46 protein-coding genes, 1 tRNA gene and 1 pseudogene (2 of these 48 only partly in view) are annotated in these 57,671 nt (G+C 66.4%); 36 read left to right on the forward strand and 12 right to left on the reverse strand.

Features of this window, described 5'->3' with window-relative positions:
* The 18 genes and pseudogenes from ACQY4Y_RS09020 to ACQY4Y_RS09105 all read left to right on the forward strand — a co-directional run.
* Window positions 1–546, forward strand: the end of a protein-coding gene (locus ACQY4Y_RS09020) for a hydantoinase/oxoprolinase family protein (protein WP_428490210.1). 1,548 nt of this gene lie to the left of the window's left edge; 546 of the gene's 2,094 nt are visible here — the last part of the coding sequence; its start codon lies beyond the left edge, outside the window; the stop codon is at window positions 544–546.
* Window positions 479–2,086, forward strand: coding sequence for a hydantoinase B/oxoprolinase family protein (locus tag ACQY4Y_RS09025; RefSeq protein ID WP_428490211.1), 1,608 nt, complete (start codon window positions 479–481; stop codon window positions 2,084–2,086). Before ACQY4Y_RS09020 ends, ACQY4Y_RS09025 begins: the two co-directional genes overlap by 68 nt.
* 80 nt (window positions 2,087–2,166) lie before the next feature.
* Window positions 2,167–3,048, forward strand: a complete 882-nt coding sequence (locus ACQY4Y_RS09030) for an alpha/beta fold hydrolase (RefSeq protein WP_428490212.1) — start codon at window positions 2,167–2,169, stop codon at window positions 3,046–3,048.
* A 710-nt stretch (window positions 3,049–3,758) separates the two neighbouring features.
* Entirely contained in the window at window positions 3,759–4,268 is a 510-nt protein-coding gene (locus tag ACQY4Y_RS09035) for a hypothetical protein (RefSeq protein WP_428490213.1), read from the forward strand.
* The gene (locus ACQY4Y_RS09040) at window positions 4,265–4,759 is read left to right on the forward strand and encodes a hypothetical protein (protein ID WP_428490214.1); all 495 of its coding nucleotides are present in this window, start codon (window positions 4,265–4,267) and stop codon (window positions 4,757–4,759) included. The genes ACQY4Y_RS09035 and ACQY4Y_RS09040 overlap by 4 nt, the downstream gene beginning before the upstream one ends.
* 70 nt (window positions 4,760–4,829) lie before the next feature.
* The gene (locus ACQY4Y_RS09045) at window positions 4,830–6,545 is read left to right on the forward strand and encodes a thiamine pyrophosphate-requiring protein (protein WP_428490215.1); all 1,716 of its coding nucleotides are present in this window, start codon (window positions 4,830–4,832) and stop codon (window positions 6,543–6,545) included.
* Between the two features lie 82 nt (window positions 6,546–6,627).
* Complete coding sequence (locus tag ACQY4Y_RS09050) at window positions 6,628–7,236, forward strand: 2-hydroxychromene-2-carboxylate isomerase (RefSeq protein WP_428490216.1); 609 nt, start codon at window positions 6,628–6,630, stop codon at window positions 7,234–7,236.
* A gap of 161 nt (window positions 7,237–7,397) precedes the next feature.
* Complete coding sequence (locus ACQY4Y_RS09055; protein ID WP_428490217.1) at window positions 7,398–8,948, forward strand: benzoate-CoA ligase family protein; 1,551 nt, start codon at window positions 7,398–7,400, stop codon at window positions 8,946–8,948.
* Window positions 8,948–9,799, forward strand: a complete 852-nt coding sequence (locus ACQY4Y_RS09060) for an alpha/beta fold hydrolase (protein ID WP_428490218.1) — start codon at window positions 8,948–8,950, stop codon at window positions 9,797–9,799. Before ACQY4Y_RS09055 ends, ACQY4Y_RS09060 begins: the two co-directional genes overlap by 1 nt.
* Window positions 9,796–11,439: a 2,3-epoxybenzoyl-CoA dihydrolase gene (gene boxC, locus ACQY4Y_RS09065; RefSeq protein ID WP_428490219.1), complete on the forward strand. Its 1,644-nt coding sequence runs from the start codon at window positions 9,796–9,798 to the stop codon at window positions 11,437–11,439. Before ACQY4Y_RS09060 ends, boxC begins: the two co-directional genes overlap by 4 nt.
* Before the next feature lie 12 nt (window positions 11,440–11,451).
* On the forward strand, window positions 11,452–12,900 hold the full coding sequence (gene boxB, locus ACQY4Y_RS09070; protein ID WP_428490220.1) for a benzoyl-CoA 2,3-epoxidase subunit BoxB: 1,449 nt from the start codon (window positions 11,452–11,454) through the stop codon (window positions 12,898–12,900).
* Window positions 12,901–12,985: 85 nt separating this feature from the next.
* Window positions 12,986–13,435 (forward strand): hypothetical protein, encoded by a 450-nt coding sequence (locus ACQY4Y_RS09075; protein WP_428490221.1) that lies wholly within the window; start codon window positions 12,986–12,988, stop codon window positions 13,433–13,435.
* A gap of 75 nt (window positions 13,436–13,510) precedes the next feature.
* Complete coding sequence (locus ACQY4Y_RS09080) at window positions 13,511–14,704, forward strand: LLM class flavin-dependent oxidoreductase (RefSeq protein WP_428490222.1); 1,194 nt, start codon at window positions 13,511–13,513, stop codon at window positions 14,702–14,704.
* A 94-nt stretch (window positions 14,705–14,798) separates the two neighbouring features.
* Window positions 14,799–14,870 (forward strand) — tRNA-Thr (locus ACQY4Y_RS09085).
* A gap of 81 nt (window positions 14,871–14,951) precedes the next feature.
* Window positions 14,952–15,812: pseudogene (locus ACQY4Y_RS09090) on the forward strand (isopenicillin N synthase family dioxygenase); the annotation flags it as partial.
* A 371-nt stretch (window positions 15,813–16,183) separates the two neighbouring features.
* Window positions 16,184–16,987 (forward strand): DUF2272 domain-containing protein, encoded by an 804-nt coding sequence (locus tag ACQY4Y_RS09095; RefSeq protein WP_428490223.1) that lies wholly within the window; start codon window positions 16,184–16,186, stop codon window positions 16,985–16,987.
* A 153-nt stretch (window positions 16,988–17,140) separates the two neighbouring features.
* Window positions 17,141–18,577 carry an MFS transporter gene (locus ACQY4Y_RS09100; RefSeq protein WP_428490224.1) on the forward strand — a complete coding sequence of 479 codons (1,437 nt, stop codon included), beginning with the start codon at window positions 17,141–17,143 and terminating at the stop codon, window positions 18,575–18,577.
* Between the two features lie 149 nt (window positions 18,578–18,726).
* Window positions 18,727–19,833, forward strand: coding sequence for a diguanylate cyclase (locus tag ACQY4Y_RS09105; protein ID WP_428490225.1), 1,107 nt, complete (start codon window positions 18,727–18,729; stop codon window positions 19,831–19,833).
* A gap of 23 nt (window positions 19,834–19,856) precedes the next feature.
* Here the strand turns inward: ACQY4Y_RS09105 and ACQY4Y_RS09110 are convergent, their stop codons facing one another.
* Window positions 19,857–21,320 carry an MFS transporter gene (locus ACQY4Y_RS09110; protein WP_428490226.1) on the reverse strand — a complete coding sequence of 488 codons (1,464 nt, stop codon included), beginning with the start codon at window positions 21,318–21,320 and terminating at the stop codon, window positions 19,857–19,859.
* Between the two features lie 152 nt (window positions 21,321–21,472).
* On the opposite strand from ACQY4Y_RS09110, the gene ACQY4Y_RS09115 reads away from it, so the two are divergent.
* Together ACQY4Y_RS09115 and ACQY4Y_RS09120 are read left to right on the forward strand one after the other, a co-directional pair.
* A complete protein-coding gene (locus ACQY4Y_RS09115; RefSeq protein ID WP_428490227.1) occupies window positions 21,473–22,699 on the forward strand; it encodes a CaiB/BaiF CoA transferase family protein in 1,227 nt (408 codons plus the stop codon).
* 363 nt (window positions 22,700–23,062) lie between these two features.
* On the forward strand, window positions 23,063–26,035 hold the full coding sequence (locus ACQY4Y_RS09120; protein WP_428490228.1) for a beta strand repeat-containing protein: 2,973 nt from the start codon (window positions 23,063–23,065) through the stop codon (window positions 26,033–26,035).
* Between the two features lie 170 nt (window positions 26,036–26,205).
* Here ACQY4Y_RS09120 and ACQY4Y_RS09125 read toward each other — a convergent pair whose 3' ends face one another.
* The 4 genes from ACQY4Y_RS09125 to ACQY4Y_RS09140 form a co-directional block, all read right to left on the reverse strand.
* On the reverse strand, window positions 26,206–27,135 hold the full coding sequence (locus ACQY4Y_RS09125) for a 3-hydroxybutyryl-CoA dehydrogenase (protein WP_428490229.1): 930 nt from the start codon (window positions 27,133–27,135) through the stop codon (window positions 26,206–26,208).
* A gap of 2 nt (window positions 27,136–27,137) precedes the next feature.
* On the reverse strand, window positions 27,138–28,079 hold the full coding sequence (locus ACQY4Y_RS09130) for an FAD-binding protein (protein WP_428490230.1): 942 nt from the start codon (window positions 28,077–28,079) through the stop codon (window positions 27,138–27,140).
* A 2-nt stretch (window positions 28,080–28,081) separates the two neighbouring features.
* On the reverse strand, window positions 28,082–28,831 hold the full coding sequence (locus ACQY4Y_RS09135) for an electron transfer flavoprotein subunit beta/FixA family protein (protein ID WP_428490231.1): 750 nt from the start codon (window positions 28,829–28,831) through the stop codon (window positions 28,082–28,084).
* Between the two features lie 268 nt (window positions 28,832–29,099).
* Entirely contained in the window at window positions 29,100–29,291 is a 192-nt protein-coding gene (locus ACQY4Y_RS09140) for a twin transmembrane helix small protein (protein WP_428490232.1), read from the reverse strand.
* 104 nt (window positions 29,292–29,395) lie between these two features.
* Here ACQY4Y_RS09140 and ACQY4Y_RS09145 point away from each other — a divergent pair, with 104 nt between their 5' ends.
* Both ACQY4Y_RS09145 and ACQY4Y_RS09150 read left to right on the forward strand, forming a co-directional pair.
* Window positions 29,396–32,068, forward strand: a complete 2,673-nt coding sequence (locus ACQY4Y_RS09145; RefSeq protein ID WP_428490233.1) for a mechanosensitive ion channel domain-containing protein — start codon at window positions 29,396–29,398, stop codon at window positions 32,066–32,068.
* Entirely contained in the window at window positions 32,043–32,834 is a 792-nt protein-coding gene (locus ACQY4Y_RS09150) for a 2OG-Fe dioxygenase family protein (protein ID WP_428490234.1), read from the forward strand. The genes ACQY4Y_RS09145 and ACQY4Y_RS09150 overlap by 26 nt, the downstream gene beginning before the upstream one ends.
* Window positions 32,835–32,904: 70 nt before the next feature.
* Here ACQY4Y_RS09150 and ACQY4Y_RS09155 read toward each other — a convergent pair whose 3' ends face one another.
* The 4 genes from ACQY4Y_RS09155 to ACQY4Y_RS09170 form a co-directional block, all read right to left on the reverse strand.
* Entirely contained in the window at window positions 32,905–33,804 is a 900-nt protein-coding gene (locus ACQY4Y_RS09155) for a LysR family transcriptional regulator (protein ID WP_428490235.1), read from the reverse strand.
* 30 nt (window positions 33,805–33,834) lie between these two features.
* The gene (locus tag ACQY4Y_RS09160; RefSeq protein WP_428490236.1) at window positions 33,835–34,773 is read right to left on the reverse strand and encodes a retroviral-like aspartic protease family protein; all 939 of its coding nucleotides are present in this window, start codon (window positions 34,771–34,773) and stop codon (window positions 33,835–33,837) included.
* 538 nt (window positions 34,774–35,311) lie between these two features.
* Window positions 35,312–36,748 carry an allantoinase AllB gene (gene allB, locus ACQY4Y_RS09165; RefSeq protein ID WP_428490237.1) on the reverse strand — a complete coding sequence of 479 codons (1,437 nt, stop codon included), beginning with the start codon at window positions 36,746–36,748 and terminating at the stop codon, window positions 35,312–35,314.
* Window positions 36,745–37,536, reverse strand: a complete 792-nt coding sequence (locus ACQY4Y_RS09170; protein ID WP_428490238.1) for an SDR family NAD(P)-dependent oxidoreductase — start codon at window positions 37,534–37,536, stop codon at window positions 36,745–36,747. Before ACQY4Y_RS09170 ends, allB begins: the two co-directional genes overlap by 4 nt.
* A 301-nt stretch (window positions 37,537–37,837) precedes the next feature.
* Here ACQY4Y_RS09170 and ACQY4Y_RS09175 point away from each other — a divergent pair, with 301 nt between their 5' ends.
* The 4 genes from ACQY4Y_RS09175 (at window position 37,838) to ACQY4Y_RS09190 (ending at window position 42,875) form a co-directional block, all read left to right on the forward strand.
* Entirely contained in the window at window positions 37,838–38,122 is a 285-nt protein-coding gene (locus ACQY4Y_RS09175; RefSeq protein ID WP_428490239.1) for a hypothetical protein, read from the forward strand.
* Window positions 38,123–38,221: 99 nt separating this feature from the next.
* The gene (locus ACQY4Y_RS09180) at window positions 38,222–40,036 is read left to right on the forward strand and encodes a hydantoinase B/oxoprolinase family protein (RefSeq protein ID WP_428490240.1); all 1,815 of its coding nucleotides are present in this window, start codon (window positions 38,222–38,224) and stop codon (window positions 40,034–40,036) included.
* The gene (locus tag ACQY4Y_RS09185) at window positions 40,033–42,120 is read left to right on the forward strand and encodes a hydantoinase/oxoprolinase family protein (RefSeq protein ID WP_428490241.1); all 2,088 of its coding nucleotides are present in this window, start codon (window positions 40,033–40,035) and stop codon (window positions 42,118–42,120) included. The genes ACQY4Y_RS09180 and ACQY4Y_RS09185 overlap by 4 nt, the downstream gene beginning before the upstream one ends.
* Before the next feature lie 14 nt (window positions 42,121–42,134).
* The gene (locus ACQY4Y_RS09190; RefSeq protein ID WP_428490242.1) at window positions 42,135–42,875 is read left to right on the forward strand and encodes a dienelactone hydrolase family protein; all 741 of its coding nucleotides are present in this window, start codon (window positions 42,135–42,137) and stop codon (window positions 42,873–42,875) included.
* A 75-nt stretch (window positions 42,876–42,950) separates the two neighbouring features.
* Here the strand turns inward: ACQY4Y_RS09190 and ACQY4Y_RS09195 are convergent, their stop codons facing one another.
* A complete protein-coding gene (locus tag ACQY4Y_RS09195) occupies window positions 42,951–44,006 on the reverse strand; it encodes an AI-2E family transporter (protein ID WP_428490243.1) in 1,056 nt (351 codons plus the stop codon).
* A 74-nt stretch (window positions 44,007–44,080) separates the two neighbouring features.
* Complete coding sequence (locus ACQY4Y_RS09200) at window positions 44,081–45,112, reverse strand: Gfo/Idh/MocA family protein (RefSeq protein ID WP_428490244.1); 1,032 nt, start codon at window positions 45,110–45,112, stop codon at window positions 44,081–44,083.
* Window positions 45,113–45,288: 176 nt separating this feature from the next.
* Between ACQY4Y_RS09200 and ACQY4Y_RS09205 the strand changes: the two genes are divergently transcribed.
* From ACQY4Y_RS09205 to ACQY4Y_RS09235, 7 genes are all read left to right on the forward strand, one after another.
* The gene (locus ACQY4Y_RS09205) at window positions 45,289–46,602 is read left to right on the forward strand and encodes a UDP-glucose dehydrogenase family protein (RefSeq protein WP_428490245.1); all 1,314 of its coding nucleotides are present in this window, start codon (window positions 45,289–45,291) and stop codon (window positions 46,600–46,602) included.
* Window positions 46,602–47,840 (forward strand): RsmB/NOP family class I SAM-dependent RNA methyltransferase, encoded by a 1,239-nt coding sequence (locus ACQY4Y_RS09210; protein WP_428490246.1) that lies wholly within the window; start codon window positions 46,602–46,604, stop codon window positions 47,838–47,840. The genes ACQY4Y_RS09205 and ACQY4Y_RS09210 overlap by 1 nt, the downstream gene beginning before the upstream one ends.
* A 43-nt stretch (window positions 47,841–47,883) precedes the next feature.
* Window positions 47,884–48,555, forward strand: a complete 672-nt coding sequence (gene rpe, locus ACQY4Y_RS09215; protein WP_428490247.1) for a ribulose-phosphate 3-epimerase — start codon at window positions 47,884–47,886, stop codon at window positions 48,553–48,555.
* Between the two features lie 44 nt (window positions 48,556–48,599).
* Window positions 48,600–50,159 carry a heparinase II/III family protein gene (locus ACQY4Y_RS09220; protein ID WP_428490248.1) on the forward strand — a complete coding sequence of 520 codons (1,560 nt, stop codon included), beginning with the start codon at window positions 48,600–48,602 and terminating at the stop codon, window positions 50,157–50,159.
* Between the two features lie 136 nt (window positions 50,160–50,295).
* Window positions 50,296–51,402 (forward strand): glycosyltransferase family 4 protein, encoded by a 1,107-nt coding sequence (locus tag ACQY4Y_RS09225; RefSeq protein ID WP_428490249.1) that lies wholly within the window; start codon window positions 50,296–50,298, stop codon window positions 51,400–51,402.
* 39 nt (window positions 51,403–51,441) lie between these two features.
* Entirely contained in the window at window positions 51,442–53,028 is a 1,587-nt protein-coding gene (gene purH / locus ACQY4Y_RS09230; RefSeq protein WP_428490250.1) for a bifunctional phosphoribosylaminoimidazolecarboxamide formyltransferase/IMP cyclohydrolase, read from the forward strand.
* Between the two features lie 564 nt (window positions 53,029–53,592).
* A complete protein-coding gene (locus ACQY4Y_RS09235; protein ID WP_428490251.1) occupies window positions 53,593–54,039 on the forward strand; it encodes a hypothetical protein in 447 nt (148 codons plus the stop codon).
* 178 nt (window positions 54,040–54,217) lie between these two features.
* Here the strand turns inward: ACQY4Y_RS09235 and ACQY4Y_RS09240 are convergent, their stop codons facing one another.
* Complete coding sequence (locus ACQY4Y_RS09240; RefSeq protein ID WP_428490252.1) at window positions 54,218–54,994, reverse strand: helix-turn-helix transcriptional regulator; 777 nt, start codon at window positions 54,992–54,994, stop codon at window positions 54,218–54,220.
* A 160-nt stretch (window positions 54,995–55,154) separates the two neighbouring features.
* Here ACQY4Y_RS09240 and ACQY4Y_RS09245 point away from each other — a divergent pair, with 160 nt between their 5' ends.
* From ACQY4Y_RS09245 to ACQY4Y_RS09255, 3 genes are all read left to right on the forward strand, one after another.
* A complete protein-coding gene (locus ACQY4Y_RS09245) occupies window positions 55,155–56,234 on the forward strand; it encodes an alcohol dehydrogenase catalytic domain-containing protein (RefSeq protein ID WP_428490253.1) in 1,080 nt (359 codons plus the stop codon).
* A gap of 150 nt (window positions 56,235–56,384) precedes the next feature.
* On the forward strand, window positions 56,385–57,050 hold the full coding sequence (locus tag ACQY4Y_RS09250) for an AroM family protein (protein WP_428490254.1): 666 nt from the start codon (window positions 56,385–56,387) through the stop codon (window positions 57,048–57,050).
* Window positions 57,047–57,671: the 5' portion of an OPT/YSL family transporter gene (locus tag ACQY4Y_RS09255; RefSeq protein ID WP_428490255.1), read on the forward strand. It continues 974 nt past the right edge of the window; 625 of the gene's 1,599 nt are visible here — the first part of the coding sequence; its start codon is at window positions 57,047–57,049; the stop codon falls past the right edge of the window. Before ACQY4Y_RS09250 ends, ACQY4Y_RS09255 begins: the two co-directional genes overlap by 4 nt.

The following is a 57,671-nucleotide window of genomic DNA, read 5'->3' on the forward strand; positions in this document are numbered from 1 at the left end:
GAGGCGTGGTTCGACGCCGAGGGGATCGGCGCCGAGGCGAGGCGGATCGTGCCTACGGTGGACATGCGCTATGCCGGGCAGAACTATGAATTGCCGATCCCGGTCAGTGGGGGGGCGGACGATCTGGCGGCGACGTTCGCGGCGGCGCATCGGCGGGCCTATGGCTTTGCCGCCGAGGATGAGCCGGTGCAACTGGTGACGTTTCGCCTGGAGGCATCGGCGGTGGTGCCGAAGGCCAGGTTTGTCGCGCGGGACGACGCCGGGCCGGAGGCAGGTAGTGCGGTGATCGGGCGGCGCTCGGTTTGGCTGCCGGAGGCGGGCGGGGCGGTGGATTGTCCGATCTACGACCGCGCGCGGCTGCGGGCCGGTAACCGCTTCGCCGGCCCTGCCGTGGTGGAGCAGATGGATGCGACGACGGTGGTGCTGCCGGGGATGACCGCGCGGGTCGAGCCGTATCTGAATCTGATTTGGAGGTGGCATGATCGATCCCATCACCATCGAGGTGATCGGCAGCGCGCTGTCTTCCATCGTCGAGGAGATGGGTGAGGCGCTGATCCGGGCTTCGTATTCCACCAACATCAAGGAGCGGCGGGACTGCTCGACGGCGCTGTTCGACGTGGAGGGCAAGACGCTGTGCCAGGCCGAGCACATTCCGATGCATCTGGGCAGTTTTTTGGAGCTGATTCCGCATATCATGCGGCGCCATCCGGTGGCCGAGATGCGACCGGGGGACGTGTTCTGCGGCAACGACGCCTATGAGGGCGGCGGCACGCACTTGCCCGATATCGTGCTGGCGGAGCCGGTGTTCGTCGATGGCGCGATGATCGCGTGGGCGGTGAACCTGGCTCACCATGCCGATTTCGCCGATCGTGGGCACGCTCACATCTATCAGGAGGGGCTGCGCATTCCGCCTATACGGCTGTATCGCGCCGGGGTGCTGCAAGAGGATGTGCAGGCGCTGATTTTGCTGAACTGCCAGGTGCCGCGGGAGCGGTTGTCCGACTTCCGCGCGCAGATGGCAGCCAACCGGCTGGGGGTGCGGCGGCTGACCGGGCTGTGCGCCAAATATGGGCGCGACACCGTGCTGCAAGCTGGGGCGGCGCTGCAGGATTATGCCGAACGCAAGATGCGGGCGGGGATCGCGACGATCGCCGACGGGGTATATCGGTTCGGAGATCGTTACGATTGCCCGGAAGTGGACGGCGAGCTGGATTTGTCGTGCGAGATCCGGGTCAGCGGCGATGCGATGGCGCTGCACTTCGAGGCGCCCGCCCAGGTGCGGGCCGGGCTGAACATGACGATGACGGCGCTGTTGTCGACGGTGTATTACGCGGTGAAGGCGATCGTCGATCCCTCCATCCTGCCGAACGCGGGGCTGGCTCGGGCTTTGACGGTGACGGCCCCGGCTGGGACGATCGTGAACTGCGTGCATCCGGCGGCGGTGAACGGGCGGCTGTCGCTGTGCCAGCGGGTGGTCGATCTGATTTTTGGTGCGCTGGCGCCGGCGGTTCCCGAGAAGGTGACGGCGGCGGCGAATGGCGCGTGTTTTTCCATTACGTTCGCGGGTCATCAGCCGGCGGATGGGGCGCTGTGGGTGTATCTGGAAACCATCGGCGGCGGGTCGGGGGCGCGGTTCGACAAGGACGGTCTGGATGGGGTGCATGTGCATATGACCAATACCTCCAACCTGCCGGTGGAGGCGCTGGAGCTGGAATATCCGCTGACGTTGATGCGCTATGAGCTGGTGGACGGTTCGGGCGGGGCGGGGCGGTTCCGCGGCGGGATGGGGATCCGGCGGGTGTATCGGGCGGACCACGATTGTCATGTGCGGGTGGATGGCGCGCGGATACTGTCGGCGCCGTGGGGGTTGGGCGGGGGATTGGCGGGGGGGATGGCTTCGGTGACGGCGTCGGCGCCGCTGGATCATGGGTCGGGGATGCTGCGGCGAGGTGATCTGATCGAGGTGGTGACCGCCGGGTCGGGTGGCTATGGGCGCCCCGAACAGCGTGACCCGGAGCTGGTGGCGCGCGATCTGGCGGAGCAGCGGATCGATGCGGCGACCGTTCGGGCGGTGTACCGGGTTTAGTTCGGGGGTGGGGGTGGGCGGGTCTGGTCAGCCGCCGGCGATGGCGTAGCATCGGCGGTTCGACCTGAGGAGATTCAACGATGCCTATCGCCTCCACCGATGATGGTGTCCGGCTGCATTACGAAGAATGCGGATCCGGGGTGCCGGTGATCTTCGTGCATGAGTTCGCCGGCGACCATCGTGCCTGGGAAGCGCAGATGCGCCATTTCGGCCAGCGCTATCGGGCGATCAGCTATGCCGCGCGGGGCTATCCGCCGTCGGACGTGCCGGAGGATGTGGCAAAGTATTCGCAGGCGCGGGCGGCGGACGATATCGTATCAGTACTGGATCATCTGCGGATCGACAAGGCGCATGTGGTGGGGCTGTCCATGGGCGGGTTCGCCACGCTGCATTTCGGGCTGCGGCATCCGGGCCGAGCGCTGTCGCTGTGCGTCGCGGGGTGCGGCTATGGCGCGGAGGCGGGTCAGCGGGAGAAGTTCCGTTCGGAGGTTGACGCCGTCGCCGCGTTTCTGGACCAGAACGGCATCGAGGCGTTTGCGGCGAAATATGCCTACGGGCCGACCCGGGTGCAGTTCGAGAACAAGGACCCTCGGGGTTTCGAGGAGTTCAAGCGGCAGTTGGCGGAGCACTCGGCGGTGGGGGCCCGCAATACGCAGTTGGGGGTGCAGCGGGAGCGGCCTTCGCTTTACGACCTGACCGAACAGATGGCGGGACTGAGGGTGCCAGTGCTGATCCTGACTGGGGACGAGGACTGGCCGTGTCTGCAGCCGGCGGTTCTGATGAAGCAGACGATTCCCATGGCGGCGTTGTCGGTGATGCCGAACTGCGGCCATACCATCAACCTGGAGGACCCTGACCAGTTCAACCGGCTGGTGGGCGACTTCATTGTCCAGGTCGATGCCGGGCGCTGGCCCGGGCGCGATGCCAGGGCGATGGTGAGTTCCATTACCGGAATGAAGTGAGGCATGGGGTCGGAGGGGCGTCGAGGAGGTAGCATGAGGGGGCGGGCGGCGGTCGAGCGAGGCAAAACGGTGTCTGGGCCTGTGCGACATCGGTAAGGGGGAGCGGGGCGTTAGGCTTTAACACGAAGGAAGAACGAGGGCACGGTGGTCACGGAGGGGTATCGTATCGGTCGATGCGGTCAGCATGGCGGACGTGGTCAATCCGCGATGCGGTTACACTGGTGGTGGGTCAGTTTCCAAACCGACCCAATACCGGAAATACCTTATACTGTGGAAAAACTGTATACTGTGGAAAAACTGTTTGACGTAGAATGCGCTCGGCGATGGCTGCGGGCGGTGTGGTTGCCACACAATCATGCCGCGTGCGATGCGAAACCATTTGGCGGCGGCGGCGCAACATTTTTAGCCACGCTGGCGCGGCCTCGGCTGCTGGAAAACTCCGTGGCACTTCGTGGCCCTCGTGCTGACTCCGTGCAAATCCCTAACAACACTCGATGCGCAAAAGCTCCCGCCGAGGTGCCTCGGATCGGGCCGCTCCCGTTCTGTCATTGTGGCGTCCGGGCTCGACCGATCGCTGGCCGTCGGCGCCGAGTTGTTCACGTGACTGCGGGTCGATACGACTGACAAGGATGATAGAGATGACGTGACGGCGCCGGCACCGCGATGTTCCGGTTGACCGGTCACGGGGCGGGTCGATACGACCGGCGATGATGCTGCTTCGTATTGTCGTGCTGATGGCCTGCTTGGGCGCGTTGTCGGCTTGTGGGTCGGTGCTGACCGCGACCACCTCCGATGTCGCGGGTATCGCCGGGGCGGGCATCGCCAACGCGGTGAACAAGAGTCCTGCCGCTGCCACCGGGATTGGCCTGGGCGTGGCGGCCGGTGCCAATGCCGGGCTGCAATATCTGGAGCGTGACGTCCACACCGTGGAGCAGGACCGCATCGCCAGCGCGGCGGGGGCGCTGACGCCGGGGACGATCGGGCACTGGAGCGTCCGTCACAGCATCCCGATCGAAGATGACGAGCACGGCGACCTGGTGGTCACCCGGCTGCTGGGCGCGGACGACTTCAACTGCAAGGAGATCGTGTTCTCGGTCGATACGGTGAAGCAGAAGGTGGTGAACCGGGCGTTCTATACCGCGACGGTGTGCCTGGATGGGCAGACGTGGAAGTGGGCGTCGGCGGAACCGGCGACTGCGCGTTGGGGTCCGCTGCAGTGAGGCTGCCGGTGTTGGCGGCGGTGTTGGCGGTGGCGGTGTTGCTGGCGGGCTGCACCTCAACCGGCAAGATCGCGGCGGTGGTGGCTGGCGGCGCGGCGGGGGGCGCCACCGGCAACCCGGCGGTCGGGTTCCTGGTCGGCGTGGCGGTCGATGCCGGCGCCAACTACGTGGTGCGCTATTACGGACGGGTTCGGCAGGGCGCGGAACAGGACGCGATTGCCCAGATCGCCGGCGAGTTGCCGGTGGGGACCGAGGCGGCGTGGACGATCGAGCACGATATTCCGATCGGCGACGAACACGGCGGGCTGCGTGTGGTGCGGGCGATCGACACGAAGCTGGCGGCGTGCCGGGAGGTGGTGTTCTCGGTTGACCGGGGCAGCGGCGTCAAATTGAAGCGGGCCTGGTTCACCGCCGATATCTGCAAGCAGGCGTCGGGGTGGAAATGGGCGTCGGCGGAGCCGGCGGTGGAGCGTTGGGGGTTCCTGCAGTAGGGCGCTAGCAGTAGAGCGCTGGGGGTTCCTGCGGTAGGGTCCGCGGGTCCTCATTCGACAGGAGCCAGCGATGTCCGAAGCGCGCGCGGATCGAGCCGCCATCACGGCCGGAGGCGCCTTGCTGGCGCGGCTGAAGGCGGTCGGGGTGGACTACATCTTCGCCAACTCGGGCACCGATTTTCCGCCGATCATCGAGGGGCTGGCGGAGGCGGCGGCGGCCGACATCGCGCTGCCTCGGGCGGTGGTGATCCCGCACGAGCACGCGGCGATGGGCATGGCGCATGGTTATTACCTGGCGACCGGGCGGGCTCAGGCGGTGATGGCGCACACCAATGTCGGGCTGGCGAATTGCGCGATCGGGGCGATCAACATGGCGACCGAACGGGTGCCGGTGCTGCTGTTCTCGGGGCGGACGCCGACGCTGGAGCAGGGGCGGCTGGGGGCCAGGACGGTGCCGATCGGCTGGGGCCAGGAGATGCGCGACCAAGCGGCGCTGGTGCGCGAGGCGACGAAGTGGGATTACGAGCTGCGATTTCCTGAACAGGCGCCGGAGGTGGTGGACCGGGCGTATGCGATCGCCAGTTCGACACCCCGCGGGCCGGTGTATGTCAGCCTGCCCCGGGAGGTGCTGTGCGGGCCGTGCCCTTCCGATGCGCTGGGCCAGCCGCCTCGAGCAGCGGCGGTGGGGTTTGCACCGTTGGCGGCGGCGCTGCGGCAGGCGGCGGAGTGGCTGGCGGGGGCGAAGCGTCCGGTGATCGTGTCGCAGCGCGGGGCGGGTTCGCCCGAGGGGTTCGCGGCGCTGGCCTCACTGGTCGAGTGTTGGGGGATTCCGGTGGTGCAGTACTGGGTGACCGAGATCGCGCTGGCGACCGATCATCCGATGGCGGTGGGCAGCGAACCCGAACCTTGGCTGGGCGAGGCGGATGTGGTGCTGGTGCTGGACTGCCTGGCGCCGTGGTCGCCCGAGGTCAATCGGCTGGCGCCGGGGTGCAGGGTGATCCAGGCCGGTCCGGACCCTTTGTACAGCCGATTTCCGGTGCGGCATTTTCCGGCTGATCTATCGCTGGCGGGGGAATTGGACGAGGTCATTTTGGGGCTGCGGGCGGCGATGGGTTCGCCGGGGCGGTCCGATGCGGTGGATGCGCGGCGGGCGCGGGTGGCGGGCAGCGCCGAACAGATCCGAGTGGCGGCTCGACTGGCAGCGGAACGCGGGCGGGAGGGAGAGCTGATGACCAAGGCCTGGGTCAGCCTGTGCCTGTCGCGGGCTATCGAGGGCCGCGATGCGACGGTGCTTTCCGAACTGGGGTGCCCGATGGAGCCGATGACGCTGCGGACGGCGGGAAGCTGGTATCAGGAGCCTCATTCCGGCGGGCTGGGGTGGTCGGCGCCGTGCGCTTTGGGCATGCAACTGGCGCAGCCCGGGCGGATCATCGTCGCCACGATGGGGGACGGATCCTATATGTTCGCCAACCCGGTGGCGTGCCATCAGATTGCCGAGGCGCTGGATCTGCCGGTGCTGATGCTGGTTTTGAACAACCACGAATGGGGCGCGGTGCGAAAGTCGGTGCTGGGCACCTATCCGGACGGCTATGCGTCGCGGGTCAATCGCATGCCCCTGGTCTCGCTGGATCCGGCGCCCGATTTTACTCAGGTGGCGGCGGCGAGCCGGGCGTGGACGGCGAAGGTGGAGAGTGCGGCGGAGCTGCCGGGGGTGCTGGCGGCGGCGATCGAGCAGGTGACCTCGGTTCGGCGGCAGGCGTTGGTGGAGATCAGGGTGGCGCCGTGAGCGCGGTTTGGGTTGGCAGGGGCAGGGCTTGGCAGGGGCAGGGCTTGGCAGGGGCGGGGTTTGGCAGGGGCGGGGCAAAGTGATGAGCAAGGTCGAGTTCCATTTCGATTTCGGCAGCCCGAACGCGTATCTGAGCCACCTGGTGATCCCCGGCATCGAGCGGCGAACCGGCGTTCGGTTCGACTATGTGCCGGTGCTTTTGGGCGGGATTTTCAAGCTGACCGGCAATCGGTCACCGGCCGAAAGCATGGCGGGGATCAAGAACAAGCCGGACTACCAGAAGTTGGAGACCGAGCGGTTCATCGAGCGTCACGCGATCACCTCGTTCCGGGCCAACCCGTTCTTTCCGGTCAATACGCTGGTGCTGATGCGCGCCGCTGTCGCGGCCAGGCGGCTGGGGGTGTTCGAACGCTATGTCGACGAGGCGTATCGGCACATGTGGTCGGACCCGAAGAAGCTGGATGATCCGGCGGTGCTGCGGGCGGCGCTGGCGGCGTCGGGGCTGGACGCCGAACGGCTGCTGAGCCTGGCGCAGGCGCAGGAGGTCAAGGACGAGCTGCTGGCGAACACGCAACGGTCTTTCGAGCGGGGGACCTTCGGTTCGCCGACGTTCTTCGTGGGCGGGCAGATCTTCTTCGGCAAGGACCGGTTGGGCGAGGTCGAGGAGGCGATCGGGGGCGGTGCCACGTAGCACGCCGGGTCCGGCCTGGGTTCGCTGGGCCTTGGTTCGTCCGGCCTTGGTTCGTCCGACTTGCGCTCGCCGGCCAGCGTCAGGGCTTTCGCTTGCGACCAACATGCAATATAGTGCATGCAATCGGGTTTCGAGGCTCGGCAAGGAGGCAGCGTATCGGGATGGTGTCAGGCAACGCCGTCGATTGGTTTGTTGATCGGCACGTGGCCGAGGGCAGTGGCGCCCGGGTGGCGTTTCGCGATGCCTGGCGGGCCTTGAGCTATGGCGAACTGGCCTCGGCCAGCGCGGCGTTCGCCGGTGCGCTTACGGTTGCCGGGGTCGGGCGTGAGCAGCGGGTGCTGCTGCTGTTGCAGGACACGGTGGATTTTCCGGTCGCGTTCTGGGGCGCCATGCGGGCCGGGGCGGTGCCGGTGCCGATCAATACGCTGCTGACGGCGGAGACGGTGGGCACCATCCTGGCGGATTGCCGAGCGGCGGCGGTGGTGATCTCGGCGGGACTGGTGGAACGTTTGGGTGGGGCGCTGCGGTCGGCCGGGGTTGCGCGGGTGATCGTTTCACAATCGGATGGGTTGGCGGACGGGGTGGATGGCTGGGGCGGGTTCGCCGGATTTCTGGCGGGGGGCGATCCGGCGACGCCGAGCGTGGCGGCAGCGGGCGATGAGGTCGCGTTCTGGCTGTATTCGTCGGGATCGACCGGGGCGCCGAAAGGGGTGCGGCACGTGCATTCCAGCCTGCGCTGCACGGCGGAGACCTACGCCGCGAAGGTGCTGGGGATCGGGCCGGATGATGTGATGTTTTCGGCGGCCAAGGCGTTCCACGCCTATGGGCTGGGCAACAGCCTGACGTTTCCGGCCTCGGTCGGGGCGTGTTCGGTGTTGCTGGCGGAGCGGCCGACGCCGGACGCGGTGCTGGACGTGATGCGGACGTATCAGCCGACGCTGTTCGGTGGCGTGCCGACGTTGTACGCGGGGTTGCTGGCCAATCCGATGATCTCGCCGGGAGCCGGGTCGGCTCGGTTGCGACGCTGCATCTCGGCCGGGGAGGCGCTGCCGGCGGATATCGGCAGGCGGTGGAAATCGGTCGTCGGGGTGGATATCCTGGACGGGATCGGGTCCACCGAAATGCTGCATATTTTCATCAGTAACCATCCCGACGATGTGCGTTACGGCAGCAGCGGCAGGCCGGTGCCGGGCTATGAGGCGCGCATCGTGGACGAGCACGACCGGCCGGTGGCGCATGGCGAGGCCGGCGAACTGGTGGTGCGCGGCGACAGCTCGGCGGACGGCTACTGGAACCGGCGGGTTCGGTCGCGGCGGACGTTCCAGGGCGAATGGACGTATACCGGGGACACCTATACGCGCGACGCGGAGGGGTATTTCCGGTTTCAGGGCCGCAGCGACGAGATGTTGAAGGTCAGCGGCGTCTGGGTGTCGCCGTTCGAGGTCGAAGAGGCGTTGATCTCGCATCCCGCGGTGCTGGAGGCGGCGGTGATCGGGCGGGCCGACAGCGATGGGCTGGTCAAGCCGAAGGCGTTCGTGATCCGGCGGGATGACGTCGATACAATCGGGGTCGATGCGCTGGTGGCGGAGCTGCAGGCGCATGTGAAGGGCCGCATCGGGGTGTGGAAGTATCCGCGCTGGATCGAGTTCGTGGACAGCCTGCCGAAGACGGCGACCGGCAAGATCCAGCGCTTCCGGCTGCGCGAGGTGTGATGCGGGCGGGGCGCATCCGGGTCGATGGCGGTGAGCTGGAGACCGGCTGGTGGGGGCCGGGTCCGACCCAGGCGGCGACCCTGGTGCTGTTGCACGAGGGCCTGGGCAGCGTGGCGCTTTGGCGCGACGTGCCGGAGTTGCTGTCGGCGGCGACTGGTTGGGGGGTGTTTGCCTACTCGCGGTTTGGCTATGGCGATTCCGCGGCGGCGCGGCTGCCTCGGCCGATGACGTATATGCATCACGAGGCGGAGGTTGTGTTGCCCCAGGTTCTGCGGGTGGCGGGGATCCGGCGTTCGGTGCTGGTAGGCCATTCCGACGGCGGTTCGATCGCGGCGATCTACGCGGCTTTGGGTGACGCCGGCCTGGGTCATGCTGGCTTGGGTCATGGCGCGTCGGGTGATGTTGGCCCGGCGCTGCTCGGCCCGGCGCTGCTCGGCCTGGTGACGATCGCGGCGCATTTCTTCGTCGAGGACGTGAACGTCGCAAGTATTCGTGGGATCAGGACCGAGTATGAAAGCGGGGCTCTGCGGCAGCGGCTGGCGCGGTATCACCGCGATGTCGAGGTTGCGTTTCGTGGTTGGAACGACGCCTGGCTGGACCCGCGGTTTCGCGATTTCGATATCACCGAACGGCTGGGCGGCATCCGGGTGCCGATCCTGGCGTTACAGGGTGAGGCCGATCCTTATGGTTCGGCCGAGCAATTGCAGGTGTTTGCGGCCCACGCGCGGGCGCCGATCGAGACCGGACTGATTGCCGGGGCGCGGCACTCGCCGCATCTGGAGGCCAAGGAGGCGACCCTGGCGGCGATTGCCGGGTTTATCGCCACGCTGGAACGGGGAGCCTCGACGTGATCGATTTCCAGACTGAGCCGGCGCGTTATCGCCATTGGAAATTGTCGTTCGACGGGGCGGTGGCGAGCCTGACGATGGATGTCGATCCGGCGGGCGGGCTGATGGACGGCTATGAGCTGAAGCTGAACTCCTATGACCTGGGCGTCGACATCGAGCTGGCCGACGCGGTGCAGCGGCTGCGGTTCGAGCATCCCGAGGTCGGGGCGGTGGTGCTGCGGTCGGGCAAGCCGGGAGTGTTCTGCGCCGGGGCGAACATCCGCATGCTGGGATTGGCGACGCACGGGCACAAGGTGAATTTTTGTAAGTTTACCAACGAAACCAGATTGGCGATCGAGGACGCGTCGGCGAACTCGGGCCAGCGCTATATCGCGGCGATCGCCGGCAGCGCGGCGGGTGGCGGCTATGAACTGGCGGTGACGGCCGACCATGTGATGCTGATCGACGACCGGCGTTCATCGGTGTCGCTGCCGGAGCTGCCGCTGCTGGCGGTGCTGCCGGGGACGGGTGGGCTGACCCGGCTGACCGACAAGCGGCGGGTGCGGCGCGACCGGGCGGATATTTTCTGCACCGCGGAGGAGGGGGTGCGGGGGCAGCGCGCGGTGGACTGGCGGCTGGTGGATGAAATCGTGCCGCCCTCGGCGTGGGAGGCGACGGTGGCGGAGCGTGCTCGGGCATTGGCCGGGCAGTCCGGTGGTGAGGGCGGGAGGGGAATATCGCTGACGCCGCTACGACGCACGATCGACGACGATGGCGTGGCGTACGGATATGTCAGGGCGGCGTTGGATCGGGCGGGACGATCGGTGACGATCACGATTGCGGGGCCGGGCGATTTGCCGGGGGATTTGCGCGGCATCCACGACCTGGGCGCGGGGTTCTGGCCGCTGGCGATGGCGCGGGAGCTGGATGATCTGTTGTTGCATCTGCGGCTGAACGAACCCTCGATCGGGCTGCTGGTGTTTCGTTCTGTCGGCGATCCGGATTTGGTGTTGGGAGTGGACGGTCTGCTGGAGCAATACCGGGACGATTGGGCGGTGCGGGAGATCCGGCTGCTGTTGAAGCGGGTGTTCAAGCGTGTCGACATGATGGCTCGCAGCCTGGTCACGCTGATCGAACCCGGAAGCTGCTTCGCCGGCAGCCTAGCGGAACTGGTGTTTGCCGCGGACCGGTCGGTGATGTTCGCCGGGAGGGTGGCGGGCGACAATCGCGGTGCGGCGAGCCTGCATTTGTCGGCGTTGAATTTCTCCGGCCTGCCGATGGGCAACGGGCTGTCGCGGCTGGCGAACCGGTTCTATGGCGAGACGGATTCGCTGGAGGCGGCGGCGGGGTTGATCGGGGCGACGCTGGATGCCGAGACCGCGGAGCGCCATGGTCTGGTGACGTTCGCCCATGACGAGGTGGACTGGGACGACGAGGTGCGGCTGATGCTGGAGGAACGCGCGTCGTTCTCGGCCGACGCGCTGACCGGGCTGGAGGCCAATCTGCGGTTTGTTGGTCCGGAGACGATGGAGACGCGCATTTTCGGACGGCTGACGGCCTGGCAGAACTGGATCTTCCAGCGGCCCAACGCGGTCGGCGAGGCGGGTTCGCTGAAGCGCTATGGGTCGGGCGTGCGGCCGGACTTCAACACTGAACGGGTCTGAAAGGACATCACCATGCCCGATGGCAGCCAGATCGATTATGACGGCCTGATCCCCAACAATGTCGGCCTGTCCGACGATCTTCGCGTCCGCAAGGCGCTGGAGACCTGGCATCCCGGCTATATCGACTGGTGGACGTCGATGGGGCCCGAGGGGTTCCAGGGCTCGCCGGTTTATCTGCGCACCGCGGTGGGCGTCGGTAGCGAGGGCTGGGCGAAGTTCGGCTTCGTGCGGATGCCGGAGTATCGTTGGGGCATCCTGCTGGCGCCGGCGGTCGAGGGCCGCACCATTCCGTTCGGCGCGCACAAGGGCGAGCCGGCGTGGCAGGAGGTGCCCGGCGAGTATCGCGCCATGTTGCGGCGGCTGCTGGTGATCCAGGGCGACACCGAACCGGCGTCAGTGGAGCAGCAGCGCTATCTGGGCGCCACCGCGCCGTCGCTGTATGACATGCGCAACCTGTTTCAGGTGAACGTCGAGGAGGGGCGGCATCTTTGGGCGATGGTGTACCTGCTGCAGAAATACTTCGGCCGTGACGGCCGTGAGGAGGCCGAGGACCTGTTGCGCCGCCGGTCGGGACACCAGGACACGCCGCGCATGCTGGGGGCGTTCAACGAGCAGACGCCCGACTGGCTGTCGTTCTTCATGTTCACCTTCTTCACCGACCGCGACGGCAAGATGCAGTTGGCCGCACTGGCGCAGTCCGGGTTCGATCCGCTGTCGCGCACCTGCCGGTTCATGCTGACCGAGGAGGCGCACCATATGTTCGTGGGTGAGACCGGGATTGCGCGAGTGATCCAGCGTACCGCCGAAGCGATGAAGCAGGCCGGGATCGAGGATCCGCACGACATCGAGCGGGTGCGGGCGCTGGGCGTGATCGATCTGCCGACGATCCAGAAGAAGGCCAACCTGCATTGCTCGCTGACATTCGACCTGTTCGGTAACGAAATCAGCACCAATGCGGCGAATGCGTTCAATGCCGGGCTGAAGGGGCGTTATCGGGAGGACAAGCTGACCGACGATCATTTGTTGACCGCGGCGGCCTATCCGGTGCTGCGGCCACGCGCGGGGGCGATCTTGCGCGAGGATGTCGCCGCGCTGTCGGCGCTGAACATGCGGCTGCGCGATGACTTCGTGGAGGATGCGGCGGCCGGGGTAGCGCGGTGGAACCGGGTGCTGGAGCGGACCGGCACCGCGTTCCGGATGAGCCTGCCGCACGTGGCGTTCAACCGCCGGATCGGCGAGTTCAGCGCGATCCATACCGATACCGACGGCAATATTTTGAGCAACGAGGAGTGGGATCGGCGACGGGAGTCGATGCTGCCCTCGACCGAGGACAACCTGTTCGTCGCCAGCCTGATGCGGGCCTGCTTGACGCCGGGCGGCTATGCCGGATGGATCTCGCCGCCTCGGCATGGGATCGACAACATGCCGGGCGATTTCGAGTACGTGCAGTTGGCAAGCTGACGGGCGGCGGCAGCGGTGCCAAGGCGAAAAGGTTCAGGCCGAGCTGAGACGCATGGTTTGACCGCAGGCAATCTGCGAGGCGAGTGTGGGGGTCAAAATTGTTCAGTTCGCCGCCATCATCCTGACCGCGCTGGCGCTGGTTCCGTTCGGTGCGCATTTGTTGGAGCTGCACAACAAGATCGGCCTGGACCGTGACCACTACATGACCGTTCAGTCGATCTACCGGGGCTGGGCGCTGCTTGGGGTTGTGCTGATTGGCGCGGCGCTGGCAAATTTTTTCCTGGCGATCCTGACCCGCGATCACACCGCCGCGGCGATGTGCGCGGCTTTGGCTGCGATCCTGATCCTTTTGGGACTTGGAATCTTCCTCCGGTGGACCTACGCGGCCAACCAGGCGACGAGCAATTGGAGCGTACTGCCGAACGATTGGCGGATGCTCCGAGCGCACTGGGAATACTCGCACGCCGCCAACGCGGTGCTGACTTTCATCGCCTTGTGCTTGACGGTCGGCTCGGTCGTGTTCCGATCGCCGTGACCGGCAGGTTGACCAGTGGCTTGCCACCGGCGCAGCGGGGCGTACTATCCGCGAAAGGGCGGAGGAACCAAGGCGATGATAACCAAGTTTGACAGCCTGTTCGCTGGTCATGTCGATATCGATAATATCGGCTATGGCGGCACCCCGATCAATGACCGGCGGTATGGCAATGCCCATCTGTCCAGCGCGCTGTCGAAGGCGCAATCGATCGCGCAGGTCATGGACGGGCTTGGCTACTCGACGTTCTGGATGGCGGAGCACCATTTCCAGCGCGAGGGCACCGAGTGCATTCCGAACGTGCTGCTGATGGCGTTGCACCTGACGCATGTGACCAAGTCGATGAACATCGGCTGCGGTTTCAATATTGCTCCGATGTGGCATCCGCTGCGGCTGGCCGAGGATTACGCGATGGCGGATATTCTCTCGCACGGGCGCGTGGTGTTCGGTGTCGGGCGCGGCTACCACACGCGCGAGGTGGAGACGTTCGGCGCGCCGCTGATCGACCAGGAGGCGAATCGGGAACTGTTCGAGGAGCAGGTCGATATCATCTTCAAGGCGTTCAACAGCGAGTCGTTCCGCCATCAGGGCAAGTACTACACGCTGCCTCCGGAGGTGCCGTATCGCGGCTATACGCTTGAGGAATTGACCCTGGTGCCTCGGCCGGCGCGGCTGCCGGTGGAGTGTTGGCAGCCGATCCAGGGCGGTTCGGAGCGGGCGCTGGGGTTCATGGCCAAGCACGGCATCCAGGGCATGGTGGGCGGCGGTTCGGCCGAGGGCGGCGCGATGCACAACGTGGTGCTGAAATGGCAATCCGAGCACGCCAAGCGGGGGATGCACATCGATCTGGGGGAGCGGCTGTGCTTCGGGTTTCATTTCTATATTGGCGACGACAAGCGGCAGTGCATCCGCGACGCCGCCAAGTATTACGAAGAGAATATGAAGATGTTCGGAGAATTGCGGCTAAACCGAGCGATGACCGATGAACAGATCGAGATCATGCGCGATCCGCGGCGGGCGCCGACGGCGAAGCTGCCTCGGATCGAGGATGCGGTGGCATCGGGCGGTTTTCTGACCGGGTCGGCCGACGAGATCATCGAGCATTTGAAGGCGCTGGAGAAGGCTTATCCGGGGCTGGACCGGATTTCGATCAGTCCGTCGCTTGGGGTGCCCGAGGCGGTGATTCTGGAGCAGTTGGAACGGTTCGCCAAGGAGGTGATGCCGGCGTTCAGGGGGTCGCGGGTGGAGGTCGGGTCATACGCCGAGCGGTAGGTGTCGGAAAGCTGTTTCGGGTCGGTTGGGATCAAGGCTATTGGCGTGCCCTGGTCATTCCTGATAATTGCTGATCTCGATAGCTGCTTTCGGCGCCGGGTTAGCACAGCGGTAGTGCAGCGGTTTTGTAAACCGAAGGTCGGGGGTTCAAGTCCCTCACCCGGCATATTTTCGATCGCTGTCTTGCAATGATCCGCCGCGAGCGACTGATCGGATGCTCAATCGGTTGCGCCAGGAGTATTGCGCCATGACCAGTTCGCTTGCACCCAGCCTCGCGGCCATCCGTTCCGACGCGCGTGAGGAGATTCCGGTGCTTGACCTGGCACGTTATCTTTCGGGCGCCCCCGGTGCGGCTGAGACGTTGGCCCACGACCTTCGTCATGCGCTGGAACAGGTCGGTTTCTACTTCATCGTCAACCACGGGGTGCCGCAACCGCTGATCGATGACAGCTTCTCCGCGGCGCAGCGGTTTCACGCGCAGGCGGACGAGGCCAAGCTGGCGCTGCGGATCAATCGGCATAACGTCGGCTACCTGCCGTTCAAGGGGTCGACCATCCGCCATTCGCGGTTGAACGAGAACAATCGGCCCGACCTCAACGAGGCGTTTTTCGTCAAGCGCGACCTGGCGCCCGACCACCCGGACGTGGTGGCCGACAAGGTGTTCCGAGGTGTCAATCAGTGGCCCTGTGGCCTGGCGGGCTTTCGTGCCACGGTGAATGCGTATTGCGCGGCGATGGAGCGGCTGGCGCGGTCGCTGCTGCCGCTTTATGCCGCGGCGCTGGATCTTCCGGCGGCCTGGTTCGACAGCTACTTCAGCGAACCGATGTATACGCTGCGAATGTCGCATTATCTTAAGCAGGACAGCGCGAACGCGAACGAATTCGGCATTGCGCCGCATTCCGACACCAGTTTCATGACGCTGCTGGCGCAGAATCGGATTCCCGGTCTGTCGATCCGGCTGCCGAGCGGGGCGTGGATCGATGCGCCGACGCTGCCGGGGAGCGTGCTGGTGAACGGCGGCGATATGCTGCGGCGCTGGAGCAACGACCGCTGCCTCGCCACGCCGCACCGGGTGATCAACAGTTCTGGGGCCGAACGTTACGCCATCCCGTTCTTTTTCGATTGCAACTACGATGCGATGATGGAGTGCCTGCCGACCTGCCGCGCGGTCGACACCCCGGCGCGCTACCCGGCGATGACGTATGCGGAATACATAACTGGTATCGCGACCTTACCTATGGGGCCGCGCGCCAGGACGCCGCCGCCCGCGCGGGTGGGTGAGCCGGCTCCACGTCGGCGCCGGGGTGGATGCAGGCCGGAAGTCGTTTGCCAAGCCGCCACAGGTCGATGCCGTGGGCGCTCGCGATCGTTGCCGTTCGGGCCGTTGCCGTTCGGGCCGTTGCCGTTCGGGCCGTTGTCGGATGGGGCGGGCGCCGGTCGCGGTATCGCGAATCGGGAAAAACCGTTACGATGGCCGCGATGCACCGGTTGTCGATCCTGTCGCTGGTCCTGCTCGCCGCCTGCACACGAGGCCCCATGCCAGACGCCCATGTTCCGCCGTTCGCCACGGTTCCGTTCGAGCCGTTCTCCAGGCAGGCGGTGGTGGCGATTGCGTTGCGCGAATGGCGGTTGTTCGGTCAGAATGTCGCCAATCCTGAGGCCGAAGCCGGCAGGACGATCAAGCCCGAACGCGAGCCCGGCCTGTGGCAGCGGGTCGGCGAATACTGGTGGGTGGGGCTCAATCCGGGGTCGAAGGAGAGCGCCTGGACCGGCAAGCATGACGGCCAGGGCGCGGTGTTCCCACCCGAGAGCGACGGCGATTATGCGTGGTCGGCGGCGTTCGTATCGTATGTGATGCGGATCGCCGGAGCCGGGCAGCGGTTTCCCTATTCGGCCGACCATGCCGATTATATCAATGCCGCGCGCAGGGTTTCTCTGGGGCAGACCAAGGCGTGGCTGATCGCGGCCGAACCGGTGCAGGATTATGCGCCCAGGCCGGGCGACCTGGTGTGCTTCGGGCGTGGGGCGGCCCGGGGGCTGCGCTACCAGGACCTGCCTACCGCGGCTTTGTTCCCGTCGCACTGCGACATCGTGGTGGACACCGCGGTCCCGGGCCAGATCGCGGTGATCGGCGGCAATGTCGAGGATTCGGTCACCCTGACCACCGTGCCGGTGACCGAGGACGGGCGGTTGGCGACGCCGCAAGGGGTGGTGCTGGACCCTCGGTTTCCCTGGATGACGGTGCTGCGGTTGTTGGTCGACGAACCCAGCCCGGCGGCTTGAACCGATCGCGGCGAAGTCGGCTTTTTCCCGCGGTGGCACTGGCTCTGGCCGCGATGCCGGGAATTTAATTTCACCAACCGCCGGGCTTCCGCCAAACCTGAGGCTGCGGTCACCGCGAGACCGGTCCAGACGCCTATTCGGGGAGAATTGTTCATGGCTTCAAGCGTGGCGCCAGCCACCCATTCGTCCGCCACCCATTCGTCCGCTCCCGGTTCTTCCAACGGGGGCGCCGGTTCTTCCAACGGGGGCGCGGTCGATCCGATCGAGCGGGAGACCATGCGCCGGGTCGCCCGCCGACTGGTGCCGCTGCTGATGGTGAGCTATTTCGCCGCCTACCTCGATCGGGTGAACGTCGGGTTCGCCGCGCTGACGATGAACAAGGCGCTGGGGTTTTCGGCGGCGGTGTTCGGGATCGGCGGCGGCATCTTCTTCCTGGGTTACTTCCTGTTCGAGATTCCCAGCAACCTGATCCTTTCCAAGGTCGGCGCGCGCAAGTGGATCGCCCGCATCCTGCTGACCTGGGGGGTGATCTCGGCGGGGACGGCGTTCGTCACAGGCACCTGGTCGTTCCTGGGCATCCGCTTCCTGCTGGGGCTGGCCGAGGCGGGCTTCTACCCCGGCATCATCCTTTATTTGACCTGGTGGTTCCCGTCGGCCTACCGGTCGCGCATCATCGGCATCTTCATGACAGCGATTCCGATTTCGATCGTTACCGGGTCGCTGGTCTCGGGCCAGATCCTGCGGCTGGGACCGTGGGGCGGCCTGCAGGATTGGCAATGGCTGTTCATCCTGGAGGCGGTGCCAGCGATCATTCTGGGCGTTGTCGTTCTGTTCTACCTGACCGACGGGCCGGAGCAGGCGCACTGGCTGCGGCCGGATCAGCGCGAGTGGCTGATTGCCAGGCTGGCGGCGGAGCGCAGCCAGAAGGAAGCGATCCGGCATTACTCGTTTGCCGAGACGATGCGCAATTCCCGCGTCTGGCTACTGACCCTGGTGTATTTCGGCCAGAACATGACCGGCTACGGGCTGGTTCTGTTCCTGCCGCAGATTGTCAAGCGGTTCGGCGTGGGCGTTGGCATGAATGGCCTGATCAGTGCCCTGCCGTTCGCCGCCGCGGCGGTGGCGATGGTGCTGTGGGGGCTGCATTCGGACCGCACTGGCGAGCGCAGCCTGCACGCGGCGGCCGCCTGCTTCCTGAACTTTGCCGGCCTGGCGGTCTGTGTCCTGCTGCACAGCCCGGTGTTGATGATGATCGCGATCATCCTGGCGCAGATGGGTCAGTCGGCGATCGCACCTCCCTTCTGGACCCTGCCGACGGCGATGTTGTCGGGCACCGCGGCGGCCGGCGGCATCGCGCTGATCAACGCGGTGGGCAACCTGGGCGGCTTCCTTGGTCCTTATATGATGGGGACCATCCGCGACGCGACCGGCAGCTTCAGTCTCGGCCTGCTGGCGATCGCGATGGGTGCGCTGGTGTCCAGCATCGTGCTGGTGGTGCTGGGTCACGACCGGCGGCTGGAGGCGGTCCCCGACGACGGCGAAAACGCGTTCGCGGGTGCGCCCGGCGGCACCATCCCGTCCGCGTCATGACCGGGGGGGCGGGTGGCCGCGAAACGTGCCCGCGGGTTCACCCCCGGGGATCGTGTTTACCGCTAGGTAACAAATTCGCCCTAGCATCCGCGGCGCGTGACCGCCGTCCGTGATCGGGCGTGGGAGCGCGGTTGAAGAAGGTCCGATGCATGCCGCAATACCTGATCCCGATGCCGGCGAAAGCCATGCTGAACCTGCTGGGGGACGCGTTGGACCAGGTCGATTTCGGCATCGTCCTGCTCAATGCCGACCTGCGGGTGTGCTTCATCAATCGCCGCGGCCAGGCGATCTTGAAGCTGCCGCCCAGCTTGCTGGCCGCCGCGCCGACGTTCCGCCAGATCATGACCGAAACAGCCGTCAGCGGACGCTATACGATGCCGCAGGCCAGCCTGTTCAGCTATCTGAACGAACGCGAGGCCGAGGTCCGCGCCGGGTCGATCCCGCCGATCGTGATCAAGCTGACCGACCGCCAGCAAATCCTGTTCCGTTGCGCTCCCTGCGCCGATGGCGGGCGGATCCTGACCTACGTCGATATCTCGGAGGAGCTGGAGCACGAGGCCTCGGACGCGGTGGCCCGGGTCAGCGCCGAATTGCGGTTCAACTCCGAGATACTGGAGGATCATGCCGCCCACCTTGCCGCGCTTGCCGAATCGGCGGAGGACAACGCGCAGAAGACCGAGGCCGCTCGGCTGCGGTTGGAGCATGAGATCGCCGAGCGGCGGCAGTTGGAAATCAGGCTGCGGGAGATGGCGACGACGGACGGGTTGACCGGGTCGCTCAGTCGCGTCGAACTGCTGGCCGCGGCGCAGCGCGAAATGGATGCGGGCCATGCGGCGGGCAAGCAGTTGGTCGTGCTGATGCTGGATGTGGACCATTTCAAGGCGATCAACGACTGCTTCGGCCACGCCGGCGGCGACAGCGCGCTGCGGCATTTGGTCGCGACGCTTCGCGCCGGCATCCGCCAGATCGACCTGCTGGGGCGGATGGGCGGCGAGGAATTCGCCATCGTGCTGCCCGCCACCCCGATCGGGGCCGCCGAGGCGGTGGCCGAACGGCTGCGCGTGCGAGTGGCGGAAACCCTGGTGGCTTTCGACGACCGCCGCATCGCGATGACCATCAGTATCGGCATTGCCATCCAGCTCGACCAGGATCGCTCGATCGAACAGGTGATCATGCGGGCCGACGACGCGCTGTATTGCGCCAAGCGCAACGGACGCAACCAGGTTGCGACCGACCGGCGGTTGCGGGCGGCCTGAACCACGGGTGGGCGGCAAGGCAACTATCGCGTCAGGCGCAGCGGGCGGCCGCGGTGGCCGGAGAGTTCGGCGCCGGCGTCCTGTTCCAGCCGCAGCGCCAGCAGCGGCGCCATGAACGACACCGCCGCGACGAACAGGAAGGCGGCGGAAAAGTCCGGCAGCATGGCGTGGGCGTGGTGCGTCGCCGAGATCGAGGCGGCCAGCGCGGCCGCCGAAACCGCGATGCCGAGGGTCAGCGACATCTGCTGGAAGGTGGTGTAGAAGCTGGTGGCGGCGCTCATGTCCTCACGCGGGACGTCGGCGTAGGCGATGGTGTTGTAGGCCATGAACTGCAGCGACTGGAAAAATCCGTTCGCCACCAGTATGGCATAGATCAGCGGCAGCGGCCAGCTGGGCCGGAACGCCGCGCTGAGTGCCAGCAGGCCGGTGGCCAGGGTGCCGATCCAGGTCAGCACGAAGCGGAAGCCCATGCGGCGCAGGAACCACGGCGCGCAGGCGCGCATTGCCAGCGAGCCGATCGAGCTGACGAAGGTGATCAGACCGCTCTGCGCCGCCGACAGGCCGAAGCCCAACTGGAACATCATCGGCAGCAGGAACGGCATGGCGCCGACGGCGATGCGGGACAGTGACCCGCACAGCAGCGACATGCGGAACGTGGTTACCCGCAGCAGCCGGAAATCCAGAATTGGGCGGGGCGTGCGGCGGGCGTGAAACCAGTACAGCACCGCCGAGGTGCCGCCGACGCCCAGCAGCGCGGCGACGATCAGGACTGAGCCGACGCCGCGGCTGGCGACCTCGATGCCGAACATCAGGCAGGCCAGGGCGGTGCCCGAGAGGATCAATCCGAGCAGGTCGAACTTGGTCCGGGTCGGTTCCTTCATCTCGTCGATGAACAGGGTGACCAGGGCGATGCCGGCCAGCCCGATCGGCACGTTGATGTAGAAGATCCAGTGCCAGGACAGGTAGGTGACGATGAAACCACCCAGTGGCGGTCCGACGATCGGGCCGATGGTTGCCGGCACCATCAGCCAGGCCATCGAGCGCACCAGCTCGGCCTTTGACACCACCCGCAGCATGACCAGTCGCCCGACCGGGGACATCATCGCCCCGCCGGCGCCTTGCAGCATCCGCGCTGCGACCAGCGTCGACAAGGTCGGCGCCTGCGCACACAGCACCGACCCCAGCGTGAACAGCCCGATCGCGGCGCGGAACACCGATCTGGAGCCGAACCGGTCGGCGATGCGCCCGCTGGCCGGGATGAACATCGCGAGCGTCAGCAGATACGAGGTGAGCGCCACGTTCATGCGCAGCGGATCGGCATTGAAGCTGCGCGCCATGGTCGGCAGCGCGGTGGCGAGGACGGTGCCGTCGAGCTGTTCCATGAACATCGCGCTGGCGACGATCAGCAGCACGGTTTGCGGGCGGGTGTGACGCTCGGCCGTTGTAGCGGGCGGGGGGGCGGCGGGCGGGGGTGAAGGCGCGTCCATCGAGGCCAGCCTAATCCGGCCCGGTGCCGGGTGATACCGACGCGCCGGCATAGGTGCCCCGGCATGGGCGCCGATCCAGGCGCGGCGACATTGCCAACCGATCGCGTGGCGTCGATGCTTCGGGCCATTGCAAGCAAAACGAGGACAGATCTGTGACCCGATCCGGCCCGCAGCAACCGAAGCAGCCAAACGCCATCGCCGAACGCCCGACCGGGCCGCTTGCCGGGGTGCGCGTGATCGACATCACCACCGTGGTGCTGGGCCCGTTCTGCTCGCAGACGCTGGGCGACATGGGCGCCGACGTAATCAAGGTGGAGCCGTTGCAGGGCGATACCACGCGCCAGATCGGGCCCAGCCGGACGCCTGGGATGGGGTCGTATTTCGCCAACCTGAACCGCAACAAGCGCAGCCTGGCGCTGGACCTGAAGCGGCCGGTGGCGCGCCAGGCGGTGTTGCGGCTGACCGAGACCGCCGATGTGTTCGTGCACAATATGCGGATCGGCGCCGCCGCCAGGCTGGGGCTGGACTATGCGACGCTTTCGGCGCGCAACCCGAGGCTGATTTACGCCTGTGCCAGCGGGTTCCGCAAAGGCAGCTCGAGGCAGGAGTTTCCGGCCTATGACGACCTGATCCAAGGTGCGTCGGGGGTCGCGGCGTTGAATGCCGGGCCAGACGGGGCGCCACGCTATTTCCCCACCGTGATGGTGGACAAGCTGACCGGGGCGACGCTGGCCTCGATGATCGGCATGGCGCTGTTCCACCGCGAACGCACCGGGCAGGGCCAGGAGATCCATCTGCCGATGATGGAGACAATCCTGTCGTTCGGCCTGGTCGAGCATCTGTGGCATGGCACGCTGGGTGAGCCTGAGAAGGGTGTCGGCTACCCGCGTATGCTGACGCCGCACCGGCGGCCGTATCCGACCAAGGACGGTTATATCAGCGTGATCGCACATAGCGATGCGCAATGGGGCAAGCTGTTCGAGGCGATGGGGGTGCCGGACCTGATCGATGACCCTCGGTTCAGCTCGGTTCCGGCTCGGTCTCGTAACATCGATGCGGCGTATGCGACGCTGACCGAGGGCATGGGGCGGCGTTCCACGGCGGAGTGGTTGGCACTGCTGCAACCGTTCGATATTCCGTGCGGAAAGGCCAATAGTCTCGAGGATCTGTTTATTGACCCTTACCTAGTAGAGACCGATTATTTCGAGTCCTACCGCCATCCAGTGGAGGGCGATGTGGTGGTTCCGGCGATCCCGGCGCGGTTTTCGAAGTCGCCGCCGAACCTGCATCGCGGTTGGCCGACGCTGGGTGAGCACAGCCGGGAGGTGCTCGGCGAGGCGGGATACTCCATCGCTGATATTAATGATATCATTGGATAAATGGCTAGCCAATTGATCTCCTGCTGGGGTCCGGCTGGGCCGCCGGACGGGTCTCGCGGCGGCGACGGGCCGTGGCTGAGATGCGCCTGATCGCTTTTAACCCGGGTGTGTCGCCGAGATCACGGTTATGCTATCGTATCGGTATCAAGTCGATGTGATTGTAGAATTTACATCGTATTCGTCATAGTTCGCTTTACCGACAGGAGTGGCCGTGTTAGCTGTGCCGCGCTTTCGTTGGGATGTTAACACGGTTTCAGGACAAACGCGAGGCATCTGAGGGAACGCCGCCGGCCATCATGCCGGCTCGCGTCGCGTCATGGTGCGATTGCATGATTGTTCTGCGGCCACCGAAAAGGGATGCAGATGGCGGACTTTACTTGGGCTGGCCCGGCCAGTGGCGACTGGAATACCGGCACGCTTTGGACCGGCGGCGTGGTGCCTAATGCGATCGACGCCGACGTTACCATCGACGCGCTGACAACCGTCGCTTACACGGCGACCATCGCCGCGGGCGAATCATTCAGCGTCAACAGCCTGACGCTGAATGACGTCGGCCAGGGCGCCAATTCGTTCCCCTACATGGCCGCCCAGCTCGAACTCGACGGCACGCTGGCCTTCGGGCCCACCTCTCCCGGCGACATCCTCGGGTCATTACAGAGCTACATCTACACCCCCTCTGGCAACAACGCGGAAATCATCAACGCCGGAACGTTGAATGGCTTTATCCAGGCCTCGGGCAACCTGCTGATTACCGGCACCAACGGCGTCTACATCACCAACGACCTGCAGGCGCTCGGGGGCACCGCGGTCATCGATACCAAATCGATCGCCGAAATGACCGGCAACACGCTGTTCGACGGCATCTTCGAGGCGAAGAGTGATGCCAACTCGCCGCCCGCGCTGATCGAGCTTGGCGGCAGCCTGCAAGGGGACATTGTCAGTATCGGGACGGTTCAGGGACCGTCGCCGGTGAACGTTCCCGGCGGCTGGACAGAGCTGAGCTTCACCGGCGCGAACACCGCGATCGAGGAGTGGAACGGCACCGGCTATGTCGGTGTTGAGACCTCGCTGACCGACATCAAGGGCGGCGGCACGGTCGATGTGACCGACAATAATTACGTCACCAGCGGCTCCCTCACGATCGAGGCGCAGGGCACCTTCAGCGCTTCCGGATTACTCAATCTGCAGGGCGGCACGGTCACCACGGGCGGCCTGAACATCAACGGCGGCATCGTGCAGGGTGCCGGCACGATCATCGGCGGTGTCACCAACACCGGCACGCTGGATGCGCTGGCTGTCGTCCTGGACGGCAGCGTCGCCGTCAACACCCTGGACCTCACCGGCAGCCTGACCGGCACCGGCACCGTGCTGTTCGACACGATCGAGAACCAGGGACCGACCGCGACGATCAATCCGACCGGCGCGACGCTGGAAGTCAACGGCGTATCGGCCGGCCAGACATTCGTGATGAACGGCGACGACACGCTGCAGATCGACGCGCTGTCCAATTTCGCCGGCACGGTGGCAGCCCATAGCGGCGACAAGCTGGTGTTGGAAGGGATCACCGCAACGTCCGCGGTGCTGCAGAACGGAACGCTTTCGCTCAAGAACGGCACCGTGGCGGTCGGATCACTCGCTCTGACCGGCAGCTTTGGTGGCAGTACGTTCGCCACCACTTCGGTGGCCGGTGGCACCCAGGTCAACCTCGGCACCGCACTCGGCGGGCCCACCATCACCGCCGGCGCCACGGCGAACTATGCCGCCGGTTCCGCCGGCGTGGCGCTCGACGCCGCGCTTACCGCCTCAGACAGCGGCTCGGCAATGCTCATCGGGGCGAGCGTGTCCATCAGTGGCGGCTACCTTCCCGGCGACACGCTTAGTTTCACGAATCAAAACGGAATCACCGGCAGCTACAACGCGCCGACCGGCATACTCACCTTGTCGGGCTCGGCGACGGTGGCCAATTATCAGGCCGCACTCGACACGGTCGCCTACAAGTTCAGCCCCGGCGATCCGACCGGCGGCGGCACTGAAACCAGCCGCACGATCAGCTGGTCGGTCGACGACGGCACCAACACGGCGACCACGACCAGCAGCGTGGCGGTGTCGTTCAACAGCATCCCCGCGCAGGACCTGCTGTTCCAAAATACCGACGGGTCGCTGGCGCTGTGGCAGACCGACGGCCAGAGCGTGAATGCTTACGGCACGAGCCTGCCGAGCCCCGGCCCGCAATGGACGCTGGTCGGCACCGGTGGATTCTTCGGCAGCGATGCCGGGGACTACGTGCTGCAGAACCAGGATGGATCTGTCGCGCTGTGGCAGGTCAACGGTGAGCACCTCACACAAGGCACCGTCATCGCCAATCCCGGGCCGGGCTACCAGATCCGGGGAACCGGCGACTTCTTTGGCGACGCCAAGGCTGACACCATCCTGCTGCAAGGCCAGGACGGCTCGGTCGCACTTTGGAAGGTGCAGAACGGAACGATCACCACACCCGGCTTCGCCACGTTGCAGAGCGGGGCGGCGGCGAACCCAGGACCGGCCTGGCAGATCCGGGGAGTCGACGACTTCAGCGGCGACGGCAAATCCGACATCGTGCTGCAGAACCAGGACGGGTCGGTGGCGATCTGGAACATGAACGGCACCACGGTCGCCTCCGACGGCGTGGTCGTCACGACCGGCACGAACGCGGCCAATCCCGGACCAAGCTGGCGGGTCGTGGGGACCGGCGACTTCTACGGCGACGGGAAGGGCGACGTTCTGTTGCAGAACCAGGACGGTTCGGTGGCGATCTGGGAGATCGGTGCTGGCGAGACGATCACCCAGTCAGGCCTGGTTCAGTTCAACGGCAGCACGGTAGAACCCGGGCCGACCCAGCACATCGTCGGCACCGGCGATTTCAACAACGACGGCAAGACCGACATCGTGTTCCGTGACGACACCGGCGCGGTCTCGACGTGGGAGATGAACGGGACCTCCATCGCCTCGGCCGACTTGGTGGCCAATCCAGGGCTGACCTACAACTCGGCCGGCACCGGGGCTATGCAGTTCATGTATAGCGCCGCGGCCGGAGAGACGCTGACCGCGTCAGCCCAGGTGCCGGACGAGTTCGTATTCACGAACTTTGCCGAAGGCGGCCATACCATCGCCGGTTTCAATGCATCGCAGGATGTCATCGAACTCAGCGCGGCGACGTTCGGAAGCTTTGCCGCGGTGCAAAACGCTACCAGCGCTTCCGGCGGTGGTGCGGTGATCCGGCTGGACAACAACAGCTCGCTGCTGCTGTCGGGGGTCGATCGCGGCAGCCTTCACGCGAGCAACTTTGCGCTGACCTGACAATGCGCTGACCTGCTGATACCGGGGTCCGGCTGGCACGCCGGGCCCCGCACCATGGATTGCAGCGTGCGCCAGCCCCTAAAAGGGTCGGCGCACGACGCGTTTTCGCCACCGCGCCAGTGCCCAACGCAAGGCACGCGCCGCCAACGCCCGGGGTGGCCGTGATCCGGCTACCGCGTCGGGCGCGGCGGCGTCTGGGTGTAATCGTAGAACCCGCGACCGGTCTTGCGACCGTACCAGCCGGCCTCGACATATTTCACCAGCAGCGGACAGGGCCGGTACTTGCTGTCGGACAGGCCTTCGTACAGCACCTGCATGATCGACAGGCAGGTGTCCAGACCGATGAAGTCGGCCAGTTCCAGTGGGCCCATCGGATGGTTGGCACCCAGCTTCATCGCGTCGTCGATCGCCGACACCGAACCGACGCCCTCATACAAGGCGAACACGGCCTCGTTGATCATCGGCACCAGGATGCGATTGACGATGAAGGCGGGGAAGTCCTCGGCCACCGAGCTTACCTTGCCCAGCCGATGCGCTAGCGCCTTCACCGCCTGAAAGGTCGGTTCATCGGTGGCGATGCCGCGGATGATCTCCACCAGCTTCATTACCGGCACCGGGTTCATGAAGTGCATGCCGATGAATTTTTCGGGCCGGTCGGTGACCGCGCCGAGCCGGGTGATCGAGATCGAGGACGTGTTCGACGCCACCATGCAGGATGGTTTCAGATTCGGCATCAGCGACTTGAACACCAGCCGTTTCAGGTCCTCTTTTTCCGTCGCCGCCTCGATCACGAAATCGGCGTCCTTGAACGCGGCGTAGTCGGTCGAGGTCTTGACCAGCGCCAGCGCCTCATCGCGCTGATCCGAGGTTACCACCGAGCGCTTGACCTGACGGTCCATGTTGCGGGCCATGATGTCCATGGCCTTGGTCAGCGCTTCGGGCTTGATGTCGACGATGGTGACCGGCAGCCCGGCCAGGGCGCAGACATGGGCGATACCGTTGCCCATCTGGCCGGCGCCGATGACGCCGACGGTCCGAATTTCCGGCGGCTCGGTTACGATATGGGCAAGGCCGACGTTGGACTTGACGTCAACATTCATCGTCAGGAGCGCTCCAGTTCCGCCGCCAGTTCGGGCAGCGCGGTGAACAGATCAGCCACCAGGCCGTAATCGGCGACCTGGAAGATGGGCGCTTCCTCGTCCTTGTTGATCGCCACGATCACCTTGCTGTCCTTCATGCCGGCGAGGTGCTGGATGGCCCCCGAAATCCCGACAGCGACGTAAAGGTCAGGCGCGACGATCTTTCCGGTCTGACCGACCTGGAATTCGTTGGGCACGAAGCCGGCATCGACAGCCGCCCGCGACGCACCGACAGCAGCTCCCAGCTTATCAGCAATCGGCTCGATAAGCTTGAAGTTTTCACCGTTCTGCATGCCACGGCCGCCCGATATCACCACCCGGGCCGCGGTCAACTCGGGCCGCTCGCTCTTGGACAGTTCGGTGGAGACGAATTTGGACAGGCTCGGCATCTCGCCGACCGGGACGTTTTCCACTGTCGCGCTGCCGCCGTCGGCGTCGACCGGATCGAAGCTGGCCGCGCGCACCGTGATGATCTTCTTGGCGTCCGAGGTCTTCACCTTCGCCATGCCGTTGCCGGCATAGATCGGGCGGACGAAGGTATCGGCGTCCACCACTTCGGCAATGTCGCTGATCGGCTGCACATCCAATAGCGCCGCGACCCGAGGCATCACGTTCTTGCCGACCGCGGTGGTCGCCGCCAGCATGTGCGAATAGGCCGGCGCCATGGACAGCAGCAGCGCCGCCGTCGGTTCCGCCAGCAAATGTTCGAGCGCCGGGCTGTCCGCCACCAGCACCTTGGCGACGCCCGGCAACTTCGCGGCCGAGGCCGCGGCCGCGGCTGCGGCCTCGGTCAGGCCGGCGACCAGTACATGCACCTCACCCAGCGCCTGGGCGGCGGCGACGGCGCTGCGCGACGGCTGCTTGATGCCCGAGGCGTCGAATTCAACCAGAACCAGACTTGTCATCGTCAGATCACCTTCGCTTCGGTCTTCAGCTTGCTGACCAGCTCGGCCACCGATCCGACCTTCTGGCCGGCCTTGCGCTTCGGTGGTTCGCTGACCCCCAACACCGTCAGCCGCGGCGTCACATCGACGCCGAGGTCGGCCGGCTTCATGTTTGCGATCGGCTTTTTCCGGGCCTTCATGATGTTCGGCAGGGATGCGTAGCGTGGCTCGTTCAGGCGCAGATCGGTGGTGACGATCGACGGCAGGGTCAGCGCCACGGTCTCCAGGCCGCCGTCGACCTCGCGGGTGACGGTCAGGGTTTCGCCCTCGACCGCCAGCTTCGAGGCGAAGGTGCCTTGCGACCAGCCCAGCAGGGCGGCCAGCATCTGTCCGGTGGCGCTCATGTCGTCGTCGATCGCCTGCTTGCCCAGGATGACGATCTGGGGCTGCTCCTGGTCGACAATCGCCTTCAACAGCTTCGCTACCGCCAGCGGCTGCAGGTCGGTGTCGCTCTCGACCAGGATACCGCGGTCGGCGCCCATCGCCAGGGCGGTGCGGATGGTCTCGGCGCACTGCGCCACACCCATCGAGACCGCGACGATCTCGGTGGCGACGCCTTTTTCCTTAAGCCTGACGGCTTCCTCGACGGCGATTTCATCGAACGGGTTCATCGACATCTTCACGCCCGCGGTTTCGATGCCAGAACCATCCGACTTCACGCGAACCTTCACGTTGTAGTCAACCACCCGCTTGACGGGGACAATGATCTTCATGGGAAATCGTGCCGCTTTCTGGGATGTTGATGGACACATGGCTGAACGCCCGATACCTAAACGTCGGGTAACGCTTCGGTTCCGAGCACAACTTCGCACCTGCGATAGGGCGGAGGACCTTATGGGCGGGGTTTGCCGGTGTCAAACGCCCGGGCAGCGCCCGTCTGGGTCAGGCCAGGCATCCCCGCGGGGTCCGCGCTGGGTTGCCGGCAACGGTTCAGGCCGGGCGCCCGGTGCGGTCAAGTCGCGGTGCGGGCGGCGGTCAGGCTCAGGACCGCAACAGGGTCATCAGTATGACAAAGAGCAGGATCGTCACGCCCTGCAGTAGAACCCGCCACTGCATCAGCTTGTTGGATCGTCGCGGGTCGGTCTCGCGCACCATGCCGACCACGCCGGCGATCAGCACGCCCAGCGTGGCGAACATCAGAACGATGACCAGGACGGTGAGAAACCCATGCATGTCGAGATAATGGAGTGTTGATTGGGCTTCGGGAAGTGGCCGGGTCGCACCGGTCTCCGGTTTGTCATTGACCGCGCGGCGGCATGTGTGGTCGTACCCGGCGGATGATACGCGTCGCTCTTATCCTGCTATGCGCGATCGTCCTGGGCGTGCCGGCGCCATCGGCTGCCCAGACCGCCGCTGCCCAGACTGCCGCTGCCCAGACCGCCGCTGCCCAGACTGGCGCTGCCCAGACTGGCGCTGCCCAGACTGGCGCGGGCCAGACCGTGGGCCAGCCTCCTCTGGGTCAGCCTGGCGCAGCGGCCTCGATCTCGGCCGAGCAGGCGCGCGCGGCGCTGGACGTGCTGAACGATCCGGCCAAGCGCGCCGCTTTCGCCGCCACTCTGACCGCCATCATCAAAACCCATCCGGCGGCCGCGCAGGGGCTGAAGCCGAGCGCCTCGCCGGGGGCGCGATCCGGCGTCAACCAACCCCAACCCGCCGCGGCCGTCCAACCGGCCAAGCCGCCGCTACCGCACACCGTGGTGGAGGGCATCAGCATCCCGCTCGACCCCGACAGCCTTGGCGCCCAGGTGCTGCTGTCGGCGTCGGCCTTCGTCAACCAGGTCGGCACCCGGACGGTAGAGGCGATGAAAGCCGTGCAGAGCCTGCCGTTACTGTATGCCTGGGCGGTGGTGATGGCGACCAACCCGATCGCGCTCGGCATCCTGCTTGACGTCACCTGGCGGGTGGCCCTGGTGCTGGTCTGTGCCGTGGCCGTCGAGTATGGGCTGCGCCGGGCCTTGCAGCGGCCGATCCACCGGTTGGAGGGCCAGGCGCCCCCGATCCGTCCGGCCGACCGACAGGAAGACCCCGACGCGGCCGTCCCGGGCGATCCCGACGCGGCCGGCCCGGGTGACCCCGACGAGGCCGTCCCGGGTGACCCCGACGAGGCTGCCTCGGGTGACCTCGAGGCGCTCGTCCCGGCCGACCTCGGGGCGGCGGAAACCGAGCCGGCGGTGGCTGTGGAACACTTCCATGCCGAGGACACCGACGCGGCTGTTGCGCGGCATCGGCCGCGACCATCGGCCTGGACCTTGCTGCGGCGTGTGCCGCTGGTCATCGCCCGCCTGGTACTGGAACTGGTGCCGGTTTTTGGCATTGTCCTGGTCGGGCAACTGATCGCCGGGTCGAGCCTCGGCGGCCAGACCGTCAGCCGGCTGGTCATTCTGGCGGTCGTCGACTCCTACGCCATCTGCGCGGCCCTGTTGTGCGTGGCGCGCATGCTGCTCTCGCCCGGCAAATCCCGGCTGCGGCTGTTTCATCTGCGTGACGCCTCGGCGGCCTATCTGATGCGCTGGACCCGGCGGCTGATCCTGGTCGCGGTGTTCGGCTACGCGATCGGTGAGGTCGGGCTGTTACTGGGGCTTTCGGACATCGGCCACGACGCGTTCGAGAAGTTCGTCGGTCTGCTGCTGCACGTCTCGCTGGCGTTCATCGTGGTGCAGAAACGTCACGCCATGGCCCGCCTGCTGCGCGCCCCGCCCGGCGCCACCGGCGCGGTCGCCGCGATCCGCAACCGCTTCGCGCGGGTCTGGCACTGGGTGGCGCTGTTCTTCCTGATCGCCAGCTGGGTGGCCTGGGCGATCGAGGTGCCGCACGGTTTTGCCCTGGTTATCCACTATTTCGTTGTCACCGCGCTGGTGCTGATCGGCGCCCGGCTGACGCTGCTGCTGCTGCTGGGGGTGGTGGACCGGGTGATGCGGGCGGGAACGGCTGAGCTGGATTTCTATGCCGGCATGCGCGCCCGGCTGATGGTCTATCATCCGGCGGTCACCCTGGCGCTACGCCTGTTCGTCTATGTCTTGTGCGTGCTCGGGCTGCTGCAACTGTATGGCCTGAACACCTTCCTCTGGCTGGTCAACAGCACACTGGGGGGGCGCATCCTTTCGGCGGTGGCAACACTGACGCTTACCATCGTCCTTGCGTTGACCGTGTGGGAGGCGGTCAACGGCGGCGTTCAGCAGCATCTGGATCGGCTGCAGCGCCAGGCCCAATTCGCGAAATCCGCGCGATTGCGCACCTTGCTGCCGCTGCTGCGCACCACCTTGCTGATCACCATCTCGATCATCGCCGGGCTGATGATCCTTAGCGAGATCGGCATCAACATCGCCCCGTTGCTGGCCGGTGCCGGCATCGTCGGAGTGGCGATCGGCTTCGGGTCGCAGAAGCTGGTGCAGGACCTGATCACCGGGATTTTCCTGCTGCTGGAGAACGCCATGCAGGTCGGCGACACGGTCACCGTGTCGGGGCTGACCGGCACGGTGGAAAATCTGTCGGTGCGCACCATTCGCTTGCGCGCCGGCGACGGGTCGGTCCACATCATTCCGTTCAGCTCGGTCACTTCGGTGAGCAACACCAACCGAGGGCTGGGCAACGCATCAATCAGTGTCAGCGTTGCCTATGACGAGGACACCGACCGGGTGGCCGACGAACTGAAGGCTATTGTTGCCGGGATGCGGACCGAATCCGACCTTTCGTCGAAGATGCTGAGCGACTTCCAGCTATGGGGCGTGGACAAGGTGGACGGCGCGGCGACATCTATTGTCGGGCAGGTGGTCTGCACCGATTCGGGCCGTTGGCCCGTGCAGCGGGAGTTCAACCGGCGCATGAAGCGGCGGTTTCAGGAGCTTGGGATCAGGATCTTCAACCCGGTACCGACGATGACTGTGTCGTTGCCGGCCCAGGCCCCGGCTGAAAAAGGCGACAACCATGGACACGCTCAGGCCGCTGACTGACCAGATCCGCACCGAGGGCCATAGCTTCGTGCACGGCGCCGAGATGCGCGCGCTGCTGAGCCAGAGCGGGACGCTGACCGATTGGGACAGCTTTGCCGCCAGTTGGAACGATCTGGGGGCGGACACCTACATGGCCGACGGCGGCCGCTACCGCAAACGTCGCCACGCGGCGTTCCGGGCAACCGCCGGCATTTTGGCCAGTGAGGGAGTGCCCAGCGGGGGGGTGTCCAGTGGGGGGGTGTCCGGTGGGGTTCCTGGTGAGGTGTCCCGCGAGGTCCATCGTCAGCCGGCCCAGCCGCATTACCAGAGTCGCGATTACAACACGCTGAATGGCGGCATCCAGCGCTGGTTCGAACCGATCACCGAACCGGCCGCCGCTGGCGCCAGCATGACCACGATCCTCAGCTTTTGCCACAAGCTGTTCGGCCAACTCAGCCCGGTCCCGATTTGGCATGTGGAGGTGCATCAGTTCCGCATCGAGGCGCGCCGTGGCCAGCAGGGCCGTCCGACGCCCGAGGGCATGCACCGCGATGGCGTCGATTACGTGCTGGTGCTGCTGATCAATCGTCGCAACATCGCCAGCGGGGTCACCTCGGTGCATGATCTGGCAGGGCATGCGCTGGGCGATTTCACCCTGACCGAGCCGCTGGATGCCGCGCTGGTGGACGATGCGCGGGTGCTGCATGGGGTGACCCCGGTGGAGCCGTTGGACCCTGCCGAACCGGGGTTTCGCGATGTGCTGGTGGTGACGTTCCGGCGCGCCTGAGGCGAAGGCTCGATCCCGCGGCCTGGTCCCCTCGGCTTGGTCCCCGCGGCTTGGTCCCCTCGCTGGGGGGTCACAGCGTCTGCATCCAGCCTGGGCCGAGCCGTCGCGCTTCGGTAACCAGCGCGGCGGTCAGCGGGGTCAGCGGTTCGCGCTGCGGATAGATCAATCCGATGGTCGGCGGCGCGATCTGGTCCTCGATCGGGATCGCGCGGATCGGCGCCGGCAGTCCCATCGTTTCCGCCAGCAGCGCCGGCATCACGCTGGCCCACCGCCCGGTGCGGACGTGGGAGAACAACACCACCATGGAATTCGATTGCAGCGTCGGCGCCGGTTCGACCCCGGCGTCGCGCAGCCGCGCGTCGATGATCCGGCGGTTCTGCATATCCGGGGTCAGCAGGCACAGCGGCACGCTGGCGACCTCGGCCCAGCCGACCGAGGCCCGATCCCCCAGCGGGCGGTCGGCGGCGATCAGCAGCCGGTAACGCTCGTGATACAGCGGGATCGCCCGGGCGCGTCCCAGCGGTTCGTTGTCGACGTAGGAAAGCCCGGCATCGACCTCGAGATTTTCCAGCAGGGTGAGGATCTCGATCGAGTTGCGCGACAGGATAGTGAACAGCACTTCGGGGTGGGCGACGTGCAGCGGGGTGGTAAAGGTCGAGACGATCGGCAGCGCGGTGGGCACCGCGGCGATCCGCAGATGCCCGGCCAGGCCGCGTTTCAGCGCCCGGATTTCGTCGCGCATGGCGCGGTAGTCGCCGACGATGCGGCGTGCCCAGTCCAGCACCCGCAGGCCTTCGGGGGTGAAGCCGATGAAGCGCGACTGGCGCTGCACCAGCAGCACGCCGAAACCTTCCTCGAGCTGCTTCAGCCCGGCCGACAGGGTTGGCTGAGTGACCCCGCAGGATTCCGCGGCGCGGCCGAAATGCTGTTCCCGAGCCAGAGCCAGCAGCATTTCCAGCTTGTCGATCATGGCTGGTGGTCGTTCATTGCGGGTGGTTGTTCATTGCTGGGACGCTGGGCTGGGACGCTGGGCTGGGACGCTGGGCTGGGACGCTGGCGAGACGAAGATCTGGCGGCTGTGGAACGCCAGCCAGACCCGCCGGCCTTGCAGGAACTGCTCGCCGATCAACGCATCGCCGACCCCGAAATCGGATGTCATTACGGTGATCCGGGGCTGGTACCGGGTCACCGGTCCGATCCGCAGCGAGCGGAACTGATGCAGCCGCGAGATGGTTTCCGTCGGGCCCACGCCGCGCTGTCTTACGGCGGGATCGTTGGCCAGGGTGCGCTGATCCAGTCCCATGCGGCGCGCCATGTCGATGCCGATGACATTGGCTTGCGCCCCGGTATCGAGGATCGCCATGCCGGGCACGTCATCGAGTTGGAACGGCACCAGCAGACGGTCCCGGCGCGCCCTGACCCCGGCGATCTCGATCGCCGGTTCGGTCCAGGGCGGCCGCATACCCGGACAGATCCGTCGCCGATACAACGTGAGCTTGCCGCCCGGCACGTCGATGTCGAGGTCGAACGCCAGCAGGATGTCGGCACCGAGCAGACCATCGGCGTTCAAGCCGAGCGCGGTGCGCAGATCGAACGACCCGACCGCGATCCGATCGAGTGGGAAATGCACCCCGCCCAGTATCAGCCGCCGGACGCGGACATCGGTGGTCGTGGTCACGCCGCCGACGCCCAGCGCCCTGGTGGTATACCCCGGTTCAGGCGGCAGCGCGAGGCGCCGCGCCACCGCCTCGCTGATCGTGCTTCGCTCCGCGCCGCTGTCGACCACCAGGTTGACCTCCTTGCCGTCGATGGTGGCCGGCACCACCAGCAGACGATCCTGCACCGTCAATGGCATCCGGGCCACCATGGTCAGTTTGCAGTCGGTCGCCGGAGGTGGCGCGCAGCGCGCCAGGATCGTCGCCAGCAGCAGCAGGAACACCCGGCCGGACAGACGGGAATTGCGGTTCGGGGAGCAACGCGGCCTGGAGCCGATGTGGGCCTCCTGCTGTCCAAGGGCTCTGCGAGCGCTCGCACGGCTCGCGCGGGTGAACTGTGCGGCGTGCGGAACGGTTCTTCGCGTAGCAGCAGCTTCGATTCGTGCGCCAGTGCCCGGTGTGGCAAGGCGCGCGGCGGATGTCGCCCGAAGGTCGACGGGGTATCGTCACCCGGACCGCCAAGCCCGGTCTTGGCGAGCAGTGCCGTGATCCGGATCGCGGGGACGCCAGTGTCCCGAGTCCGAAGTTCGCCATATCAGGCGAACGTCAGTCTCGCGGCACTAGCTCTTTGTTTCAGTGGCCTGCTGATCCCATTCGTCCGCCGCGAAGTGCGGCGAACTTCTGGGGCAGGACACTAGGGCACTATCGCTTCAAGCTGAACCGATAATACCCAGCAAACCATTGTTTGTAGAGGGCGATTCACGCTTTGGGTGGTGCCACCAAAAGCGATTGCGCGCTAAGGCAGCTTCTGGAGCGCCGCCGTCACGAGCGCGCCGCCGCGCCGGTGATCGCTGCCATGGTGGCATCGGTGTTGCGGGGTTGGGCGGGCGGCATGGCCTGGATGGTATGCAGCGAGCGGCCCCAGCCCTCGGTCCCCGGCACCAGCGCGCGGTTGCGCATGACGAACCGGCCGCGCACCAGGGTATGGATCGGCAGACCTTTGACGCGCCGGCCGTGCCAGGGCGAGATCTTGGAGCGTGATTGCAGGGCGGCGTCGTCCAGCGTCATCTCGCGCTCGAGATCGACCAGCGCCAAGTCCGCGTCGGCGCCGACCCGCACGGCGCCCTTTTGCGGGGCGAGTCCCCAGATGCGCGCGGGGTTGGCGGCACTCCATCGCACGTAGTCGCAGATCGAGGCGTGGCGCGGGGCCAGTTCGGTGAGCATCAGCGGCATCTGGGTCTCGACGCCGGGGAAGCCGCAATCCACGGCGAAGATGTCCGGCCGGGTCTTCTCAGGTGGCGTGTGCGGGGCGTGATCGGTGGCGATCAGGTCGATCGTGCCATTCGCCAACGCGGCCCAGAGCGGGCCCTGGTTGGACGCCTCGCGCACCGGCGGGTTGATGCGGATGATACCGCCGCAGCGTTGGTAATCCTCGGCGGAGAGGAACAGGTAGTGGGGGCAGGTCTCCCCGGTGATATCGACGCCGCGGGCCTTGGCCTCGGCCAGGGGCCGCAACTCCGCGGCGGACGAGATGTGCAGGATGTGGATGCGGGCGCCGGTCCACTCGGCAAGCACCGCGGCTCGGCTTACCGCCTCGACCGCGACCACCTCGGGGCGGGCCGCAAGATGAGCAAGTGGGTCGCCACGTCCGGCCGCGCGCAACCGGGCTTCGCGACGAGCCATGATCGAGGCCGTCTCGGCGTGCAGCGAGATGCGCTTGCCGGTCGGCGTGACAACCTCGAACGCTTCGAGCATGGCGCCAGTGGAGGGCGTCGGCAGCTTGCCGAAGGTTTCGCCCATGTAGAGCTTGAAGCCGATGATGCCGCCGGCGACCAGGTCGGGGACGCGATCGATGGTTTCCTCGCCGAGGAACGCATAGAGCCCATAATCGACGCGCGCTTGGGCGGCTGCGATGGCGTGCTTGGCGGCCAACGCCTCGGCGCAGGCGACCGCGGGCACGGTGTTGGGCATGTCGAACACCGTGGTGACGCCGCCACATGCCGCGGCGGCGGTGCCGGTGCCCCAGTCCTCCTTGTGGGTGTAGCCGGGGTCGCGGAAATGGACGTGGACATCGATCGCGCCCGGCAGGACATGCAGTCCGCTGGCGTCGAGCGTTTCGGTTGCGGTGGGCATGAGGTCGGGGGTGCCGATCGCTGCGATCCGCCCGTCGCGCACGGCGAGGCTTGCGTCCACGATGGCGTCGGGATGAACGATCCGGCCGCCGTGGATGACGAGGTCGACCGGTGTCGGCCCGGTCATAGCGCGGCCCATCCGCCATCGACCGGCAGGTCCACCCCGGTGATCTGGCGCGCGACCGGGGAGGCGAGGAACAGGCAGGCATTGGCCACGTCCGCGTCTTCCGTGATCCGCCGCAGCGCGTATTCCTCGGCGTGGCGGGTCTCGGCCTCGGCGTGGGTGATGCCGAGCTTGGCGGCCAGGGTTGGTAGCACCTTGGTGCGGAACCGCTCTCCGGCGACCATGCCGGGTGCCACCAGGTTCACGTTGATGCCGTGTGGGCCGGCCTCCAGCGCCATCGATTTTGTCATTCCGCGCAATCCCCATTTTGAGGCCGAGTAGGCCATGCGTCCGGCGCGTCCGCGCATCCCGAAGGTGCCGCCGACATTGACGATGCGGCCCTCGCCGCGCGCGATCATGCCCGGCAGCACGGCGCGCATGGTGTTGAAGCAGCCGGCCATGTTGAGGGTGACGATCTCGTCGAACTCGTGCCGCGTGGTTTCCCACCCGGTCTTGCCCATCGGTCCGGCGCCGCCGGCGATGTTGACCAGCACGTCGATGCGGCCGAACGCGCTGGTGGCGGCGTCCACGACGGCTTGGCAGTGTTCGGTGTCGGTCAGGTCGCAGGTTGCCACGGTGACGGTGCGGCCCATGCGCCGGGCTTCGGCGGCAACCGGTTCGATCGCGGCGACGTCGCGGCCGATCAAGGCGAGGTTGCAGCCTTCTTTGGCGAAAGCGAGGGTGATCGCGGCGCCCATGCCCTTGGCCGGTCCGGTGATGAGTGCCGTGTTGCCGGCGAGCTGGAGGTCCATTGTGGCGGTTGCCTCAGGCGAGCGTCGCGTGCGGATTGGCGAGCGTATCGGTTAGGCTGGGTGGTGTCATCGTGGAAAGTCCCTTGCTGCCGGCTGGTCGATGTTAGTGTCCCGCGTCCGAAATTCGCCATATCGGGCGAACATCAGTCTCGCGACACTCGCTCTTTGTTTTGAGTGGCCTGCCGATCCGATCCGTCCGCCGCGAAGTGCGGCGAACCTCTGGGCAAAACACTAGGGCAAAGGTGGTGTTCGATCGAATGCTGTTTTTCGACCTGGGTGTTGCTGATACGGCTACGGCGGCTTGGCATATGTCGACGAGGTTGCCCACGCCGGGTCGTTGCGAAGGGCGGCGGTTGGCGGGCAGCGGGCGGCGGACCGCCTGAACATGAATGCATCGGCGCTGCAACGACACATCCGGGACCGGCTTGCGGCACGCCTGATCGATGACCGTGACGTGGCGTCCGGCTCGCTTGTGCTGGGGCAGTCGCGCGGGCGCGGCATGTCGGTGGCGGTTGCCAAGTTCGTGGATCAGCTCTCGCGCCGGCTGCATGAGTTGCGGAGCATGCCGACGCTGAGCGGGCTGTAGTGGCGCCCGTCGCGCGCAGATACGATTCGTTTTCGCATCATACAGCGGCGCCGACGCGGTTGCCACGCAACCGTATCGGTGGTCGGATGACGAGGTATTATGCGACAGGCCGCGATGTCCGATCCGATCACCGAAGAACTGTTCCGCAACGCGATCTCGGCGATCGGCGATGAGATGGTGCTGACGATCTATCGCACCGCCTATTCCGGGGTGCTGAAGAACATCATGGATTACAGCGCGGCGATCTGCGATGCCTGCGGCCGGCTGGTGGCGCAGGGGCTGTCGTTGCCCGGCCATCTGTGCTCGATCCCGGTGGCGTTGCAGGCGGTGCTGGCGCATTTCGGCGACGATGTGTGGCCCGGCGATATCTTCATCAACAACGACCCCTATGACGGCGGCATGCATTTGCCGGACATCTTCATCTTCAAGCCGTTGTTCGCATCAGGGGAGCGATCGGGGGAGCGGTCGGGGGGCCAATCCGAGCGCCCGATCGGCTATGCGGCGACGATCTGCCATCACACCGATGTCGGCGGACGGGTGCCTGGGTCGAATGCCTCGGACAGTCTGGAGATCTATGCCGAGGGGCTGCGGATACCGCCGCTGAAGCTGTATGAACGGGGCGAGCCGAACACCACGCTGTTCCGCATGATCGAGCGCAACGTGCGGCTGCCCGGCCGGGTGTTCGGCGACATCCGCTCGCAGCTCGCGGCCTGCGAGATCGCTGCCCGAGGGATGGCCGACCTGGTCAACCGTTACGGTTCCGAGCAGGTCACCGCGTTGATGGTTTCGATGATGGACTATTCCGAGCGGCTGACCCGGCAATGCCTGATGGAGCTGCCGGACGGCGAGGCGAGCTTCACCGACTGGATCGACGACGACCAGATCGACATCGGCGTGCCGATCCCGCTGGTCTGCACCATTCGCAAGCGTGGTGATTCGATGGAGGTCGATTGGACCGGCAGCGCGCCGCAGGTGAAGGGCGCGATCAACAATACATTCAGCTATACAGCGGCGATGAGCTTCACCGCGGTGAAGTCGGTGCTGTCGGTCAACATGCCGAACAACGACGGGGTGTTCCGCCCGATCAGGATTATCGCGCCGCCCGGCACGATTACCAACGGCAAGCTGCCGGCGGCCTGCGCGGCGCGCGGGTTGACCGGGTTTCGCGGCGTGGATTGCGCCTTCGGTGCGTTGGCACAACTTTATCCCGACAAGGTGTTTGCTGCCTCCGACGGTGGCAACACCGGGTTGACCATCGGCGGCTACGACAAGGCGCTCAATCCGTTCATCTATGTCGATTTCATTTCCGGGTCGTGGGGTGCCAGGCCTTGGGCCGATGGGCTTGATGGCAACACCTGCATGTTCGCCAACATGGCGAGTTTCTCGGTCGAGGTGATCGAGGCGGAAAATCCGCTGGAAGTGCTGGACTATGAATTCATCCCCGACAGCGGCGGGGCGGGTCGCTTTCGCGGCGGGATGGCGCAGCGCAAGACCTGGCGGATGCTGGCCGACGAGGGGGTGCTGCAGGTGCGCGCCGACCGCCAGACGCATCGTCCGTATGGGCTGTGGGGCGGCGGCCCGGGGGCGCCGGGGCGGAACGTGATGCATCCGGGTTCGGCCGGGGAAACCAGGCTGCACGCCAAGATCACCATGAACCTGAAGCGCGGCGAGGTGTTCCGCCACGAACTGCCGGGCGCGGGCGGTTGGGGTCCGGCGCTGGAGCGCGATCTGGAGCTGGTGGCGCGTGACCTGCGCGACGGGTTGGTAACGATTGCCGCCGCCGCGCGCGACTACGGCGTGGTCGCCGCGGGGGATCCGCCGATGATCGATGCCGCCGCCACCGAGGTGCTGCGGGGGCGGCTGAAAGCGGAACGAACACCGCTGCCGGCGGTGGCCTGGGAGCCCGCTTCGTGAGTGTGCGGATCGGCATCGACATCGGTGGCACGTTTACCGACCTGGTCGCGATTGCCACCGACGATGGCGCCGCGGACGGGGGCGCCGCGGACGGGGGCGTGACGACGCATAAGACGCTATCCACTCCGCCCGACTACGGCGATGGCATCATCGAGGGCCTGCGTGTCCTGCTGGCCGACCGTCCCGGTCCGGTGGCCGACGTGCTGCACGCCACCACGGTCGGATCGAACACCGTGCTGCAAGCCAGCGGCGCCAAGACCGCGCTGATCACCACGCGCGGCTTCCGCGACATCCTGGAAATCCGCGATCTGCGCATGCCGGTGCTGTACGATATCGGCTGGACCAAGCCGCGTGCGCTGGTGGAGCGCCGGCTGCGGCTGGAGGTGAGCGAAAAGATCCGCCCCGACGGGTCGGTCGCAATCCCGCTGGACGCCGCCAGCCTGGAGCCGGTGCTGGCGATGCTGCGCGCCGAACAGGTGGTGAGTGTCGCCATCTGCCTGCTGCACAGCTACGCCAATCCGGCGCACGAGCGAGCCGTCGCCCGCGCCGTGCACGCCGCGCTGCCCGATATCGCGATCTCGGTCAGCAGCGACATCCTGCCCGAGATCAAGGAATATCCGCGCACCAGCACGACCGTGATCAACGCCTATGTGCAGCCCACCGTGCGGGCCTACATCACCGCGCTGGACGCCCGGCTGCGGGGCCTGGGGATCGCGGCGCCGCTGCAACTGATGCAATCCAATGGCGGCCTGGCGTCGGCCGCGTTCGCGGCCGAGTGTCCGGCGCATATCATCGAATCCGGCCCGGCGGCCGGCGTCGTCGGTGCCGCTGCCCTGGCGCGGCGGCTGAACGAGCCGCGGATCATCACCTTCGACATGGGCGGCACCACCGCCAAGGCCGGATTGGTGGAGAACGGCGAGGTGCTGCGCACCGAGGCGATCGAGGTCGGCGGCGGGGTCATGGCCGGATCGCGACTTCTGGTCGGGGCCGGCTACATGCTGAAGCTTCCCGCCATCGACCTGGCCGAGGTCGGCGCCGGCGGCGGGTCGATCTGCCGGCTGGACAGCGCCGGTGCGCCGAAGGTCGGCCCCGCGAGTGCCGGCGCGGCGCCTGGGCCGGTGTGCTACGGACGAGGCGGCACCGCGCCGACCATCACCGACTGCAACCTGGTGCTGGGGTATCTCGATCCGGGTGGATTGACTGGGGGGTCGATGCGGCTGGACCTCGATGCGGCGCGCGCCGCGATCGGGCAGCAGCTTGGCGAACCGCTGGGCCTGTCGATCGAGGCGGCGGCGCACGGCATGCTGCGGCTTGCCTCGGCCACGATGATGCGGGCGATCCGGGCAGTGTCGGTGGAGCGCGGTCGCGACCCTCGGCAATTCGCGCTGCTGGCGTTCGGCGGCAACGGGCCGCTGTTCGCCGCCGGGCTGGCCGGCGAACTCGGTATCGGGCGGATCATCGTCCCGCCGTTGCCGGGGGTGTTCAGCGCTTTCGGGCTGCTGGTCGCGGATGCCGAACACCATGGGCGACAGACCGTGCGGGTGCGGCTGGACCAGGCGGACCCGGGGCGGATCGGCGCGATCCTCGATGACTTGACCGCGGCGGCGGCGCGGCGGCTGCGCGGCGACGGGTTCGCGGCGGACCGGCAGCGCTTCCGACGGGCTGCCGCAGCCCGTTACGCCGGGCAATCGAGTGAGATCGAGGTTGCCTTGCCCGACGGTGCGATCAGTGCGGAGACGATCGCCGTTCGGTTCGCTGACGAGCACGAGAATACCTATGGCTTCCGCGCTCCGGCCGGCGAACCGGTCGAACTGGTCGGACTGTCGGTGTCGGCGCGCGGGCTGTCGGAGCAGCCGCGTTTGCCGGGCCGGATAGCGCCATTCGGCCAGTCGGTGCCCCCAAGCCGGCGCATTTGGCTGCCCGATGATGGCTGGGTCGATACTCCGGTGACCGATCGGGCCGGGCTGGTGACGCCTACCGTCGGGCCGCTGATCGTGCAGGAATACGATGCCACCTGCCTGGTGCCGAAGGGCATGACCGCGAGCGTCGATGATTTCGGCAATATCCGGCTGCGGGCGGGTTAACCAAAGGAACGACCATGATCGAAGAAAACCGCGATCTCACTACCCGGGCGGGCGCAATGGAGACGTTTATCGTCCATCCCGATCGCCAAGGCCCGCATCCCGTGGTCTTCCTGCTGATGGATGCCCCCGGCATTCGCGAGGAACTGTATGACATGGCACGCCGGCTGTGCAGCGTCGGCTACTACGTCGTGCTGCCAAATCTATATTACCGTGCCGGCAGGGACACCAAGTATGGACCGGACGTAACCACCAAGGGCAGCCCCGAGCAGGCGCGGATGCGGGCGGTCCGGACCAAGATGAGCATTCCGCCGGTGATGCAGGATTTCGCCGATATGCTGGCGTTCGTCGACTCGCAGCCGGCTGCCAAAGCCGGCGTGGTCGGCACGCACGGCTATTGCATGAGCGGACCGTACTCGCTGGCGGCCGCCGCTCGGTTCCCCGACCGGGTCGCAGCCGCCGCGTCGTTCTACGGCACCTGGTTGGTGAGCGAGAACGAGGAGAGCCCGCATCTGAATCTGGGTAAGGCCAACGGCGAACTTTATATTGCCTGTGCCGAACACGACGAACTGGCTCCATTGCCGATGGTTGCGGAGCTCAAGGGGCTGTTCGACAAATCCGGCAATAGCGGGGAACTGGAAATGTATCCCGGAGTCCACCACGGCTTCGCATTCCCGCAGCGCTGGTGCTACGACAAACCGGCCGCCGAACGGCATTGGGAGCGCCTGATCGCCTTGTATCGCCGCCGGCTCGGCTGAGGTGGTTGTTCGCGCGGATCACGGTCCGCAACCTGGACCTGGGAACCCTTGCGCACAGCCGATGGTGACGAAGAATTAGGTTGTGCGGGCCGGCTGGCCGTCGTCGTTGTTCTCCAGCACGCTCTCGACGTAAATCATGCGCACCGCGACGGTTGTTGCCGCCGTCAGCGGCGTGGCCAGAATCAGTCCCATGATGCCGAACAAAGCGCCAAGCACGGTCTGCGACAGAATGGTGAGTGCGGGCGGCAGGTCGACGGTGCGCTTCTGTATCAGCGGCGCGATCACGTTCCCCTCCAGCGTTTGCACCATCGCGAACAGGACGGCGACGTACCACGCGGTTTGCGGCGAATGGGCCACCGCGACAGCCAAGGCCGGAACGGCTCCGGCCAAGGCGCCGATATAGGGCACGAAATTGAACAGCCCGGCGATCAGCGCCAGGGTCAGCGCAAGCGGGACACCCAGGAAGAACAGACCGGTTCCGGTCAACACGGCCACCACGATCATGTCGGCGAGCTGCCCGAGGAACCAGAGCTGTAAGGTGTTCCCCAGGCCCTCCATCACCTCGTGCCCGCGCGGTCGCCAGGTCGGTGGCAGCAGTCGCAGGAATCCGCCGACGTAGGTCGAAGGCGAGGCAGCCAGGAAGATACCAGTGGCCAGGATCACCACCAGATCGCCGCCGACCCCTATGGTTGAGGACGCCATGCCGGGCACCATCGACGACAGACTGCTCAGCACCGAGCCGGCCTTGGCCTTGATCTGCGGCATCAACCGCTGAATCAGCGGGTTGTCCTGCACGGTCTGCCATATGTGCTGGACCTGTTGGCTGACGGTATCGGCAACGGTGGCGGCCTGGGCGGTCACGCGCGGGCCTTGCAGCCAAAATCCGCCGCCGACCAACAGCGTGATCGCCACGATCACCACGCACAGCCACAGACCGGTTGGAAGTCCCAGACGCCGATGCAGCCAATCCGCCGCGCCGTGCAGAACGCAGGCGACAAGGATGGCGGCGAAAATCAGCAGCAGGACGTCCTGCAACAACCTGGCGGCCAGCAACAGCAGGGCGCCGACGGCGACCGCGCGCAGCGTGCGGTCGATGCCGCGAAGCCGGTCTCGAGGCACAAGAGCGTTCATCCGCGCATCTATGGCGGAGAAACGCGTCGAACGCGAACCGCCATCAGCGCGATGGGTCAGTGCGGCCGGTCAGATCATGCGCTCAGATTATCCGCTGGGCCGGCGACGTCGATCAGTCCCGACGCCGCCATCTTCTCGCGTGACTGCCGCATGTTTTCGCCAACCGCCAGCGCCGCCGCCAGCGCCCGCCGGCCCACCGCGGCATCGACCAACACCGGCGCACCATCCAGCACCGAGGCGGCGAACGCCGCGTGTTCGGCCGCGAGCGAGTCATGATCGTCCCACGACACATCCTCGTGGGCGAAGCCGGCAATCCCCGGCACCGGTTGCTGGCCCCCCGGCGGGCTGCCGGCTTCCGCTGGAACGCGAGCGATCACCGTCAACTTGCGGGCCGAAAAATCCGCTGCGATGTAACAATCTTGCCCAAAAATACGCATTCGCCGTTCGGTCCGCGGCGAGATCCGACTGGCGGTGATGGTGGCCACCGCGCCGTTGCGGAATCTCAGCCGGGCATTGGCGATGTCCTCGTGGCGGCTGGCGACGGCCGCACCCAACGCATCGACACTGTCGATTTCGCTGTCGACCAGGGCGAGGACAAGGTCCAGGTCGTGGATCATCAGATCCAGAATGACGGAAACGTCGGTGCCGCGTGGCTTGAACGGTGCGATCCGGGTTGCCTCGATATAGAGAGGCGCGCCGATCCTGCCCGCCATGGCCTGGTAGGCGGCGGAAAATCGCTCCAGATGGCCGACCTGCAACACCAGGCCGCGCTGTTTCGCCAAGGCGCCGAGTTCATCGGCCTGTGCCAGGGAGGCGGCAATCGGCTTCTCGACCAGCACGTGTTTGCCGGCGCTGAGCGCCTGGGCAGCCAAGCTATAGTGTGCCTCGGCCGGGGCGGCGACGATCAGCGCATCCGATAGGTTCAGCAGATCCTCGAAGCAGACCTGCTTGGCGCCGGCCTCCCAACCTACGGTCTTGGCCCGTTCCAGGTCAGGATCGAAAATACCGGTCAGACGGCAGCGGCTGGACGCGGCGACCTTCAGCGCATGGTAGCGGCCGAAGTGGCCGGCGCCCGCGATCCCGATCCGAAGCTTTGAATTCGGCATGGAAATCCCCGGTCTTGAAGCAGAATCATCGTCGATGCCTGCGCAGACAGGCGCGGCCTCGTAGCCGTGTCAAGCGCGTTTCGGTGACGCCCGGCGGTGGTCGCCTGGGTAATTTGCTGGAATCGATGCTCGCCATGTGCTCAATCAGGGTCGCATTTGCGTGAGGAACCCGACACGTGCGTATAACGATGATTGGTGGCGGCTATGTAGGCCTCGTCTCCGGAGCCTGCTTCGCGGAATTCGGCACCGAAGTCACGATCGTCGAGACCGATGCTCGCAAACTCGCCGCGCTGCGCGAGGGGCGGATGCCGATCTACGAGCCGGGCCTGGAACAGCTTGTGGCGGAAAATGTCAAGGCCGGCCGCCTGGCCTTTGCCGGCGACCTGGCCGCCGCGGTGGACGGGACGGAGGCGGTATTCATCGCCGTGGGGACGCCGACCAGGAGAGGCGATGGGCATGCCGATCTGACCTACGTTTACGCGGCCGCCGAGCAGGTGGCTCGGGCTTTGACCGGCTATGCGGTGATTGTCACAAAATCCACCGTTCCGGTCGGCACCGGCCGTCACATCAAGCAAATCGTCGGCGCGGCCCGTCCCGATCTGGAATTCGACGTTGCCTCGAATCCCGAATTTCTGCGCGAAGGTAACGCCATCGGCGACTTCATGCGGCCGGATCGAGTGGTGATCGGTGCCGAATCCGACCGCGCCAAGGACGTGATGCGGCGGCTTTACCGTCCGCTTTACCTGATCGAGGCACCGATCGTTTTCACCGCCATCGAGACGGCGGAACTGACGAAATATGCCGCCAATGCGTTCCTGGCGATGAAAGTCACGTTCATCAACGAGATCGCTGACCTCTGCGAGAAGGTCGGCGCGGACGTACACGACGTCGCGCGCGGCATCGGGCTGGATGGCCGCATCGGCCGCAAGTTCCTCCATCCCGGCCCGGGTTACGGCGGATCCTGCTTCCCCAAGGATACCTTGGCGCTGGTTCGCACCGCGCAGGATTACGGCGCCCCGTCGCGCCTGGTGGAGGCCACCGTCGCGGTCAACGACGCACGCAAGTCCAATATGGCGATGCGGGTCATAGCCGCCTGCGGCGGGTCCGTTCGCGGCAAGACCATCGCCGTGCTCGGACTGACGTTCAAGCCGGAAACCGACGACATGCGCGACTCGCCGTCGCTGTCGATCATCTCCCGCCTGGCCGGCGATGGTGCGAGCATCCGCGCGTTCGATCCCGAGGGCATGGAGCAGGCGCGTCCTCTGTTGCCGGAACAGGTGCACTACTGCGCGGACGCCTGGGACGCGGCGGCCGGCGCCGACGCGCTGGTGTTGATTACGGAATGGAACGAATTCCGCGCGCTGGCGCCCGAGCGGCTGCGCGGTGCGATGCGCGGCGGCGTGTTGGTAGACTTGCGCAACGTCTACGATCCGGATGCCATGCGCGAGGCCGGATTCGCCTATCATGGAGTCGGGCGACCTTCGGTCTGATGGCTGATCCGACTCGCGAGTCCGCCTTTGACCTTTTGACCGCGGTCCTGGAGCGACATCGCCCGCTACAGGAGGCGTTGGACGGCTTGCCGGGGCTGGAACCACGAGACCGGTCGGCGGCGCACCGCCTTGCCGCCGCGGTGCTTCGCCGAATGGGCACGCTCGACGCGACGTTGGAACCATTTCTGCGCCGGGAACCTCCCGAACCAGTCCGCAACGTTCTGCGCATCGGGGCCGCTGGCCTGTTGCTGCTGGAAACGCCGGATCATGCGGCGGTCGGCACAGCGGTCAGCCTTGCCAAGCGCCGCGGCCTGGCGCCGTTCGCTGGTCTGGTGAACGCGGTGCTGCGCAAGGTTGCCGCGGTTGGACCAGATGCGCTGCAGGATCTGGATGTTGCAAGGCTCGATACGCCTGCGTGGCTGTGGACGGCGTGGGGCCAATCCGCCCGAGCGATCGCTACGTCGCATCAGACCGAGGCGCCGCTTGACTTCAGCCTTAAGCCCGGCATCGCGCCGCCCGTGGGAGGTGTGCTGTTGCCGACCGGAACGGTACGCTTCCCGGCCGGAACGCGGGTTGGCTGCGTGCCCGGGTTCGAGACGGGTGAGCTCTGGGTGCAGGATGCAGCCGCCGCATTGCCGGCTGGACTCCTGGCTGCCGGACCGGACGAGCGGATTGCCGACCTTTGTGCCGCGCCCGGTGGCAAGACCGCCCAGCTTGCCGCCGCCGGCGCCGCGGTGACCGCGGTCGAGCGCGACCCGGCCCGCGCCAACCGGCTGGTTGGCAATCTGGCGCGGTGGGGTCTGCACGCGGACGTGATCAATGCCGATGCGACACAGTGGATGCCTCCGCAGCCGTTCGATGCCGTGCTGCTGGATGCGCCGTGCAGCAGCACGGGTACCATTCGCCGCCACCCCGATGTCGCCCGCCTGAAGCGGCCGCGCGACGTTCAGACGGTGATCCAAGTGCAGGACCACCTGCTGCGACAGGCCGCCGGGATGCTTCGCAAAGGTGGCCGGCTGATTTACGCCGTTTGCTCGCTGCAGCCCGAGGAAGGCGCACCGCGGATTGCCGCAGCGATAGCCACGACTGGACTGAGACACGATCCGTTCCGCGAAGACGAACTAGCCGCCCTGCCCGAGGCGCTGACCAAGCAGGGTTTCATGCGCACCCACCCCGGGCTCTGGCGCGATCGCGGCGGGATGGACGGATTCTTCGCGGCGCGGCTGATCAAGGGTTGATGTTTCCTTGTGTGACAACGGTCGCGGTGGCTAGAAGCATGGCATGGTTGTTCCTGTCTCCCGGCACGTCACCGTCGCCCCGAGTCTGCTCGCCGCCGATTTCGGCCGCCTCAAGGAAGAGGTCGCCGCGATCGAAGCGGCTGGTGCCGACTGGCTGCACCTGGACATCATGGACGGCCATTTCGTGCCCAACCTCAGCTTCGGGCCACCGATCCTCGCGGCATTGCGCAAACACACGAAGATGCCGTTCGACGTGCATCTGATGATCACCCCGGTGGATCCCTACCTGGACGCCTACATCGACGCCGGCGCCGACCATATCAGCCTGCACCCGGAGGCCGGGCCGCATCTGCATCGCTCGCTGCAGCATATCCGCGATGCCGGGAAAAAAGCCGGCGTGGTGCTGAATCCGGCGACCTCGCCCGATACGATTGCCTGGGCGCTGGATCTGACCGACATCATCCTGGTGATGTCGGTCAATCCCGGATTCGGCGGTCAGTCCTTCCTGACGTCGCAATTGCCGAAAATTGCCCAACTGAGACAATTGATCGACGCCGCGGATCATCCGATCGTGCTGGCGGTCGATGGCGGCATTACCGCCACCACGGCGAAGGCCGTGCTAGCCGCGGGAGCGGACACGCTGATCGCTGGAACCTCGGTGTTCCGCGCGCCCGACTACGCCCAAGCGATCGGGGCGCTGCGGAGCGGCGCATGAACGCCTCGAGTCCGAGCCGTTGGATCCGGGGCGCGCGCAGAGCCATGGCAAGGCTGCCCAGCCTGCGGATGGGGCGGGTGCCTGACGCTCCGGCGTTGTCGGTGCGCGACCCGTGGCCCGGCGACCCCAATCGGGGCGCGCAGTTGATCAAGGGCGAGTTGCAGTTTGGCGGCGCGGTGCAGCCGCTGCGGCAAGGCGGGTGGCAACTGATTGGTGGTTCCGCGGTACTGCGGGCCGGTGCGCATGGCTTCTCCTGGCTGCGCGACCTGCAGGCCCTGGGCACCGATGCCGCTCGTTTGCGTGCCCGTGCCCTGGTGTCGGAGTGGATCGCCAACCCGCCTTCGGACGCTGTTGCGCATCGGCCCGACGTCGTCGGCGCGCGCATAACCGCCTGGCTTGGGCACTACGAGTTCTTCGCCGCCACCGCCGACGATTCGTTCCGCCAACGGCTGATGGGCCGGCTGGTGTCGGATGCGCGCGGATTGTCGGCGGCGTTGCCGGTTGAGGAACTGGACGCCCGCGCACTGACCGCGCTGAAGGGCCTGGTGGCGGCCGCGGTGGCGCTGCGGGAACAGTCTGGTTTTCTGACCCGGGCGCTCCGGTTCCTGCCGCAGGAAATCGGCCGCCAGATCCTGCCGGACGGCTGCCACGCTGAACGCAGCCCGGCGGCGCAGTTGTCGGCGCTGCAGGACCTGACCGAGATCCGCGCGCTGTTGCGAACCTCCCAGACCCAGCCGCCGCCGGTCTTGGCGCATGCGATCGAACGCATGTCGATGGCGTTACGGGTGATGCGGCACGGCGATGGCGGGCTGGCACTGTTCAACGGCAGCCGGGAGGAGACCCACGCGCTGGTCGAACTGGTGTTGACCCAGGCCGGGCAGGGTGGTCGCGGTCCTTCGGCGCTGATCGAGGGCGGCTTCCATCGGATGCAGGCCGGCCGCAGCGTGTTGATCGTCGATTGCGGCGCGCCGGCACCGCCTGGGCTGGATCGCCTGGCCCACGCCGGAACGTTGTCGATGGAACTGTCGATCATGCGCGAGCGGGTCATAGTCAATTGCGGGGCATTCGTGGCTGGTCCGCCGGAATGGCACGATGCGGCGCGCGCGACCGCGGCTCACTCGACTTTGGTGATCGGTGATCTGAACAGCAGCGAGTTGAAGCCGGACGGCCTGGGGCGGCGCCCCGAGACGGTGGAGGTGCATCGCCAGGAAGCCGCAGGAGCGCATTGGCTGGACGTGTCGCATGACGGCTGGCGGAAAACCTTCAATGCGGTTCACCGTCGCCGCCTGTACATGGCGGAAAGTGGCGAGGACATCCGCGGCGAGGACCTGATCGAGGCGCCGGAGCCGCAGCCGTTCACGCTTCGGTTCCACCTGCATCCGGATGTGCAGGCGAGTGTGCAGCAGGATGGCGCGGCGGTGCTGCTACGTTTGAAGTCCGGTACTTTCTGGCGGCTGCGCGCGGATGGCGCGCAGTTGACCCTGGAAGAAACGATCTACTTGGGGGATGCCAAACCCCGTCGCGGCGAGCAGATTGTGCTGACCGGCTTTGCTGACGGACCGCAACACATCAAATGGGGGCTCAGCAAGGAACGCGCGGGGTGAGGAACCCTGCTGTGGCGGCGTTGTGGCCGCGCCGGCATGGTGGGGCTCGGGTGTGTGGGGCACGGGTGACTGTGGTACTGGCCGCCGCGGCATCCGGGCGACATGGACTTGGCCGCCGGCGCCGGTGAAGGTCCCGGTGAAGGTCATCGAGATCACCAATGTGGATTTTTCGCTCCGGCATTTCCTGCTGCCGCTGATGCGCGCGATGCGTGCCAGGGGCCACGAAGTCGTCGGGGCCTGTGCCGAAGGTCCGTTGTTGGCCGATGTGCGGGCCGAGGGATTTCGTGTCATTGGGATCCCGTTTGTCCGCCGTCTGTCGCCGTTGGAGCATATCAGGGCATTCAAGTCCCTGGTCGCCATCCTGCGGGCGGAAAAGCCCGACCTCGTGCACGCCCATATGCCGATCAGCGGCTTCCTCGCCCGGATTGCCGCGCGCGTCGCCGGCGTGCCTCGAACGGCTTATACCTGCCACGGATTCCTGTTCAATCACGCATCCTCGTCGCTGCCCCGACGCGGGTTGTCGCTTATCATGGAATGGGCTGCCGGGCGGGTGACCGACGTGTTTCTGACCGTCTCGGAAGCTGAGGCGCGCGACGCGCGGCGTCTGCGCATCGCGCCGCTTGCCGAGGCTGTGCGCAACGGCCGCGATCCGGCGGTGTTTCATCCCGACCCGTCGACGCGTGCGCGCACACGCGGCAAGCTCGGCGTGGCGACGGATCGGGCGGTTATCATCGCGGTGTCGCGGTTGGTCTGGCACAAGGGCTATCCCGAGCTTGCCGCCGCGATGCGGTCGGTGCCGGAGGCCGAACTCTGGGTGGTGGGAGAACGGCTGGATAGCGACCGAGGGGTGGACGTCGCCGCGGTGTTGCAGGCGGCCGGCTTGGGCAGCCGGCTCCGCATGCTGGGCTATCGCACCGACGTTGCGGCGCTGCTGGCGGCCGCCGACATCTTCACCCTGCCGAGCCGGTTCGAGGGCCTGCCGATGTCGGTGATCGAAGCCATGCTGACCGGCCTGCCGGTGGTCGCGACGAATGTGCGAGGACCGGCCGAGCAGGTGGTGAACGAGGTAACCGGACTAGCGGTGCCACCGGGCGATCCGGCGGCCCTGGGTTCGGCACTTCGGCGGTTGGTGCGCGAGCCCGACTTGCGTGCCCGGATGGGCCAGGCCGGTCGGCGGCGAGCGCTGGAATTCTACGACGAGGCCAAGGTTCTGTCACGAACGCTGGACCTGCTGGGGCTGTAGGTTTATCCCGCCGCGGTTGCAGCATGACTGGGCGCCACCATGATCGACATCGTTCCCATCCGCCGGGCGTTGATATCGGTGTCCGACAAGACCGGCCTGGTGCGGTTCGCCCGGGCGGTCGCGGCCCAGGGGGTCGAGATCCTGTCCACCGGCGGATCGGCCAGGACGCTTCGCGAGGCCGGGGTGTCGGTAAAGGAGGTCTCCGAACACACCGGGTTTCCCGAGATCATGGATGGGCGGGTCAAGACGCTGGTGCCGCAAATCCATGGTGGCATCCTGGGGCGCCGGGATCAGCCCGAACACCTGGAGCAGATGCGCCGGCACGGGATCGCGCCGATCGATCTGGTGGTGGTCAATCTCTATCCGTTCGAGGCGGCGGTCGCCAAGGACGCCGGCTATGACACCTGCGTCGAAAACATCGACATCGGCGGCCCCGCGCTGATCCGTGCCGCGGCGAAGAACCATGACTTCGTTACTGTATTGGTCGACCCGGGTCAGTACGATGAAATGCTTGAGCAGTTGGCTTCGTCCGGTGGTACCTCGTTGCGGCTGCGCCGTCGCCTGGCGGGGGAAGCCTATGCTCGCACGGCGGCTTATGACGCGGCGATCGGGGGCTGGCTCGCGGGGCAGCAGGAGGACATTTTCCCCAAGCGGCTGACGGTATCGGGCGAGCGCTTGCAGACCTTGCGATATGGCGAGAACCCGCATCAGGCGGCGGCATTCTACGCGGCATTCGACCCCTGGGGCAGGCGGTTCGGCGTGGCAACGGCGGTGCAGGTTCAGGGCAAGGAGCTGTCCTACAACAATCTGAACGATACGGACGCCGCGTTCGAGTGCGTGGCGGAGTTCGAGGCGCCGACCATCGCCATCATCAAGCACGCCAACCCGTGCGGCGTGGCCAGCGCCGAGCGGCTGGTGGAGGCTTGGGACGCGGCGTTTCGGTGCGATCCGATATCGCCCTTCGGCGGCATCGTTGCGATCAATCGGACCCTGGATGCGGCGACGGCGGAAAAGATCGCCGCGATCTTCACCGAGGTCATCATCGCGCCTGATGCCGATGATGCCGCGAAAGCGGTTGTGGCTCGGAAGAAGACCTTGCGATTGCTGTTGACGGGTGGGGTGCCCGATCCGGCCGCCGACGGCCTGACGTTCCGCAGTCTGGCGGGCGGGTTCCTGGCGCAGACGCGGGATGCCGGGCGGGTCGGCGCGGCTGACCTGCGGGTGGTGACCCGGCGTGCCCCGACCGATGCTGAGACCGCTGACCTGTTGTTTGCCTTCCGGGTCTGCAAGCACGTCAGATCGAACGCGATCGTCCATGCCAGGGCGGGCGCGACTGTGGGCATCGGTGCCGGCCAGCCGAACCGGCTCGACTCGGCCCGGATCGCGGCGTGGAAAAGCGAGGCAGCGGCCAAGGAGGCGGGGCTGCCGGAACGGTTGACGCAAAACAGTGTGGCCGCGTCGGATGCGTTCTTCCCGTTCGCCGATGGGTTGGAGGCGGTGGTTGCCGCGGGCGCGACCGCGGTGATCCAGCCGGGCGGATCGATCAGGGATGCCGAGGTGATCGCGGCGGCGGATGCGGCCGGGGTGGCGATGGTGTTCACCGGGATGCGGCACTTCCGGCACTAGACCATTTTCAGCATGACCGTGCATGCTGAAGTTGGTCTAGCTCTACGTTTTGTGCATGCTTCACGCGCCTCGCGCGATCAGCGCGTCCTTCGGACGACGAAAGTTCCGCCGAAGCCGCGATCATGCTCCAGCGCACCCCCGCTCCAGGAGTCGGGCAACGCGCTTCCTCGCCAGCCCGACATGAAGCCATTGATGAATTTCGTTGCCGTCCATATCGACCAGATGGGTGCGGCCATTAGCTGAGCTGGGGTTCACGCACGGTGAGGCCAATGTTGGTCGCGACATGCTGGCAACGACAAATCAGGAGACGGCCAAGACGATGCGCCAACATAATGGGCGAACGCCGGCGTTCGATCGCATGGAACATCCGGCCAGGACGGGCCCGATAAGGCGATGTGGGTTCGATCTGGCCCGGCATCTTGTCAGTCCACACCCCGAATTTGGACATTACGGCAGCAACACGGCGGAGCCCGAGTACAACGATTGCCATGCCGGCTCCGACAGTCGGCAAACAACAGCGGTCGTCGAGACTTTGCGGAGTGGGACGCCAGAGCGCATGCGATCATGTCGATAAGACGCCCGGTTGCGCCTGCCGCAGCCTGGATATTGCTCGCGCTGGTTGCCAGCCTGTTGCCCGGTTGCATGATCGAACAGCTTCTGATCGGGCAGTGGTATGGCGTCTATACTCCGCCAGTCGGGGCGTGTCCGCGTCTTGAATGGCGGTTTGTCGTCGACTCGCACCGGGCGATCAATGGGTTCCTGGCGGGCGACGGGCAACAGCGGATCGCCACCTTGTCCGGCCTGCTCAATAACGATGACAGCTTTCAAATCACGGCCACGGATGTTGCTGGCGGTCGGACAGCCAGCGTGACGGGGCAATTCACCTCGCAGTTGAGCACAATTTCCATCCACGGCCTGGCCGCCGGGCCAGCCTGCGATGGACAAACCTTCAAATTGCGGTTGGGGAGTTATTTCGCGCGACAGGGCGGCGGTGGCGGCGGTGGCGGTTAGCGCGCGATCGCTTTTGGCGGCATCGTCAAAAGCGTGAATCTCCCTGTGAAAACAATGACTTGCGGGGCATTATCGGGTCGACCAGAGGCGATAATGCCCTAGCCAGCCTCGTCCAAAAGCGAGCCAGGAACGTTGCTGACTGCGGGCCGGGCGGCCTGGCGAACGCCGTCGGTCGCTTCTACGCCGGTGTATAGATTGCCAGCTTCAGCGCCGGGTCATCATTGGCCTGAAAAGTCGCATACGCGAACCGCAGCAAGCCTCGCTTCGGGTGGTCCAGTAGTTTCTGCCCGGCCCCACTGCCGCGGATGTCGTGTGCCTCCCACCATATCGCGAACTCGGTGCTGCCGTCCCGGAGCCGCCGCAACAGGTCGAGAAAAGCCGGATCGTCCGCCCACAGGTCATGCGTCGTTCGGAACTGAGCCACCATTCGCTTCGCCTCGGTCGCCCAAGTTGCCGCGAAAAGCCGCCGAGCCCCCGGGTCGGTCAGCATATAGAGCAGGATATTGCGGTCGGCTTCCGCCAGATTGCCAAAGTCGGCGAAGATTTCGGCCGCTGCCGCGTTCCACGCCAGGACGTCCCATCGGCGTCCGGTGATATAGGCGGGCTGATTGAGGCCCTCGACCAGACGACGAAGCGGGTCAGGCACGATCTCCCGCGTGAAGCGACTGCGGTCGGCGTTTCGTGTCAGTGCCCGCAGATGGGCATGCTCTGCCGTGTTGAGGCGCAGCGCCCGTGCCAGGGCATCGACCGTGGTGACCGACGGACTGATGGCGCGTCCCTGTTCCAGCCGGATATACCAGTCGACGCCGATGCCCGCGAGTTCGGCGACCTCCTCGCGTCGCAGGCCTGGGGTCCGGCGCCGCCGCAGCGCTGAAAATCCGACAGAATTCGGGTCAAGCCGCTCACGTCGCGATCTGAGGAAATCACCGAACGCATCTCTGTTGGTTTCCGCCATCAGCTTCGCTCCTGCGTCGGAAGGACATGCGGCCTCTTTGAGCCGCGGGACACCTGGTGGCTGCGCCAGGCAGGGACCACGCAGTCCTAGGATAATGCCAGGCCTGGATGGGTGCCTCGGCTCTGTCAGGATAGCCGCCGGTCACATGAAAGGCACGTAGATGAAAGCTGCAATTCTGAATGCGCTTGGATCGCCGCTGGACATCAACACTTTGCCCGATCCGATCCTGGGCACGGGCGAGGTCATCGTCGACGTCGTCGCGACCGCGGTTCTGCCCTATGCGGGCGAGGTGTTCGGCGGAACGCGAAAATACCTGCTCACTCTGCCGGTGGCCCCCGGATGCGGGGCGATCGGACGGGTGCGGGCGGTTGGGCCGGACGCCACCCGTCTGGCCGTCGGCGACTGGGTCTGCTGCGATCCGACCGTGCGGTCGCGTGACGACGCGCTGTCCCCCGACATCACCCTGCAGGGCTGGAGCGCTCGCGGTGAAGGCGGCCTGCACCTGCAGAAGCATTTCCACCACGGTCCGTTCGCCGAACAGATGCTGGTCCCGACCGAGAACGCCGTGCCGATCGGTCCGATCGAGCCTGCCGAGGCCGGACGCTGGTGCGCACTGACCCACCTGCTGGTGCCGTATGGCGGCCTGCTGGCGGCGGGCCTGCGGGCGGGCGAGACCATCCTGGTCAGCGGCGCCACGGGAAACTTCGGCAGTGCCGGCGTCGCCGTCGCGTTGGCGATGGGGGCGGGCTGTGTCGTGGCACCCGGCCGGAACCAGGCGATGCTGGCGGATCTGTCGCAGCGCTTCGGGCCTCGCGTTAGAACCGTGACGCTGACTGGCGACGAGGCGGAGGATGGTCAGCGGATGAGGCAGGCGGCCCCAGGCCCGATCGACTGCGTTCTCGACCTGCTGCCGCCGTTCGCCGGCACCAAGCCGGTACGGGCCGCGGCGATGACGGTGCGGGAATTCGGCAGGGTCGTGCTGATGGGCGGCGTCGGTATGCTGGGGGGTGACGATCTGGCACTGCCGTACCCGTGGATCATGCGGAACAACATCACCATCCGCGGCCAGTGGATGTATCCGCCCGAGGCGGTTATTCGCCTTGTTGGGCTGATCCGTTCGGGGTTGCTGGATTTAGGCCATTTCGAAATTACCGACTTCGACCTGGCCGATGCGAACCAGGCGGTCGCTCATGCCGGCGCCAATGGGGGCGCCTTCAAGTTGACCGTGCTGCGGCCTTGAGCATTCCGATTGACGATGCTTCGGCCTGATCCGGCCGCAGTGGCTGACAACGCCGTCCGGGAGCTTGGTCCGGCGCTTGCGTCCTTTCGGGTAGTTGCCGTCGGAGAAGCCAGCTAACGTGAGGTTGCCAACAGCCAGCCGGACCGCTTCATGCCTCAGCGCGTCGCGTTCGTAACCATCGGCCAGTCGCCGCGTGGCGACGTCACGCCCGACATCATCGCACAGACGCGCACGCCACTGACGGTGATCGAGCGTGGAGCGTTGGATGGGCTGGACGCGGCGGCGATCGCCGATCTGGCGCCTCGGGCTGGCGAGCCGCGTCTGGTATCGCGGTTGCGCGACGGACGCGAGGTGCTGCTGGGCAAGCCAGCGATCGATCGGCGTCTGCACACGATCCTGGCCGATCTGGACGCCGATGGCTTCGACCTGCTGGTGCTGCTGTGCACCGGGCAGTTCACTCGGTTCCGCTTGCGGACGCCGTTCATCGAGCCTCAGCACACGGTCGATCATTTCGTCCAAGGTCTGGCGTACGGCGCCGAACGGATCGGCATCCTGCTGCCGAACGCGGCGCAGATTGGTGAATTTCACGGCATTCCCGGCATCGCGACGAAGCCGGCCAGCGCCTCACCTTATGGTCCGGACCCCGAGGCGGCGTTGCGCAATGCCGGGGCGGTGCTGGCCGATACCGACCTTATCGTGATGCATTGCATCGGCTATACGGAGGCGATGCGGCAGGTCGTGAAGCGGGCCTCCGGGCGGCCGGTACTGGTGTCGCGCCGGCTGGTCGCGCACGCGATCGACCTTCTGGCTGCATGACCCAGGACGTCGAGGTCCATCCCAAGCTGCTGGAGCCGGCGATCCTGGTTCTGGTGGTGGTGCTGTCGGTGTTCGGCGCGATCATCGGGCTGCAACTGCTGACTTCCTTGGGGGTCACACCGAACACGTCGATGGTCGGTGCGCTGGTGGCGATCGCGCTGGCGCGCGTCCCGCTGGGTCTATTTCGCCGCTACCGTTCGGTTCACGTGCAGAATTTGGCGCAGAGCGCGATCTCGGCGGCGACGTTCGGCGCAGCCAACAGCCTGCTGCTGCCGATCGGGATACCCTTCGTGCTCGGGCGACCCGACCTGATCATGCCGATGTTCGCCGGCGTCGCCTGCGCGATGCTGCTGGATGGGTTCCTGCTGTATCGGATGTTCGACAGCAAGATTTTCCCGGCGACCGGCGCCTGGCCGCCGGGCGTGGCGGCGGCAGAGGCGATCAGGGCCGGGGACGAAGGCGGCCGCAAGGCGGCGGTGCTTGGCGCGGGCATCGGCGTCGGCGCGGTCGGCGCCTGGTTTGGGATCCCGATGTCGGCGTTCGGAATTGCGTTCATCGGCAATGTCTGGGCGCTGACTATGTTCGGCGTCGGGCTGTTGCTGCGCGGCTATTCGAAGACGC

The organism is Rhodopila sp. (assembly GCF_965277165.1).
Classification (GTDB): Bacteria; Pseudomonadota; Alphaproteobacteria; order Acetobacterales; family Acetobacteraceae; genus Rhodopila.

Bases quoted from the DNA above. Each gene is read 5' to 3' on its own strand.
- ACQY4Y_RS09125 (WP_428490229.1), bottom strand. From the start codon at position 27,135: ATGAATGTTGACGTCAAGTCCAACGTCGGCCTTGCCCATATCGTAACC.
- ACQY4Y_RS09245 (WP_428490253.1), top strand. From the start codon at position 55,155: ATGAAAGCTGCAATTCTGAATGCGCTTGGATCGCCGCTGGACATCAAC.
- ACQY4Y_RS09235 (WP_428490251.1), top strand. From the start codon at position 53,593: ATGTCGATAAGACGCCCGGTTGCGCCTGCCGCAGCCTGGATATTGCTC.
- boxB (WP_428490220.1), top strand. From the start codon at position 11,452: ATGCCCGATGGCAGCCAGATCGATTATGACGGCCTGATCCCCAACAAT.
- ACQY4Y_RS09210 (WP_428490246.1), top strand. From the start codon at position 46,602: ATGGCTGATCCGACTCGCGAGTCCGCCTTTGACCTTTTGACCGCGGTC.
- ACQY4Y_RS09025 (WP_428490211.1), top strand. From the start codon at position 479: ATGATCGATCCCATCACCATCGAGGTGATCGGCAGCGCGCTGTCTTCC.
- ACQY4Y_RS09240 (WP_428490252.1), bottom strand. From the start codon at position 54,994: ATGGCGGAAACCAACAGAGATGCGTTCGGTGATTTCCTCAGATCGCGA.
- rpe (WP_428490247.1), top strand. From the start codon at position 47,884: ATGGTTGTTCCTGTCTCCCGGCACGTCACCGTCGCCCCGAGTCTGCTC.
- ACQY4Y_RS09060 (WP_428490218.1), top strand. From the start codon at position 8,948: ATGCGGGCGGGGCGCATCCGGGTCGATGGCGGTGAGCTGGAGACCGGC.
- ACQY4Y_RS09080 (WP_428490222.1), top strand. From the start codon at position 13,511: ATGATAACCAAGTTTGACAGCCTGTTCGCTGGTCATGTCGATATCGAT.
- ACQY4Y_RS09055 (WP_428490217.1), top strand. From the start codon at position 7,398: ATGGTGTCAGGCAACGCCGTCGATTGGTTTGTTGATCGGCACGTGGCC.
- ACQY4Y_RS09050 (WP_428490216.1), top strand. From the start codon at position 6,628: ATGAGCAAGGTCGAGTTCCATTTCGATTTCGGCAGCCCGAACGCGTAT.
- ACQY4Y_RS09045 (WP_428490215.1), top strand. From the start codon at position 4,830: ATGTCCGAAGCGCGCGCGGATCGAGCCGCCATCACGGCCGGAGGCGCC.
- ACQY4Y_RS09150 (WP_428490234.1), top strand. From the start codon at position 32,043: ATGGACACGCTCAGGCCGCTGACTGACCAGATCCGCACCGAGGGCCAT.
- ACQY4Y_RS09170 (WP_428490238.1), bottom strand. From the start codon at position 37,536: ATGGACCTCCAGCTCGCCGGCAACACGGCACTCATCACCGGACCGGCC.
- ACQY4Y_RS09195 (WP_428490243.1), bottom strand. From the start codon at position 44,006: ATGAACGCTCTTGTGCCTCGAGACCGGCTTCGCGGCATCGACCGCACG.
- ACQY4Y_RS09220 (WP_428490248.1), top strand. From the start codon at position 48,600: ATGGCAAGGCTGCCCAGCCTGCGGATGGGGCGGGTGCCTGACGCTCCG.
- ACQY4Y_RS09035 (WP_428490213.1), top strand. From the start codon at position 3,759: ATGCTGCTTCGTATTGTCGTGCTGATGGCCTGCTTGGGCGCGTTGTCG.
- ACQY4Y_RS09135 (WP_428490231.1), bottom strand. From the start codon at position 28,831: ATGAAGATCATTGTCCCCGTCAAGCGGGTGGTTGACTACAACGTGAAG.
- ACQY4Y_RS09190 (WP_428490242.1), top strand. From the start codon at position 42,135: ATGATCGAAGAAAACCGCGATCTCACTACCCGGGCGGGCGCAATGGAG.
- ACQY4Y_RS09155 (WP_428490235.1), bottom strand. From the start codon at position 33,804: ATGATCGACAAGCTGGAAATGCTGCTGGCTCTGGCTCGGGAACAGCAT.
- ACQY4Y_RS09105 (WP_428490225.1), top strand. From the start codon at position 18,727: ATGCCGCAATACCTGATCCCGATGCCGGCGAAAGCCATGCTGAACCTG.
- ACQY4Y_RS09140 (WP_428490232.1), bottom strand. From the start codon at position 29,291: ATGCATGGGTTTCTCACCGTCCTGGTCATCGTTCTGATGTTCGCCACG.
- ACQY4Y_RS09100 (WP_428490224.1), top strand. From the start codon at position 17,141: ATGGCTTCAAGCGTGGCGCCAGCCACCCATTCGTCCGCCACCCATTCG.
- ACQY4Y_RS09030 (WP_428490212.1), top strand. From the start codon at position 2,167: ATGCCTATCGCCTCCACCGATGATGGTGTCCGGCTGCATTACGAAGAA.
- allB (WP_428490237.1), bottom strand. From the start codon at position 36,748: ATGACCGGGCCGACACCGGTCGACCTCGTCATCCACGGCGGCCGGATC.
- ACQY4Y_RS09145 (WP_428490233.1), top strand. From the start codon at position 29,396: ATGATACGCGTCGCTCTTATCCTGCTATGCGCGATCGTCCTGGGCGTG.
- ACQY4Y_RS09120 (WP_428490228.1), top strand. From the start codon at position 23,063: ATGGCGGACTTTACTTGGGCTGGCCCGGCCAGTGGCGACTGGAATACC.
- purH (WP_428490250.1), top strand. From the start codon at position 51,442: ATGATCGACATCGTTCCCATCCGCCGGGCGTTGATATCGGTGTCCGAC.
- ACQY4Y_RS09110 (WP_428490226.1), bottom strand. From the start codon at position 21,320: ATGGACGCGCCTTCACCCCCGCCCGCCGCCCCCCCGCCCGCTACAACG.
- ACQY4Y_RS09180 (WP_428490240.1), top strand. From the start codon at position 38,222: ATGCGACAGGCCGCGATGTCCGATCCGATCACCGAAGAACTGTTCCGC.
- ACQY4Y_RS09250 (WP_428490254.1), top strand. From the start codon at position 56,385: ATGCCTCAGCGCGTCGCGTTCGTAACCATCGGCCAGTCGCCGCGTGGC.
- ACQY4Y_RS09130 (WP_428490230.1), bottom strand. From the start codon at position 28,079: ATGACAAGTCTGGTTCTGGTTGAATTCGACGCCTCGGGCATCAAGCAG.
- ACQY4Y_RS09200 (WP_428490244.1), bottom strand. From the start codon at position 45,112: ATGCCGAATTCAAAGCTTCGGATCGGGATCGCGGGCGCCGGCCACTTC.
- ACQY4Y_RS09095 (WP_428490223.1), top strand. From the start codon at position 16,184: ATGCACCGGTTGTCGATCCTGTCGCTGGTCCTGCTCGCCGCCTGCACA.